The sequence below is a fragment of the Nocardioides sp. BGA-UO-ETr-FS32 genome (assembly GCF_059567905.1).
In genome coordinates, this window is the sequence record NZ_JCAQOX010000007.1 from 167,650 (window position 1) to 222,882 (window position 55,233).

The following is a 55,233-nucleotide window of genomic DNA, read 5'->3' on the forward strand; positions in this document are numbered from 1 at the left end:
ACCGCGCCCGAGCCGGTGCAGAGATCGACCACGACCGGTGGCCGCTCTCCCCGGTTGTCGAGTAGGCGCGAGGAACGAGCGCCGTATCGAGACACCTCGCCGGCTGCTCGACCAGCGAGGAGGTGCTCGATCGCCCAGCCGGCGAGGAGCTCGGTCTCGGGCCGGGGCACGAAGACACCGGGACCGACGGCCAGCTCGACGTGGCGGAAGGCAGCGGTGCCGGTCAGGTGCTGGAGCGGCTCACGGTCCGCGCGCCGCGCGACCAGCCGGTCGTAGGCCTCCTGCTCCCCCGTCGCCAGCGTGTCCACCAGCGGCAGCCGCCCCAAGGGGATGCCGAGGACGTGCGCGAGGAGCAGGTCGGCGTCGCGCTCCGGCGAGGCCACGCCGGCCCCGCGGAGCCGCTGGGCCGCCGCGCGCCGGGCTGCGCTGGCGCGCAACTCAGGACTCCAGCGCCGCGAGCCGGGCCGCCATGTCGGTCTCCACGCAGGAGTCCAGCACCGGCTGGAGGTCGCCGTCGAGGACCTGGTCGAGGTTGTAGGACTTGTAGCCGGTGCGGTGGTCGGAGATCCGGTTCTCCGGGAAGTTGTAGGTGCGGATCCGCTCGGAGCGGTCGACGGTGCGCACCTGCGAGCGCCGCGCGTCGCTCGCCTCCGCGTCCGCAGCGTCCTGGGCGGCCTGGAGCAGCCGCGAACGCAGGATCCGCATCGCGGACTCCTTGTTCTGCAGCTGGCTCTTCTCGTTCTGGCAGCTCGCCACGATGCCGGTGGGCACGTGGGTGATGCGGACGGCCGAGTCGGTGGTGTTGACGCTCTGTCCGCCCGGCCCGCTGGAGCGGTAGACGTCGATGCGCAGGTCGTTGTCGTCGATGGTCACGTCGACCGGCTCCGCCTCGGGCGAGACGAGCACGCCGGCGGCGGAGGTGTGGACGCGGCCCTGGGACTCGGTGACCGGGACGCGCTGGACGCGGTGCACGCCGCCCTCGAACTTGAGCAGGGCGTACGGCGCCTGGCCGGGCTCGACCGTGCCGCGCGCCTTGACCGCGGCCGTGACGGACTTGTAGCCGCCGAGGTCGGACTCGGTGGCGTCGAGCACCTCCACGCTCCAGCCGCGGGTCTCGGCGTAGCGGGAGTACATCCGGAGCAGGTCGCCGGCGAACAGGGCCGACTCCTCGCCGCCCTCGCCGGACTTGATCTCCAGCAGGGCGTCCTTGCCGTCGGCGGCGTCGCGGGGCACCAGCAGCCGGCGCAGCCGCTCCCCCACGGCCTCGCGCCGGGCCGCGAGCTCCTCGGCCTCCCGGGCGAACGCCGGGTCCTCGGGGGCGAGCTCGCGCGCCGCCTCGGCGTCGTCACCGAGCTGGAGCCACTCCTGCCAGGTCGACACGACGGCGCTCAGCTCGGCGTACCTCTGGTTGAGCTGCTTGGCCAGGCGCTGGTCGGCATGGGTCTCGGGCAGTGCCAGGCGCTGCTCGAGCTCGGCGTGCTCCTCGCGCATGCCCTCGACGGCCTCGAACATCGTGCTCCTGCTCCCTCATGGACCGGCTCGTGCCGGCTTCCCCGTACGGACCCGGACCCCAGCCCGGACAGACGACAAGGCGCCGGCCACCCGCGGTGAGCGGGCGACCGGCGCCTGACGTGGACTACTTGCTCTCGGCAGCAGCCTTCTTGCCGTAGCGGGACTCGAAGCGGGCGACGCGGCCGCCGGTGTCGAGGATCTTCTGCTTGCCGGTGTAGAACGGGTGGCACTGCGAGCAGACATCGGCGTGGATCGAGCCGGAGGTCGCGGTGCTGCGGGTGGTGAACGACGCGCCGCAGGTGCAGGTCACCTGGGTCTCGACGTACTCGGGGTGGGTGTCCTTCTTCATGGTGTCCTCTCGAATTGCTCCGGGTCGCCCGCGTGGATCGCGTAGTGACGTGAACCGGAACCGACGCACAAGTGTGCCACCGGTGTGAACAACGGCGCCAATCCGGGGATTCCCGCCGCGGACGGCGGGCTCCCGGCGATGGCTGGGCCGGCGATCAGCGACCGCCGACGACCTTCGTCACGGCCTGCTGGGAGTCCGCGGCGGCAAGCTGCTTGCGGATGTCGCCGACGACGGCTCCCTCGGCGGGAGCCAGCAGCCTCTCCTCGTGCCGGGTGCCCGAGGCGGCGACGTCGACCGCCGGGACGATGCCCTTGGCCGCGCGCTCCGCGCTGAGCGCCAGCTCCCAGTTCTCGGTGCCGGCGATCTCCTCGAGGAAGAACTCGTCGGTCGCCGAGCCGGTGCCCACCGCGACCGTGGCCAGGACCGTCAACGACCCCGCGTCCTCGATCTTGCGGGCGGCACCGAAGAACTCCTTGGTCGGGTGCACCGCGGACGCGTCCACGATGCCCGCCAGGACGCGGCCGTTGGCCGGCGCGGCGAGGTTGTAGGCGCGGCCGAGGCGGGTCAGCGAGTCGAGCAGCACGACGACGTCGTGGCCGAGCTCGACCAGGCGCTTGGCGCGCTCGATGGCGAGCTCCGCGACCAGGGTGTGGTCGGCCGGCTGCCGGTCGAAGGTCGAGGCGACGACCTCACCCTTGACGGCGCGCTGGAAGTCGGTGACCTCCTCGGGACGCGCGTCGACGAGCACCACCATCACGTGGCACTCGGGGTTGTTCGTCGTCACCGCCTGGGCGATCGACTGCAGCAGCGACGTCGCGCCCGTACGCGGCGGCGTGAGGATCAGCCCGCGCTGGCCCTTGCCGACCGGCGAGGCGATGTCGATGACCTTGCCGGTCAGGTTCGCGTCGTCGGTGGCCAGGCGGAGCCGCTGGTGCGGGTGGACCGGCACCGCGTCGGAGAACTCGGGGCGCTCCTTGGCGCCCTCGGCCTCCGTGCCGTTCACGCTGTCGATGCGGACCATCGGGTTGAACTTCTCGCGACGCTCGCCCTCGCGCGGCTGGCGGACCTGGCCGACCACGGCGTCGCCCCGGCGCAGGTGGTACTTCCGCACCATCGACAGCGACAGGTAGACGTCCTCCGGACCGGGCAGGTAGCCCGACGTCCGCACGAACGCGCAGTTGTCCAGGACGTCGAGGATGCCGGCGGCAGGCACCAGCACGTCGTCCTCGAGGATCGTGGTGTCGGGCTCGTTGCGAGCGCCCTGGCGCACGGGGGTCCGGTCCCGCCCGCGACGGCGACGGTTGCGACGGCTGCCGCCCTCGCCGTCCTCGTCGTCGTCGAGCTGGTTCTGGTTCTGCTGGTTCTGGTTCTGCTGGTTCTGGTTCTGCTGGGCCTGCTGCTGGTTCTGCTGGTTCTGCTGGTTCTGCTGGTTCTGCTGGTTCTGGCGACCCTGCTGCTTGTCCTGCTGCTGCTTGTCCTGCTGCTTGTCCTGCTGCTGCTTGCCGTCCGTCGCGGGCTGCTGGCCCTTCTGGCCCTTCTGGCCCTTCTGGCCCTTCTGGGACTTCTGGTCCTGGCGGTCGCCGGACTGGTCGGACTGCTGCTGGTCCTGCTTCCGGTCGTCCCGCTTCTGGTCCGGCTGCTCGCGCTCGACCTGCTGCGGGTCCTGCTTCGGCTCGACCTGCTGCTCGGCCTGCTTCTGCTCGGCCTGCTCGGCCTGCCGCTGCTTGCGGGTGCGGGTCCGCACGGTCGTCTGGGGCGCGGGTTCCTCAGCGGGCGCCTGGCCGCCCTGCGGGGCCTCGGCTGTCGCCGCCTCGCGCTCGCGGGCCGCAGCGGGTGCGGCCGCAGCGGGTGCGGCCGCAGCGGGTGCGGCCTCAGCGGGCCGCGAACCAGACTGGGTCGCCTTGATGGCGTCGACCAGCTGGGCCTTCTTCATCGAGCCTGCACCGGAGATGCCGAGGCCGACGGCCATCGACTTCAGGTCCGCCAGCAGCATCGAGCTGAGGCCGGCCGACCTGGCGGGGGCCTTCTTGGCAGGCTTCGAGGGGGTCTCGGTCACGTGGATCCTTCGCACGTCGCGTCGCCTGCGAGGCGGAGAACGGCCTGCGAGGCGGATGGTGGTCGCCCGAGCACGCAGTCCTCGCGGATGCCGGAGGACCGGGACGGGCAGGTACGCCGAACGGCGCGCGGTCAGGTTAGCAGGCAGGTCACCCTCCGGCAGCCAGCAGTGCCGGCGCCGCGTCGTCGCGCCGGGGTGGCGGCACATCGCACCCAGCACCACCCCACGTACGCAATCCGCCGCCACCCCGGGGCGCGACGTCCCTCAGCTCCGCCGCGCTGCGCGCCGACGCGGCCGCCACGGCCAAGCCGGCCCGCGCCATCCCCAGCCTCGCGCCCGGCGACCGGGTGGTCCACGACTCGTTCGGGATGGGCACGGTCGTGGCCGTCGAGGGCGTCGGTGTACGCCACGGGACCGGGGAGCGCCAGCCCGCCCTGGGCGAGCCAGGACTCCCCACTGAGCAGTGGAGCCGCCACTGAGGTCCTGCCGGCCCCAGCGGGTCCGCTCCTCCGCCGTACGCCGCCAGTCGACGCCCGCGGCCCGACCGGGTCAGGTGAGGCGCGCGCCCTCGACGTCGACGGACAGCTCGTAGGGCGTCCACCCCTGCGGACAGCGGGAGAGCAGGTCCGCGGTGTCGGCCGACCCGAACGCCAGCACCGTGGGGCCGGCACCCGACACGACGGCCGGCACGCCGTCGGCGCGCAGCGCACGTACGAGCTCCAGGGTCCCCGGCATCGCCGGCTCGCGCTGGTCCTGGTGGAGCCAGTCCCGGGTCGCGGCGAGCAGGTGCTCGGGCTGCCCCGTGATCGCGGCGACCAGCAGCGCGGCGCGGCCGGCGTTGGCGGCGGCGTCGGCGTGCGGGACGACGTCGGGCAGCAGGCCGCGGGCCACGGTGGTCTCGACGCCGTCGGGCGGGACGAACACGACCGCGGTGATCCGCGGGTCGACGCCCGCCCGCACGGCGTACCAGCGGTCCGCCTCGCGACCGGAGATCACGAATCCGCCGTAGAACGCCGGAGCGACGTTGTCGGGGTGGCCCTCGAGGTCGGCCGCGAGGTCGAACAGCGCCTCGTCGGACGCGAGCAGCTGGCCGCCCGCAACGAGGCCGCGAGCGAGCACCACGCCGGCGACGATCGCGGCCGAGGACGACCCGAGGCCGCGGGCGTGCGGGATGACGTTGCGGCACGAGAGCCGCAGGCCGGGCGGCTGCTCGCCCATGAGGTCGAAAGCCGCCCGCATCGCGCGGACGACGAGGTGGGACTCGTCGCGGGGCACGCCGTCTGCGCCGGCCCCCGCCACCTCGACCACGAGCCCGTCGGGCAGCACCTCGGCCTCGAGCTCGTCGCGCAGCGACAGGGCCAGGCCGAGGGAGTCGAAGCCCGGGCCGAGGTTGGCGGATGTGGCCGGGACGCTGACCCGGACGGGCCCGTCGACGAAGGTCGCCATGCTCAGGCGAGACCGGCGGCCGCTGCCGCGGCCGCCACGTCGGCGTCCACGACCGTGTCGACGACGTCGCCGTACGACTCCAGCGCGGTGGCGGTGTCCTTGAGCCCGTGACCAGTCACCGTGATCGCCACCGTCGCGCCGGCGTAGCTCTCCCCCGCCGCGAGCTCCGCCAGCAGGCCGGCGATCCCGGCGGCGGAGGCCGGCTCCACGAAGACACCGTCGTGCCGGGCCAGCTGGGCCTGGGCGGCGAGGATCTGCGCGTCACTCACCGCGGCGAACCGGCCGCCCGACTCGTGGGCGGCCGCCTCGGCGAGCTTCCACGAGGCGGGGTTGCCGATCCGGATGGCGGTCGCCTTGGTCTCGGGGTCGGGGAACGGCTCGCCCGTGACCAGCGGCGAGGCACCCTCGGCCTGGAAGCCGCGCATGACGGGGCGCTTGCTCGCCCGGCCGAGGTCGGCGTACTGCTCGTAGCCCATCCAGTAGGCCGAGATGTTGCCGGCGTTGCCGACCGGGAGCAGGTGGTAGTCGGGGGCGTCGCCGAGGAAGTCGCAGATCTCGAAGGCCGCGGTCTTCTGGCCCTGCAGGCGGACCGGGTTGACCGAGTTGACCAGCGCCACCGGGTAGTCCCAGGCCAGGCCCTTGGCCATCTGCAGGCAGTGGTCGAAGTTGCCACGCACCATGATGATCTGGGCGCCGTGGACCACGGCCTGGGCCATCTTGCCGGCGGCGATCTTGCCCTCCGGCACGAGCACCAGCGGCTTGAGGCCCGCCTTCGCGGCGTACGCCGCCATCGACGCCGACGTGTTGCCGGTCGAGGCACAGACGACCGCCTGCGCGCCCTCGTGCTTGGCGACCGAGATCGCGGTGGTCATGCCGCGGTCCTTGAACGACCCGGTGGGGTTGTCGCCCTCGACCTTGAGCCACACCTGGCCGCCGGTGAGGGAGGAGAGCCACTCCGAGTGGACGAGGGGCGTGCCGCCCTCACGCAGCGTGACCGCCTCGAGACCCTCGGGCAGGAGGTCGATGAGCTCGCGGTACTCCTCGATGAGGCCACGCCACTGGTGGGTGGGGCTGCTCATTCGTCGCCACCCTCCACCCGCATCACCGAGGTGACCTCACGGACGATGTCCATGCTGCGGAGCTGGTCCACCGTGGCGCTGAGCGCGGCGTCGGGTGCGGCGTGCGAGACGACGACGAGCTGGGCGTCCGCGCCGCGGCCCTCCTGGCGGACCGTCTGGATCGACACGTCGTGGTCGGCGAACGCGTTGGCGACCGCCGCGAGCACGCCCGCCCGGTCGTCGACGTCGATCGCGACGTGGTAGCGGGTGCGGGTCTCCCCCATCGGCAGCACCGCGCGGTCGGCGTAGGCCGACTCGCCCGCGCCGCGGGTGTCCGCGAGCCGGTTGCGGGCGACGGTCACGAGGTCGCCGAGCACGGCGCTCGCGGTCGGCGAGCCGCCCGCGCCGGGGCCGTAGAACATCAGCTGCCCGGCGGCCTCGGACTCGACGAAGACGGCGTTGTAGGCCTCGCGCACGCTGGCGAGCGGGTGGGACCGCGGGATCATCGCGGGGTGCACCCGGGCGGCCACCTGGTCGCCCCGCAGCTCGCAGATCGCGAGCAGCTTGACGACCGATCCCATGTCGCGGGCGCTGGCGACGTCGGCGGCGGTGACCTCGGAGATCCCCTCGCGGTAGACGTCGGAGGCGGTGACCCGCGAGTGGAAGGCCAGGCTGGCCAGGATCGCGGCCTTCGCCGCGGCGTCGAAGCCCTCGACGTCCGCGGTCGGGTCGGCCTCGGCGTAGCCGAGCTCCTGGGCCTCCTCGAGGGCCTCGGAGAAGCCCGCTCCCGAGGTGTCCATCTTGTCGAGGATGAAGTTGGTGGTGCCGTTGACGATGCCGAGCACCCGGGTGACCTTGTCGCCGGCGAGCGACTCGCGCAGCGGACGCAGGATCGGGATGGCCCCGGCCACGGCCGCCTCGTAGTAGAGGTCGCGCTCGGCCTTGGCGGCCGCCTCGAAGAGCGTCGGTCCGTCCTCGGCGAGCAGGGCCTTGTTGGCCGTGACGACGCTCGCGCCGTTCTCCAGCGCGGAGAGGATCAGCGAGCGGGCGGGCTCGATGCCGCCGATCACCTCGACGACGAGGTCGACGTCGTCGCGGGCGACGAGCCCGTGCGCGTCGGTGGTCAGCAGGCCCTCGGGGACCTCGACGTCGCGTGGCGCGTCGAGCCGGCGTACGGCCACCCCCACCAGCTCGACGGGCGCCCCCACGCGGGCTGCGAGGTCGTCGCGCTGCTCGCCCAGCAGGCGCACGACCTGGGACCCGACGGCGCCGCAGCCGAGCACGGCCACGCCCAGTGGGCGCTGCTTGTCACCCGTAGTCATCAGAGAACACCCACATCGGTCGCGAACAGGTCTGCCTCAGTCTCTCGTCGCAGCACGGTGTAAGTCTTCCCGTCCCGAACTCCGATCACCGGAGGACGCAGCGCGTGGTTGTAGTTGGAGGCCATGGATCTGCAGTAGGCCCCGGTGCCGGGCACGGCGACCAGGTCGCCGGGGCGTACGTCGCCGGGCAGGAACTCGTCCTTGACGACGATGTCACCGGCCTCGCAGTGCTTGCCGACCACGCGGGCCAGGGCGGGCGCGGAGCCGGAGGGACGGGAGGCGATCGTGGCGGAGTAGTCGGCGTCGTAGAGGGCGGTGCGGATGTTGTCGCTCATGCCGCCGTCGACCGAGACGTAGGTGCGCCGGGCGCCGCCGTCGAGGGCGACCTCCTTGACCGTGCCGACCTCGTAGACGGTGCACATCGACGGGCCGACGATCGCGCGACCCGGCTCGATCGAGAGCCTCGGCTCGGCGACCCCGAGCGCGCGGCACTCGTGCTCGACGATCCTGGTGATCTCGGTCGCGAGCTGCGCGGGGTCGGACGGGTCGTCCTGGGTGGTGTAGGCGATGCCGAACCCGCCGCCGAGGTCCATCTCGGGCATCTCGACGCCGATCTCCTCACTGACTCCTGCGTGCAGCGCCAGCACCCGGCGGGCCGCGACCTCGAAGCCGGAGGTGTCGAAGATCTGGCTCCCGATGTGGGAGTGGAGTCCGAGCAGGCGCAGCCCCGGTGCCTCGTGCACGCGGCGTACGGCGTCCAGCGCGTCGCCGCTGGCGATGGAGAAGCCGAACTTCTGGTCCTCGTGGGCGGTGGCGATGTACTCGTGGGTGTGCGCCTCGACGCCGGCGGTGACGCGCACCATGACGCCGATGCCCTCGGTGGTCGAGGTGCGAGCGCCAGCGAGCCTCGAGACCACGTCGGCCAGCCGCTCGATCTCGTGGAAGGAGTCGACGATGACGCGGCCCACGCCCAGCTCGACGGCCCGCTCGAGCTCGGCGAGGGTCTTGTTGTTGCCGTGGAAGCCCACCCGCTCCATCGGGAAGCCAGCCCGCTCGGCGACGGCCAGCTCGCCGCCGGAGCACACGTCGAGCGAGAGGCCCTCCTCCGCCAGCCACCGCACGACGGTGGTGCAGAGGAACGCCTTGCCGGCGTAGTAGACGTCGTAGGCGGCGAAGGCGTCGCGGAAGGCGCGGGCGCGGCTGCGGAAGTCGGCCTCGTCGAGGACGTACGCCGGGGAGCCGTGCTCGCGCACCAGCTCGGGCAGCGGCACTCCGCCGACGCTCAGCACGCCGTCGGCCTTGGTGGCGGTCTGCGACCAGAGCGACGGCACCAGCGCGTCGGGGTCGCTCGGCTCACGCAGCCAGTGGGGACCACCGGGCCGGTTCGCCCGGAGCGCGCCGTCGGCGTGCGCCCAGCCGGAGGGGTGGGCGGTCGGCACGACCGATCACATCCTCTCGGGGGCGGAGACGCCGAGCAGGTCGAGGCCGTTGGCGAGCACCACGCGCGTCGCGTCGACGAGCATCAGCCGGGCCCGGTGCAGGTCGCTGGTCTCCTCGTCACCGCGCGGCAGCACCCGGCAGCTGTCGTAGAACCGGTGGTAGGTGCCCGCGAGCTCCTCGAGGTAGCGCGCCACCCGGTGCGGTTCGCGGAGCTCGGCCGCGGCCTTGACGACGCGCGGGAACTCCGCCAGCGCCCGCAGCAGCTCGCCCTCCTTGTCGTGGGTGAGCAGGCCGGGGTGCGACTCGGCCGTCACGCCGAGGTCGGCGGCGTTGCGCATCAGGCTCGCCACCCGGGCGTGGGCGTACTGGACGGTGAAGACCGGGTTGTCGTTGGTCGCCTTCGCCCAGAGGTCGAGGTCGATGTCGATCGGCGAGTCCGAGTGGTAGCGGGCGAGGGCGTAGCGGCTGGCGTCCACCCCGATCGCGTCGACGAGGTCGTCGATGGTGACGACCGTGCCGGCACGCTTGGACATCCGCATCGGCTCGCCGTCGCGGAGGAGGTTGACCATCTGTCCGATGAGGATCTCGAGGTTCTTGCCCGGCTCGTCGCCGAACGCCGCGCACATGGCGTTCATCCGGCCCACGTAGCCGTGGTGGTCGGCGCCGAGCATGATGAAGCAGCGGTCGAAGCCGCGCTCGCGCTTGTCGAGGTAGTAGCCGAGGTCGCCGGAGATGTAGGCCGGGGTGCCGTTGGACCGGACGATCACGCGGTCCTTGTCGTCGCCGTACTGCTCGGTGCGCAGCCACAGGGCGCCGTCGGACTCGTAGGTGTTGCCCATCTCGGTGAGGCGCTCGATGGCCCGCCCGACCGCCCCGGAGTCGTGCAGGGACTTCTCGTGGAAGTAGACGTCGAAGTCGACCCCGAAGTCGTGGAGGGACTTCTTGATCTCCGCGAACATCATGTCCACGCCGACCTCGCGGAAGACCTCCTGGGCCTTGTCGTCCTCGAGGTCCTTGACGTCGGGGCGCTGCTCGACGACCGCCGAGGCGATGTCGTGGATGTACTGGCCGCCGTAGCCGTCCTCGGGTGCGGGCTCGCCCTTGGCGCTGGCGAGGAGCGAGGAGCTGAAGCGGTCGATCTGGGCGCCGTGGTCGTTGAAGTAGTACTCGCGCGTGACGTCGGCCCCGGTCTTCTCGAAGATCCGGCCCAGCGCGTCACCCACCGCCGCCCACCGCACGCCGCCGAGGTGGAGCGGCCCGGTCGGGTTGGCGGAGACGAACTCGAGGTTGATCTTCTCCCCCGCGAAGGCGTCGGAGGAGCCGTACGCCGCGCCCGCCGCGACGACGTCGGCCGCGACCTGGCCCTGGGCGCCGGCCTCGACCGTCACGTTGAGGAAGCCGGGACCCGCGACCTCGACCTCGGCGATCCCGTCGGCGGCGCGCAGGCGCTCGGCGACGAGGTCGGCGAAGGCACGGGGGTTGGTCCCAGCCTTCTTCGCGAGCTGGAGCGCCACGTTGGTGGCGTAGTCGCCGTGCCCCTTCTGCCGGGGTCGCTCCACCGTGACCTGGGTCGGCACGCCGTCAGGCAGCGTGATCGCGCCGTCGGCCACGAGGGACGACAGCGCATCGACGATGGTCTCGGAGAGCTGCTCGGGGTTCACCGGGCAAGCCTATCGGCGGCGCCTGCCACCGACCGAACCGGTTTCACGCCCTGGCCACCGCCCGGGCAACGCCACGCCGGCGCGACCTGCCCTAGGGTCCTGCCTGTGACGACGCATCCGACCTACGCCCAGCTCATCGACCTCCCGGCCTACGTCGAGCAGCCCGTGCCGATGCCCTTCGAGGACATCAACGGCCACCTCAACGTCCGCCACTACATCGGCATCGCGAGCGAGGGACTCGACGAGTCCCTGGTCGAGGTGGGCATCCCGCAGATGTGGCCGCTCACCCACGGCCACGCCTGCTTCACCGCCGAGCACCACGTCACCTACCTCGCCGAGCTGCGCACCGGCGACACGATGTCGGCGCGCGTACGCCTCCTCGGCCGCTCCGAGCGCGCCGCGCACGTCCTCGTCTACCTCCTCGACGAGACCCACCAGCGGGTCGCGTGCGTGGTGGAGGAGATCTTCCTCCACATCGACCTCGAGACCCGCCTCACGGCCCCGTGGCCGGACGAGGTGGCGACCGCGCTCGACGCGCGGATCGCCGAGCACGAGGCCCTGCCCTTCCCGGCCGCGACCTCCGGCTCCCTCGCACTCCGCTAGGCGGTTTCACCGCCGCGCAGCGAGACGGGTAGTCTTCACCGCGCACCGGCCCCGGGCCGGTGCGGGCCTCCGTAGCTCAGGGGATAGAGCACTGGTTTCCGGTACCAGGTGCCGCAGGTTCGAATCCTGCCGGAGGCGCCCACGAGCAAGACCACGAGCAAGGCCCGGACCCGCCCAGGTCCGGGTCTTCGTCGTGCCTCGCCCGCGTCGCTGCGGCGGCTGCCGGAACGTCCTCCGGTGACCACCGTCACCAATCCGTGCGCCCCTCGTTGAAGGGTCGAGGGAGTTACTGGCCGGTCACCTGGGCCCGGCCCAGTCGTGGGCTCCCCAAGGACCCTTGGGAGGGAAACGTGCAAGGACGGGTGGAAGATCGGGTGCACACGGGATTGGGGCGGCGGCTCGTCGGGGCGGTCAGCGTCGGCCTGGCGGCCTCGCTCGTGCTGGGCGGAGGGTCGGCGCCGGCGCAGGCGAGCGACGGCCCCGACGCCCGGGCGGGCGCGGCGGACGGGCTCACGAAGTTCGGCTACCGCGGCGACGTCTACGGCGTGAAGCTGGTGACCGACAGCGTCGAGGCGCTCAACCTCAAGGACGCCCACGCCCAGCAGCTCTGCACCCGCACGGCCGGCAAGGTCGTGGAGCAGAAGAGCGCGGTGTCGGTCCCGGACAACCCGCTGATCCGCGTCTCGGCGAGCACCAGCCGCACCGAGACGTACGTCGACGGCGCCACGCACGGCGTACGCGGCACCAACACGATCGGCGACATCAGCATCGGCGGCACCGTGGGACCGCTGACCACGCCGCGGCTGGTGGTCAAGGGCCTGCAGACCACGGCGCACGCGTTCAACACCCCGCAGGGCTACGGCCACGACGAGAGCTTCACCTTCGCCAGCATCTCCCTCGAGCTGCTGGACGACACCGTCGTGCAGCAGCTGCCGCCGGAGCTCCAGCAGCTCCTCGCGCCGCTCGACCAGGTCAGCGACACGGTCTTCACGGGCACCCAGGAAGCCGCTCAGCAGGTCTTCCAGGTGCTGAGCGACGTGACGAAGCCGATCGTGATCCCCGGCCTCGGCTCGATCGCGCTCGGCTACGAGAACGGCCGGGCCAACAGCCACAACGCCCAGTCCCAGGCCTCGGCCCTGCGGATCGAGGTGACCGCGGGCGACCGTCGCCAGCTCGTCGAGCTCGGCACCGCCCGCGTCCGGATGGGCGGACCGGCTCCCGTCGGCGTGTTCCGGTCCGGTGGCACCGCCATGGACTACCAGGCGCTCCAGGGTGCGTTGAAGTTCGGCAACGTCCAGCACAAGGCACTCCCCTGCCAAGGCACGCGCGGGCGCACCCAGACCTACCAGGTCCCGCACGCCAGCCAGCTGGTGCCGGTGCCGGTGCTCCTCGACGGCGTGACCTACCAGGTCAACGGCGACCAGTTCCGCAAGAAGAAGGTCGCCAAGGGCTGGTCCCGCACCGCGATCCAGTCGGTGTCCATCCCCACCGCCGAGCTCGTCATCACCGATGTCAGCTCGCGCGTGGCGATGCGCCAGAAGACCGGCAAGCGGGTCCGGTCGAAGGTCTCGACCGCGATCGGCTCGATCACCGTCGGCGGCCAGCCTGTGGAGGTCCCCGCCCCCGGCGGCGTGGTGGAGCTGCCCAACGGCGTCGGCGAGATCCAGCGCCAGCTCGTCGACACCGGCTACCGCGGCTCGCAGGTGATCGGGCTGCGGATCAAGCTCTACTCCGACGCCGTCGTGATCGACCTGGCCCGGACGGCCGGACGCATCTACCCGCACTGAGCCGCACACCGGCCGGCACCCCGACCAGCGACGGGACGCCACCCTCAGCAGCCGCGGAGGGTGGCGTCCTGCCGTGCCTCGCGGCCCAGTCGCCGGGCCTGCGCGACGTCGGGGAACACCACGCTCGCCGCGCCCACGAAGCCGATCCGGCCCCGCACCACGCAGGTGGTGATGCGACGCGGGTCGACCTGGGCGACGGCCTGCGCGATCTCGAACAATTCGGCCGGCGAGGCGTTGGTGTCGGTGTGCGCCATCACGGTCATCACGCCACGCTCGATGAAGCCGGGCCGGTCGGCCTGGCTGCGGATCCGGGCATGGATCCCGCGCAGCGTGCGCTGCTGGTTGGCCGAGCGGTCGAAGTCACCGCCCGAGAGGTTGTACCGGATCCGCGAGAAGGCCATCGCGTTGTAGCCGTCGAGGTGGATGCGTCCCTGGCGGAACCCCTCCTTCTTGAGGTTCGGGTCCCAGAAGCGGCGCGGGTTGGTGACGGTGATGCCGCCGATGTCGTCGACCATGTCCTCGAAGAACGGAAAGCGGGTCACCATGACGTAGTCGGGCTCGATGCCGACGAGGTTGCGCATGGCGCCGGCCATGCCGCGCGGGCCGGCGAAGTAGAGGGCGGAGTTGATCTTCTCCCGGCCGTGGCCGGGGATGGCGACCCACGAGTCGCGGGGCACCCCGATCGCGGTGGCCGCGCCGGTGCGGGTGTTGATCCCGACCAGCTGCAGCGCGTCGCCGCGGGCCCGGGTCATCGCCTGGCCCGGTCGGGCGTCCGAGCCGACCGCCAGGATCCACACGACGTCCTCGCCGCCGGTGGCCACTCCCTGGGCGTGCCGGATCTTCACCAGCGCGACCTCGGTCGGCTGCACCGCCGACTGCGGCACGACGAGGGCGGTCACGCCGAGGACGGTGGCGAGGACGGCCGCCCTGCCCCACCGGCGGGCGCGGCGTACGTGGCCTGCGAGACGGTGCATCACCGGGCTCCCTTCGCGAGGTCGTAGCCGAAGATCCGCCACGCCCCGCGCTTGCGGGTGAGGAAGAGCCGCCCGCGTACGGTCGTGGTGCCGGTCTTCGAACCGGTCGTGTCGAACCTCAGGTGGACGTGGGCGGTCACCGTCCGCGCCTGCCTGCCGGTCGCGAGGATGTCGAGCACGACCGAGCGCTTGCGCGCGGTGACCGAGTCGATGCGGGGTCCACCGGTCCGGTTGGTGAGGAGCGCCTTGTCGCCGCGCGCCCTCGCCTCCGCCGCGTCGGTGAAGCCCGGGAAGGCCGACGGGAAGCTGCTGCGCGGGTACGCGCCGCCGAGGTAGGCCGCCTCCCACCACCGGTCGACCAGGGCGCCGACCTGCTTGCGCACGGCCTTGCGGCGGGCGTCGGGCAGCCGGCCGAAGACCCGGTGGATCGTGGTCCTCGTCGGCACCGGGTGCGAGGCGAGCGTCACCCGCGCGTCGTCGCGGCTGATCCGCTCCGGCGACGCCGACGGCTCCGCGGTGGACTGGCATGCGTTCGAGAACGAGACGAGAAGGACGAGCAGGGGGGCGGCGAGGCGGCGGGCCCACGCGGTGCGGCCCGGCGAGGGGCTTGGCATGACGACTCCAGGCAGTGCAGGTGGCCGGGGACGGCCGGGGAAATGGCTCTCGGGTGGCACGGGGGCCGAGATGGGTGGCGGTGTGGGCCACACCATGCCTCAAAGGACGAGCCCGCCCCTGCATTTGCGTGCGTGTGGGACTAGCCTTGTGGGCGCCCTTTGATGGGCACAGTTGTCAAACCTTGCGCGATGATCCTGGAAGAGGCGAAACAAGCGTGGCGCAGTCCCCGAACGGGCAGTCCGGCAACCAGTCCTCGGTTGCACCGTCATCTGATCTGGGAGCCAACGAGTGGCTCGTGGACGAGATGAAGGAGCAGTACGACAAGGACCCCGCGAGCGTGGGTCCGGAGTGGGCGAAGTACTTCGGCAACGGGAGCGGCGCGACGACCGCGAGCGCCACCGCGCAGCAGCCGGACAAGGCGCAGGCCAAGGAGCCGGCCAGGGCCGCCGCCGCGGCCGCGAAGCCCGCCGCCAAGCCCGCCGCCAAGCCCGCCGCCAAGGCCGCCGAGAAGCCTGCCGAGAGGCCCGCTGAGAAGCCCGCCTCCACGTCCACCGCCAAGTCGACGCCCCGCCCCGCGGCCGCCGCCGACGAGCCCGCCAAGGGCACCAGCACCCCGGTCGCCAAGGACCCCAAGCCCGCAGCCCCGACCCCCGCGAGCGACGAGCCGACCTACACCGTGCTGCGCGGTGCCCCGGCGCGTACGGCCGCCAACATGGACGCCTCGCTCTCCGTGCCCACCGCGACCTCCGTGCGATCCGTGCCGGTCAAGCTGCTGTGGGACAACCGCACCGTCATCAACAACCACCTCGCCCGCGCCCGCGGCGGCAAGGTCTCCTTCACGCACCTGATCGGCTACGCACTGGTCAAGGCGCTGCGCTCGATGCCGGAGATGAACGTCGGATTCGAGGTCGTCGACGGCAAGCCCAACCTGATCACGCCGGCCCACATCAACCTCGGCCTCGCGATCGACATGCAGAAGCCCGACGGCACCCGGCAGCTGCTCGTCCCGAGCATCAAGGGCGCCGAGGCGATGGACTTCGCCGCCTTCTGGACGGCCTACGAGGACATGGTCCGCAAGGCGCGTGACGGCAAGCTCACCGTCGCCGACTTCCAGGGCACCACGATCTCGCTGACCAACCCCGGCGGCATCGGCACGGTGCACTCCGTGCCGCGGCTGATGGCCGGGCAGGGCGCCATCATCGGCGTCGGCGCGATGGAGTACTCCCCCGAGTGGCAGGGCGCCTCCGAGGAGGCGATCAACCGCAACGCCATCAGCAAGTCGATGACGCTCACCTCGACCTACGACCACCGCGTGATCCAGGGCGCCCAGTCGGGCGAGTTCCTCAAGCGCGTGCACGCCCTGCTCATCGGCGAGAACGACTTCTACGACGAGATCTTCCGCTCGCTGCGCATCCCCTACGAGCCGATCCGCTGGGCGCGCGACGTCGTGGCTTCGCACGACGACGACATCGTCAAGCAGGCCCGCATCCTCGAGCTGATCCACGCCTACCGCGTCCGCGGCCACCTGATGGCCGACACCGACCCGCTCGAGTACCGCCAGCGCAGCCACCCGGACCTCGAGATCGAGTCGCACGGGCTGACCCTGTGGGACCTCGACCGGGAGTTCGCGACCGGGTCGTTCGGTGGCGAGGGCCGCCGCTTCATGAAGCTGCGCAACATCCTCGGCATCCTGCGTGACTCCTACTGCCGCACCACCGGCATCGAGTACATGCACATCATGGATCCCGAGCAGCGCAAGTGGATCCAGGAGCGCGTCGAGCAGCCGCACGTCAAGCCGCCCCGCGAGGAGCAGCTGCGCATCCTGCTCAAGCTCAACCAGGCCGAGGCCTTCGAGACGTTCCTCCAGACGAAGTTCGTCGGCCAGAAGCGCTTCAGCCTCGAGGGCGGCGAGACGACGATCCCGCTGATCGACGAGATCTGCGAGGCCGCCGCCGAGGCCGGTCTCGACGAGGTCACCATGGGCATGGCCCACCGCGGCCGCCTCAACGTGCTGGCCAACATCGTGGGCAAGAAGTACAGCCAGATCTTCCGCGAGTTCGAGGGCAACATCGACCCGCGCACGGTCCAGGGGTCGGGCGACGTGAAGTACCACCTCGGCGCCGAGGGCGAGTTCATCGCCGGCTCGGGCGACCGGATCAAGGTCTCCGTCGCGGCCAACCCCTCGCACCTCGAGGCGGTCAACCCGGTCCTGGAGGGCATCGCCCGCGCCAAGCAGGACATCCTCGACCAGGGCGAGAAGTTCCCGGTCCTGCCCCTGCTGGTGCACGGCGACGCCGCGTTCGCCGGCCAGGGCGTGGTCGCCGAGACGCTCAACCTGTCCCAGCTGCGCGGCTACCGCACCGGCGGCACCGTGCACGTGGTCATCAACAACCAGGTCGGCTTCACCACCGCTCCCGGCTCGTCGCGCTCCTCCCTCTACGCCACCGACGTGGCGCGGATGGTGCAGGCGCCGATCTTCCACGTCAACGGCGACGACCCCGAGGCCTGCATCCGCGTGGCGCGGCTGGCGTTCGACTACCGCCAGGCGTTCAACAAGGACGTCGTCATCGACCTCGTGTGCTACCGCCGCCGCGGCCACAACGAGGGTGACGACCCGTCCTACACCCAGCCGCTGATGTACGACCTGATCGAGCAGAAGCGCTCGGTGCGCAAGCTCTACACCGAGTCCCTCATCGGTCGTGGCGACATCACCGTCGAGGAGGCCGAGCAGGTCCTCAAGGACTACCAGCAGCAGCTCGAGCGGGTCTTCACCGAGGTGCGCGAGGCCAGCTCCGAGGCGCCCACCGAGTGGACGACCGTCCCGGACTACCCGGACAAGCCGGCCGGCGACTTCTCGACCGCGGTCAGCCCCGAGGTGCTGAAGCGGATCGCCGACAGCTACGTCACGCCGCCGGAGGACTTCACGGTCCACCCCAAGGTCATGCCGCAGCTGCAGCGCCGGTCCGCCGCGATCACCGACGGGCCGATCGACTGGGGCACCGGTGAGATCCTCGCCTTCGGCTCGCTGCTGATGGACGGGCGCCCGGTGCGCCTGGCCGGCCAGGACTCGCGCCGCGGCACGTTCGTGTCGCGCTTCGCCACGATCATCGACCGCACCAACGCCGACGAGTGGACCCCGCTGACCAACCTCACCGAGGACCAGGCCAAGTTCTACGTCTACGACTCGCTGCTCTCCGAGTACGCCGCGCTCGGCTTCGAGTACGGCTACTCCGTCGCCCGCCCGGAGGCCCTCGTCCTCTGGGAGGCCCAGTTCGGCGACTTCGTCAACGGCGCGCAGACCGTCATCGACGAGTTCATCTCCGCCGGTGAGACCAAGTGGCGCCAGCAGTCCGGTGTCGTCCTGCTGCTCCCCCACGGCTACGAGGGCCAGGGGCCCGACCACTCGTCGGCGCGCATCGAGCGCTTCCTGACGATGTGCGCCGAGGACGCCATGGTGGTGGCCCAGCCGTCCACCCCGGCGTCCTACTTCCACCTGCTGCGGCAGCACTCGCTGGGCGAGGAGCACCGCCCCCTCATCGTCTTCACGCCGAAGTCGATGCTCAAGCGCAAGGAGGCGGCCTCGCAGCCGGCCGACTTCGTCGGGGACACCACCTTCCGCGCGTTCATCGGCGACGACGCCGCGGACCGCGACAAGGTGGAGACGCTGATCCTGTGCTCGGGCCGGGTCACGTGGGACCTCATGGTCGAGCGCGGCAAGCGCGAGGACGGCGACGCCTTCGCGATCGGTCGCGTGGAGCGCCTCTACCCGAACCCGGTCGAGGAGATCAAGGCCGAGGTCGCCAAGTACCCCCACCTCAAGGCGATCCGCTGGGTGCAGGACGAGCCGCGCAACATGGGCCCGTGGCCGCACTACCAGCTCAACGTGTGGCCGCAGCTCGACCTGGTGGTCGAGCCGATCACCCGCACCGCCTCGGCCTCGCCGTCGGTCGGCACGATCAAGCGCCACGTGGAGGAGCAGAAGGCGCTGCTCGACGCGGCCTTCGAGTCGCCCCGCGGCCGCGGCACCGACTACTGAGACGGAGCCGGGGAGTTGTACTTCACCGACCGCGGGATCGAGGAGCTCGAGAAGCGCCGGGGTGACGAGGAGGTCACCCTGGCCTGGCTCGCCGAGCAGCTGCAGGCCTTCGTCGACGCCCACCCCGACTTCGAGGTGCCGATCGAGCGGCTGGCCACCTGGCTGGCTCGTCTCGACGACCCGGAGGACTGAGCGTCCGGCCGCTGGAGTCTCCGGATATCCGGTGACCGACCTGCTTACGGGTAGAGATCTCTACCCGTAAGCACGGAACTCGGACTGGAAGCACCCCTCGCGTCAGGCCGCGACCGGCCGTACGGCCTCCCGCTCGCCGGACGGCTTCGGCTCCCGGTCCGGCAGCGCGAGGCGGCAGATCTTCCGTGCCACGCTCGCCAGCTGCCGTCGCAGCGGACCCGTCGTGTACTCGACCCCGTAGCGCTCGCAGATCTCGCGCACCTCGGGGGCGATCTCGGGGTAGCGCCTGGCGGGCAGGTCGGGGAACAGGTGGTGCTCGACCTGGTGGCTCAGGTTGCCCGACATGATGTGGAAGAGCGGGCCGCCGGAGATGTTGGCCGAGCCGAGGACCTGCCGGTAGTACCAGTGGCCACGCGACTCGTCCGCGCACTCCTCCTCGCTGAACGTCTCGGCGCCCGCCGGGAAGTGGCCGCAGAAGATGATGTTGAACGCCCAGACGTTGCGGACCAGGTTGGCCGTCGCGTTGCCGACGAAGGTGAGCGGGAACAGCGGGCCGGTGAGCGCCGGGAACAGCAGGTAGTCCTTGAGGGCCTGCCGCTTCACCTTGCGCATGATGCCGGCGTGCAGCGCCTTGTTGTCCTCCATCGTCCGCGTGCCCTTGACGATGTTCTCCACCTCGAGGTCGTGCATCGCGACGCCCCACTCGAAGAACACCATCAGCAGCAAGGCATAGAGCGGGTTGCCCAGGTAGTAGGGGTGCCACTCCTGGTCCTCGTCCATCCGCAGGATGCCGTAGCCGATGTCGCGGTCCTTGCCGAGGATGTTGGTGAACGTGTGGTGGATGTAGTTGTGGGAGTACTTCCACTGCTCGCTGGGGCAGACGTTGTCCCACTCGTAGATGCGCGAGTTGAGGTGCGGGTCGCCCATCCAGTCGTACTGGCCGTGCATCACGTTGTGCCCGATCTCCATGTTCTCGAGGATCTTGGAGGCCGAGAGCGCGGCGACGGCGAGCGGCCAGGCCGGCGGGAGGTAGAACAGCGCGCGGCCGAGCACCTCGAGCTGCTGCTGGCGCTTGACGATGCCGCGGATGTAGGCCGCGTCGTCCTCGCCGAGGTCGTCGAGGACGCGGCGGCGCAGCGCGTCCATCTCCTCCCCGAAGGCGTCGAGCTCGTCGGGGGTCAGGTGGGGCTTCATGGGGTGTCCTTCCTTCACAGGTCGACGACGCAGTCGCCGACGGGGGCGGAGACGCAGATCTGGATGTCCTCGTCGGGCAGCGAGGACTCCGCGCCGGAGAGCACGTTGCGCACGGTGCCCTCGGGCTTGCGGGTGGTGCAGGTGAAGCAGATGCCCATCCGGCAGCCGTACGCCGGGCTCAGGCCCGCCTCCTCGGCCTGCTCGAGGATGGAGGCGCCGGTGTTGGCCGCCCGCTCGCCGCTGTCGGCGAAGACGAGCTCGCCCTCGGCGTTGCCGGTGCCCGTCGACGGGGGCTTGAAGAGCTCGAGGCGGAGCCGGGGGCTCTCGCCGTACGCAGCCCGCACCAGCTCCATCATCCCGGCGGGGCCGCAGGCCCAGGTGTCGGTGTCGCGGTAGCCCGGGACCAGGCGACGCAGCTCGAGCTCGTTGAAGACGGCGCCGCCGTGGCGCAGGTGCACCGTGACGTCGTTGTCGTCCTCGGCGATCCGGGCCAGCTCGTCGGCACAGATCTGGTCCTCCGGCGAGCGGGCGTAGTGCAGGAACGTCACGGGTCGTCCCGCGCGACCGTCGTAGCCGTCGCGCAGGAGGGTGCGCAGCATCGACATCGCCGGCGTGATGCCGGAGCCTCCGGTGATGAACAGCAACGGGTCGATGCCGGGCGTGGCGGGGCTGACCGGGAGCGTGAAGCTCCCCTCGGCCTGGGAGAGGTGGAGCACCAGGCCGGGTTCGGCGTCGACGAGGTGCTTGCTCACCTGACCGTCCGCATGGGCGCGGACGGTCAGGGTGATCTCCTCCCCCGCTCCCGAAGAAGGAGAGGAGATCGAGAAGCACCGGGTCATGCGTCGCGCCGAGCCCGGCAGGTCGAGGCCCACCTGGACGTACTGACCGGCGCGGTGGCCGCGCCAGGTGGCAGTGGGCTGGAGCGTGAGGGTGGCGACGGGGGCGCCGGGCGTGTCGGTCTCGCGGCGTACGTCGATGACGCGGGCCCGCACCTCGTGCGCCGCCCACATGGGGTTGATGCGCGAGAGGTAGTGGTCGACCCCGTGGGGCGAGGCGAGCGCGGCCGCGGTGCGCGACCGGACGAGCCGGTCCAGCACGATCATCCCGGCCTCCTTCGTTAGTGAACGTCTGTTCACTCAAATATGACGCGAGTGCAGACTCATGTCAACGCACCCACCCGTGATCCGGCCCACGGTGCGTGCACATGCGTGCACCGCCATCACGCACCGCACTCCCCCGCACGGGTGCCCTACGATCGCCGCATGCCTCGCGTCGAGCCCACCGATCCGGATCAGCCGGAGCCGGAGTCGGAGCCGGAGTCGGAGCCCGGGTCGGAGTCCGGGGCGGAGTCCGGGTCACGCGCCGAGCGCAAGGAGCGCACCCGCCGGGCGATCCTCGACGCCGCGCTGGCCCTGGCCGCCGACTCCAACCTCGCGGCCATCTCGCTGCGGCAGGTCGCCAAGCAGGTGGGGGTGGTGCCGACGGCGTTCTACCGCCACTTCGGCTCCCTCGAGCTGCTGGGGCTCGCGCTGGTCGACGAGAGCTTCCGGTCGCTGCGGCTCATGCTGCTCGACGTGTGGCGGCACGCCCCTGAGTACCGCGACTTCATCGACGGCTCGCTCCCGATCGTCGCGCAGCACGTGCGCGAGAACCGCTCCCACTACGCCTTCATCGCGCGCGAGCGTACGGCCGGGCCGCCGCGCGTGCGGGAGGCGATCAGGCACGAGATCGACCTGATCACCCGGGAGCTCGCCACCGACATCGCGCGCAGCGGGGCCGCCGAGCAGTACTCCAGCGCCGACATCGGGCTGCTGGCCGACCTCATCGTGTCGTTCGTGGTGACGATGGCCGAGCGGCTCGTCGACGACCCCGACGCCGAGGAGCGCACGCTGGCGCAGGCGCGCACCCAGCTGCGGATGCTCCTCGTCGGGGCGCTCAACTGGCGCTCGCGTGAGCCCGCCGACAGCGGGGGCCGCTGACATGGCTGCTCGCACGGGCCTCGCTGCCGACCTCGGCTACGCGCACTCCTCCGCCAACCCGCTGCACCGGCTGGTCAGGTGGGGGGCCGGCACGCGCGCGGGCGGCTGGGTGTTCTCGCGCACGCTGCGCCACCTCGACGACGCCGTCGGTCGGCTCACCGGCGGCCGCCACAGCGCGCCCGGGCTGCTCGCCGGCCTCGCCGTCCTGGACGTGACGACGACCGGGCGCAGGTCCGGCCGGCGCCGGACGAGCCACCTGATCGCGACGCCGTACGCCGACGGGCTGGCACTGCTCGGCACCAACTTCGGGCAGGCCGCGACCCCGGCGTGGGCGCACAACCTCGAGGCCGACCCGCGGGCGAGCGTGACCTACCGCGGGAGGACGCTGGACGTCGTCGCGCGTGCGGCCACCGCCACCGAGACCGCCGAGGTCTTCGAGCTGGCCGGCCGTTTCTACCCCGGCTACGCCCACTACCGCAGGCGGGTCGGCGAGTCCCGGCGGATCCGGGTGTTCGTGCTCGAGCGGGCCTGACGGGACCTCACGTGCCGGACCGCGGCACGACCGGGCGCACGGTCACGTCGGGGATGGTGGCGTCGGCCGGCAGGTCGATCACGTGCAGCAGCGTGTCGACGACCGTGTCGGGGCTGATCCAGCGCGAGGCGTCGTAGGTGCGCCCCTCCTGCTCGTGCACCTTCTCCTGCATCGGGGTCGCGGTGCGACTGGGATAGACCGTGCTCACGCGTACGCCGTGCTCGACCTCCTCCGCCCGCAGGGAGTCGGCGAAGGCGCGCAGGCCGAACTTCGAGGCGGCGTAGGCCGACCACTCGGCACTGGCGGTGAGGCCCGCCGAGGAGTTCACGAACACGACCGTGCCGCGACCGGCGCGCACGTGCGGCAGGAGCTCGCGGGTCAGCACGGCGGGAGCGGTGAGGTTGACCGTGACCTGCTCCTCCCAGGCGGCCAGCCGCAGCCGCTCGACCGGGGCGAGGTCCACGACCCCGGCGACGTGCACCAGTGAGTCGACCGGGCCGTCGACCTGGCGGCCGAGGCCGTTGAGGGTCCCGGGGTCGGCCAGGTCGGCCACGAGCAGCTGCGCGCGCGGGAAGGTCCGGCCGAGCTCGTCCGCGCGGGCCTGGCTGCGTACGACGAGGACGAGGTCGTCCCCGCGGGCGGCCAGCCGGTGCGCCAGCGCGAGCCCGATGCCCGACCCTGCGCCGGTGAGGACGTGCCTCACCGGGTGAAGACGATCTTGCCGAAGACGTCGCCCTGCGCCATCGCCGCGAAGCCGTCGCGCGCCTGCTCCATCGGGATGGCGCGGTCGACGAGCGGGCGGGTGCCGGTGGCGTCGAGGAAACGGACCAGCAGGTCGAGCTCGGCGCGGGTGCCCATCGTGGAGCCGATGACCGAGAGCTGCTTGAAGAAGATGTGCGTCAGGCCGGCGTCACCGACGTCGGGGCCGGAGGTCGTGCCGCTGATGACGATGCGGCCCCCCGGGCGCAGCGAGCGGATCGAGTGGGTCCAGGTCGCCTTGCCGACGGTCTCCATCACCGCGTCCACCTTGACCGGCAGGCGGGCTCCGGACTCGAAGACCTCGTGCGCGCCCAGCTCGAGGGCGCGGGCGCGCTTGGCCTCGTCGCGGCTGGTCGCCAGCACGGTGAGGCCCGCGGCGCGACCGAGGGTGATGAGCGCGGTGGCGACACCGCCGCCGGCGCCCTGCACCAGCACGGTCTCGCCCGGCTGGCACCCGCCCTGCACGAAGAGCATCCGGTAGGCCGTCAGCCACGCGGTCGGCAGGCACGCAGCCTCCTCGAACGACAGCGAGGCCGGCTTGGGCACGAGGTTGCGGCGCGGCACGACCACCTGGTCGGCGAAGGTCCCCTGGTGGCGCTCGGAGAGCAGCGACCGCCCCGGGTCGTCGGCCTCGTCACCGGTCCACCGCGGGTCACCGATGACACCGTGCACGACGACCTCGTTGCCGTCCTCGTCGACCCCCGCGGCGTCGCAGCCGAGGATCATCGGCAGCGACTCCTCACGCAGGCCCACCCCGCGCAGCGACCACAGGTCGTGGTGGTTGAGGCTGGCGGCCTTCACGGTCACCGTGGCCCACCCGTCGGGAGCCTCGGGGGCGGGACGCTCCCCCACCACCAGGCCGCTCAGCGGGTCGTCGAGGGAGAAGGACTCGGCATAGACGGCGAACATGTCTCGACCCTAGCGACTGGTGGTCGTTATCCGGTTGCGGGTCCTCGGCCCGGACTGTTGGGTTGCCGGGTGAGCATCGACGTACGTCCCTCGGAGGACGCCGAGAAGTACCTGGCCACCGACCAGCTCGTCTGGTTCGGCGAGGTCACCGACGCCGACGCCGAGCACCTGCGGCTCGGGCTGCCCGCGGACCAGCGCTTCGCGGTCGACCTCCCCGACGGGCCGTCGGACCTGCACGCGGGCATCTACGGCGTGCGCCCGATGGAGCTGTCGCTGCCCGGCGGGGCGGTCGTCCCGATCGCGGGGCTCACCTGGGTCGGCGTACACCCCGACGCCCGGCGCCGCGGGGTCCTCACCGCGATGATGACCGACCACCTCACCCGCACCCGCGACGCCGGGACCGCGATCTCGGCGCTGCACGCGAGCGAGGCCGCGATCTACGGTCGCTACGGCTACGGACTCGCGGTGCTGACCCACCAGGTCGACCTCGGCCGCGGCACGACGTTCACCGCGCCGCACCTCGAGGACGAGGTCGCCGGCATCAGCACGCAGCTGGTGACCATGTCCGACGCAGGTGTGGCCGAGCGGATGCGTGCCTGCCAGCTGGCCGCGGCGCCGGACTGCCCCGGCACGATCGTCGGCTCCCCCGGGTTCTTCACGCTGATGACGTCCGAGACGCCCGAGCAGCTGCGCGACAAGGAGCGGCGCCGCGTCCTGTTCGCCCGCCGCGACGGCGCGGACGTCGGCTTCACCGGGCTGCGTCGCGAGCACAAGTGGGCCGACGCACGCCCGTCCGGCACGGTCACCGTCGGCACCTTCACCGGTGGGCCCGCAGCACGACTCGCCCTCGCCCGCCGGGTGGTCGACCTCGACCTGATGGGCACGACGAAGCTGGAGAACGTCGGCGTCGACGACCCGATCCTCGGCTGGGTCGGCGGACCGCGCGGCACCGGCGACCTGAAGACCTGGGACAGCACGTGGGTCCGCCTCGTCGACCTCGAGACCGCCTGGTCGCTGCGGTCGTACGAGGCGGACTGCGACGTCGTCGTCGAGGTCGCCGACCGGTACGCCCCCTGGAACGCCGGGCGCTGGCGGCTGCGGGCCTCCGCCGGCGTCGGCTCGGCCTCACGCTCCGACTCCCCCGCCGACGTCACGCTCGACGTCGCCGTGCTCGGTGCCGGCTACCTCGGGCACGGCATCGCCGGCCTGCTGCGCGCCGGGCTGGTCACCGAGCACCGGTCGGGTGCGTACGCCGGGCTGGCGCGCGCGATGCGGACCTCGCTGGCCCCGGAGCCCTCGATCGGGTTCTAGTCGTCCGTGCCCCCGGCGTGTCGGACGACCAGAAGCCGGCCCTGAGCCGCGGGCAACGCCTGCCGTCGGCGTACGGCTCGGAGTTGTGGTCGTCCGGCGCGCCGCGGCGTGTCGGACAGGACGAAGGACCGCGCGACCGCCGTCGTCAGCGTGGCGCTCGACCGGCCATGGGACTTCGTCCTGTTCGACAGGCCGGCGCGGCCGAACCGTGCGAGTCTGGTCACGTGGAACGTGGGGAAGACGCCTGGTGGGATGCCTTGGTCAAGGCGCTCGCGACCGTCGGTCGGGTCACCGACAGGCACCCGCACGGGTTGGTCGTCGAGATCGATCGCGACGACGGTCCTCCCCAGGTCGTCGAGCTCGACATCACGCCGGAGGAATGGGAGGAGATGAACGCCATCTCGTGGGGCGTGGTGACCGTTGCCGCTGAGCACATACGACAGACAGCTGGTGCTCCACCAGCCTCGCGCCCACCGCTACCTCAGCTACGCGGACTATCGCCTCGAGCCATCTGACACCGACTGGGTGCGCGGCTAGCGGGTGCTTCCACCGCGGCGGCCAGCCCGATCAGCAGCTGACCCACGCACGTGCGGCGCTCGTGGCCCTCGATCCGCTGTTCCAGGGGCCAAATCCGCCGCACGTGCGGCGGGATCAGGCGAGCTCGAGGACGCCGTAGCCGAAGCCGTCCACGCGCAGACCCGTCGCGGTCACGTCGACGCCCCGGCCCAGGAGCAGCCGCGCGCCCTCGAGCCCGTCGACCTCGACGTCGGCCGGTTCGCGGCGCGGGTTGACCACCACGACGTGCGAGTCGCCGCGGCGCCAGGTGAAGGGGTAGCCCTCGTGCAGGACGGTCGTCGGGGCACGGCCGCCGAGGGCGGGGGTGGCGCGCCGAAGGGCGATGAGTCGGCGCACCAGGTGCAGCGTCGAGTCGGGGTCTTGCTCCTGCGCACTGACGGTCGGCCGGTCGTCGGACGGGTCGATGGGCAGGTAGAGGTCCTCGGACGCGGCCGTGGAGAAGCCCGCATTGGGCGAGTCGTCCCACTGCATCGGCGTGCGGCACCCGGACCGGTTGTAGCCCGGGTTGCAGATCGAGCCCTCCACGTCGGGCAGGCCGGGCACGTAGCGCATGCCGATCTCGTCGCCGTAGTAGAGCGAGGGGACGGTGCCCCAGGTGAACAGGAACGTCAGCGCGGCGCCGAGCTGCTCTGGCGTACGGGGGGCCGTGCGCAACCGGCTGAAGTCGTGGTCGGCGGTCCCCATCAGCACCGGACGGGTCGGGTCGTCCGCCCGCGCCGACGCCCACCCGTCGAGGAAGGTCCGGGTGGAGCCCCGGCCGTCCTCGTGGAAGAACGCGTCACCCGTCCGGTGGAAGGGCAGGACCCCCGCACCCTTGGTGTCGAAGAGGCTCGCGTGCTCGGCGTGGATCACGAGGAAGAAGTCGGCGTCGAACCCCATGCCCAGGCCCGTGCGAGGCTCCTTGCCCTCCGGGACCAGCACGGCGTCGGGATGGGTCGAGGCCAGCCACGCCTGGAGGTCGCGCCACACCTGCGTCGAGTCGAGCGCGCCGGCGTTCTTGCCGCGGTCGTCCTTGACCAGCGAGAACGCCATGTCGACGCGGAAGCCCGCGACACCCCTGCTCAACCAGAAGTCGAGCACCTCGCGGAGCATCGCCTTGTTGCGCACCGGTCCCGGGTCGTCGACGCCGTCACGCCAGGGCTCGTCCTCCGGCGTCTGGGTCCAGCCGAAGTTGAGCGCGGGCTGCTCGTCGTAGAAGTTCTTGAGGTACCAGCCCCGGCGCGGACCCGGCGACGGCACCCACGCCGGCGTACCGGGGACGCCGGGCTCCCAAGCCCACTGCGGGAGCTCCTCGCACCACACGTAGCGGTCGCCCTCCGGGCTCGGGCCGTCCGCGTGGAGCTCGGCCTGGAACCACGGGTGCTCGATCGAGGTGTGGCCGGCGACCAGGTCGAGCAGCACCCGGATGCCGCGCTCGCCGGCCTTGTCGACCAGCTCGACCAGGTCCTCGTTGGTGCCGTAGCGCGGCGCGACCTGCAGGTAGTCCGAGACGTCGTAGCCCGCATCGACGAAGGGCGAGGCGAAGCACGGGTTGAACCAGATCGTGTCGACGCCGAGCGACTCGACGTGGTCCAGGCGCTCGATCACCCCGCGGAGGTCGCCGATCCCGTCGCCGTCGGAGTCCGCGTAGGACTGGGGGTAGATCTCGTAGACGACGGCGTCGCGCAGCCAGTCGCCCGCCATCAGCGGCGCGCGACCCCGTCGGCACGGGCCGCGGCGGCCACGGCGTCGCGTACGGCTCCCGGCACGCGCGGGTCGAAGGGCGACGGGATGATCATCTCCTCGCTCAGCGCGTCCCCGACCAGCTCGGCGAGCGCGGTGGCGGCGGCGACCTTCATGCCCTCGGTGATCGCGGTGGCGTGCACGTCGAAGGCGCCGCGGAAGATGCCGGGGAAGGCCAGCACGTTGTTGATCTGGTTGGGGAAGTCCGAGCGGCCGGTGGCCACGACCCGGGCGTACTTGTGGGCCAGGTCCGGGTGCACCTCGGGCGTCGGGTTGGCCAGGCCGAAGATGATCGCGTCGGCGGCCATCGACGCCACGATCTCCTCGGGCACCTGCCCGCCGGAGACGCCGATGTAGACGTCGGCGCCGGCCATCACGTCGGCGAGGGTGCCGCGGCGGCCGAAGTGGTCCGCGGTGTCGCGGGCGAGCGCGGCCTTGACCTCGGTGAGGTCCGAGCGCTCGGAGTTGAGCACGCCCTGCCGGTCGAGGACCGCGATGTCCTTGATGCCGGCCTCCAGCAGGATCCGGGCGACGGCGACGCCGGCCGCACCGGCGCCCTGCACGACGACGCGTACGGTCGCGGCGTCGCGGCCGGTCAGCCGCAGGGCGTTGGTCAGCGCGGCGAGCGCGACGACGGCGGTGCCGTGCTGGTCGTCGTGGAAGACCGGGATGTCGAGCCGCTCCTTGAGGCGCGCCTCGATCTCGAAGCAGCGCGGGGCGGAGATGTCCTCGAGGTTGATGCCGCCGAAGCTCGGGGCGAGCCGCACCACCGTCTCGATGATCTCCTCGACGTCGGTGGTGTCGAGGCAGATCGGGACCGCGTCGACGCCGCCGAACTGCTTGAACAGCACCGCCTTGCCTTCCATCACCGGCATCGCGGCGGCGGGGCCGATGTCACCGAGCCCGAGGACCGCGGTGCCGTCGGTGACGACGGCGACGGTGTTGGGCACCCAGGTGTAGTGCTGCGTCATCGACGGGTCCGCGGCGATGGCCTCGCACACCCTCGCCACACCCGGGGTGTAGGCGAGCGACAGCTCCTCGGGGCCGGTCAGGGCGGCCGTCGACAGGATCTCCATCTTGCCGCCGACGTGCAGGTCGAACACGGGGTCGCCGGCGTGCGGATGCGTTGCCATGCCGGCGATACTCGCACAGCTCAGCGTCCCCGGAGCCGGCGTCCCATGCGTGGCGATGGCCACACCCGCAGCCGTACGACGCCGAGGACGTCGCCCTCGGCCACGGGGCCGCGGTGGCGGGAGTCGACACCCTCGTCGGGGTTGTCGCTGAGCAGCCACCAGCCGGCTGCGCCGGAGCGCGTACGCCGCGACTCGACCGCGCGCTTCACCGTCAGGGTCCCGTCGGCGAACCGGGCCACGACGAGGTCCCCCGGGCGCGGCCGGACGCCGTGCCGCACGAGCAGGAGGTCGCCCTCGCGCAGCGTCGGGAGCATCGAGCGGCCCCGCACGACGGCGGTCCCGAAGGGGGGCCGGACGTCACCACCCCTCAGGGCGAGACCCCGCTGCTGACGCCTCTCCACGCGGAGTAGTGTCGCAGCAGTTGCACACCTTCCCGATCGAGAGGAACCAGATGCTTCGCCACCTGCTCGCCCCCACTGTCGAGGTCTCCGCGCACTGCGACCTTCCCTGCGGCGTCTACGACCCCGCCCAGGCCCGCATCGAGGCCGAGTCGATCAAGGGGATCATCGCCAAGGTCGCCGACAACGACGACCCCGACTTCCGCACCCGCGCGATCCTGATCAAGGAGCAGCGCGCGGAGCTCGTGAAGCACCACCTGTGGGTGCTGTGGACCGACTACTTCAAGCCCCCGCACTTCGAGAAGTACCCGCAGCTGCACACGCTGTTCAACGAGGCCACCAAGCTCGCCGGCGCCTCCGGCACGAAGGGTGAGCTCGACGCCGCCAAGGCCGACGAGCTGCTCGCCAAGATCGACGAGATCGCCGAGATCTTCTGGGAGACGAAGAAGGCCTGAGCGCCGAATCCCGCGACGCCGCCTCAGCCCCGCCGGGCCGAGGCGGCGTTCTGCGTTGTCCGCACCGCCAGGCCCACTACGCTCGGCTCCCGGACGGGAGGCGCGATGATCGAGCAGGTCACCCTGCGTGACGGCACAGACGCGTTCGTGCTGCCCCTCGAGCGCACCGACAGGGCGACGCTCGCCGCCGAGTTCGAGACGTTGTCGCCGGAGTCGCGGCGTCGCAGGTTCCTGGCGCCCGTCCGCCACCTCTCGGACGCGATGCTGGAGCACCTCGTCGACGACGTCGACGGAATCGACCACGTCGCGCTCGTGCTCTGCGCGGAGACGACGCCCGACGTCTACGACCCGGTCGCGCTGGCGCGGATCGTGCGCTACGCCGACGTCACCGACGCTGCCGACCTGGCCGTGACGGTGAAGGACGAGTGGCAGGGTCGCGGCGTGGCCTCGGCGTTGCTCGACGTGGTGATGCGCGCGCGCCCGGCCGGGGTGACGCGCATCGTCACCGAGGTGCTCAAGGACAACCCCGCCTCGCTCGCGATGCTCCGCCGGCTCGGCGAGGTGACGCTGGAGGACGAGGGGAACGGCGTGTACGGCGTCGTGGTCGAGCTCGCCGCCGGCGCACCTGCGGCGCCACCGCCCCCTGCCGAGCCGACGAGGAGGTCGACGCCGCTGCTGGGCGACCCGACCCACCGGCACGCGCTGCGCACGCGCGACCAGGTCTGTCCCTGGTTCCACTGACCGGCCCGGTTAGTGTGTGGCGAGCACATCGGCTTCGACGACGGGACACTGACGCAGATGGCAGATCACACGGGGGGCGCTCGCGCCGACGTCGAGCTGCGGCTGCCTGCCGAGGGCGCCTACGCGACGATCGTCCGCACCACGGCAGCCGGCCTCGCCGCGAGGCTGGACTTCACCATCGACGACATCGAGGACCTGCGCATCGCCATCGGCGAGGCGAGCGCGCTCGTGATCCCCGAGGCCGACCCCGGCACCGACCTCGTGGCCTGCTTCTGGTTCGGCCGCGGCTCGATGACCGTCGAGCTCGAGGCCGAGGCCGTGGACGACCCCCCGCTCGACACCGAGAGCTTCGCCTGGCAGGTGCTCGACACGATGGCGCAGGACGCGTCGGCAGGATCGGAGGGTGGGCGCTTCCGCGTCCGCTTCACGGTCACGTCGGCGATCGCTGCGGGAATGACAGGTGCCGAGCTCTGACATGAGCGCAGACACGGGGGACACGGGGGACGACACCGCGGTGCACACCGCGGTCGAACGCGAGCTCGACGAGGACGTCGTGCCCAGCGGTCTCGAGCACGTACGCGCGCGCAGCGCCGAGCTGTTCTCAGTGCTGCGCGACACGGAGGAGAGCCCGGCGGCGCGGTCGGTGGCGCGCGACGACCTGGTGCACCTCCACCTGTCACTGGTGGAGCACTGCGCACGGCGCTTCCGCAACCGCGGCGAGCCGTTCGAGGACCTCGTGCAGGTCGGCACGATCGGCCTGATCAAGGCGGTCGACCGCTTCGAGACCGACCGGGGGGTCGAGTTCTCCACCTACGCGACGCCGACGGTGATCGGCGAGATCAAGCGCCACTTCCGCGACAAGGGGTGGGCGATCCGGGTCCCCCGGCGCCTGCAGGAGCTCCGGATGCAGATCGGCGGGGCCACGGGCGAGCTGACCCAGAAGCTGGGCCGCTCCCCCACGCCCCGTGAGCTGGCCGAGGTGATCGGCTGCACGGTCGAGGAGATCATGGAGGGCATCGAGTCCTCCCACGCCTACGCCACGCTCTCCCTCGACGCCTCCGACGACAGCGACGACGGCCCGCCGGCGATCCTGGCCGGGCTCGGGATCGAGGACGCCAACATCGAGCACGTCGAGGTGCGGGAGTCGATCAAGCCGCTGCTCGAGGGCCTCGGCGAGCGCGAGAAGCGGATCCTGCTGCTGCGCTTCTTCAAGAACATGACGCAGTCGCAGATCGCCGAGGAGATCGGGGTCTCGCAGATGCACGTCTCCCGGCTGCTCACCCGCACGCTCGCACAGCTGCGTACGTCCCTCGAGGCGGACTGACCCGGCTCAGCGTCGCGGCGCGAGGTCGTACGTCACCCAGTGCGTGGCCTGCGCGACCGAGTCGTAGAGCGAGCGGGCGGTGCGGTTGTCCTCCGCAGTGATCCAGCGGACCACCGACCGTCCGGCTGCCCCTGCCTCGCCCGCGAGGTGGTCGAGCAGGGCCCGCCCGGCGCCGGAGCCGCGGACGGCGCGGTCCACGAACAGGTCGTCGAGGTAGGTCCCGACTGTGCCCGATGCCGGCCGGTGAAATCGCCGGTGGTTCGCCAGGCCGACGACCACGCCGTCGCGGACGGCGACAAGGCCATGCACCTCGTTCTGGTCGTCGAGGAGCCAGGTCCAGACCCGGTCGACGACGGCAGTGTCTGGTTCCAGCTCGTAGAAGGCGCGGTAGCTGGCGTAGAGGACCTTCCACGGCCCCTCGTCGCCGGGCTCGACGCGTCGCACGCTCGTCGGGATGCTCATGCTCGAGCATCTTCCTCGAGCACCGCGGTGGTCGCCGGGTGGAGGAGTCCGGCGACGACGACCAGCGCCGCGGCGGCGAGGCCGATCGCGATGAGGGTCGTCGGGTCGTCGCGGAAGTTCCACGCCAGGCCGAGCTGGATCAGCTGGGCCATCACCACGGGCCCGCGCGCCCAGCGGCGCACCTTCCACAGCGACCACGCGCACCACGCCAGCCCCGCGGCGGCGACGAGGAAGAAGGCGGACGTCGTCAGCCCCATGGTGAGCCGGATGGCCCTGAGGTTGGCCAGCTCCAGGACGCCGAGCGCGGCGAGCACGAACGCCTCCAGGGCGACGAGCGAGGCGGCCACCACGAGTGGGGGCGGCGGGGTAGTGTCTGGTGCAGGGGGATCAGCCTGAGGCGTAACGGGCACTGGACAACAGTAGTTGTGACGGACACGACCAGCGTTTGGGGTTGTGTGAACGTTCAAGTCTTGCCAGTCTGGTCGCTGCCCACGTCGGTGAATCGCATCGTCGTGCGCCCGGGCTCAGCTGAATGTCCGACAACAGCACTTGCCTGTGACTCAGAAAGAGGGATTCCCCCACTCATGGATTGGCGCAGTCGCTCTGCATGCCTCGACGAGGACCCCGAGCTGTTCTTCCCGATCGGCAACACCGGGCCGGCGATCCTCCAGATCGAGGAGGCCAAGCAGGTGTGCCGGCGCTGTGAGGTGCGCGAGCAGTGCCTCGCCTGGGCCCTCGAGGCCGGGCAGGACCACGGCGTGTGGGGTGGCCTCAGCGAGGACGAGCGCCGTGCGCTGAAGCGCCGCAACGCCCGCGCGCGCATCCGTACGGCCTGACGCCCATCCTCTCGGCCCGGCCCTGGGACTCAGTCGATCGGCAGGTCGGCCTGCACCCGGGTGCCGCGGGTCCCGGGTCCGATCTCGAGGACACCCCCGAGCTCGGACTCCACGAGCGTGCGCACGATCGACAGCCCGAGCTGGGTCGACCCGTCGAGGTCGAAGTCGTCGGGCAGGCCACGCCCGTCGTCCTCGACGATGACGTGGAGGCGTCCCACGATCCGGCGTGCGGTGACCACGACCCGTCCGTCGGTCGCGGCGGGCACGCCGGCGTAGCCGTGCTCGACGGCGTTCTGGAGCAGCTCGGTGAGCACCATCGCGAGCGGCGTCGCCGCCTCGGAGGCGAGCTTGCCGAACGAGCCCTCACGCACGACGCGTACGGGCACCTCGACGCCGCTGACGTCGACGACCATCGCGCCCAGGCGGTCGGCGATCTCGTCGAAGTCGACCGTCTCCTCGACCGCGTGGCTCAGCGTCTCGTGCACGATCGCGATGGATCCGACCCGGCGTACGGCCTCCTCGAGCGCCGCCTTGGCGTCCTCCGCGCGCGTGCGCCGGGCCTGCAGCCGGAGCAGCGCGGCGACCGTCTGGAGGTTGTTCTTCACCCGGTGGTGGATCTCGCGGATCGTCACGTCCTTGGTCACCAGCTCGCGGTCACGGCTGCGGAGCTCGGTGACGTCGCGCACCAGCAGCAGCGCGCCGCTGCGCTCCCCCTCGGGACTCAACGGGATGCTGCGCACGATCAGGGTGACCTCGTCGGTGCCGACCTCCGTGGCGCGGCCGTCGCGGCCGCCGAGCACGGCGCTGAGCGTCTCCTCGTCGGGGCGCTTGCGGGCCGGCACCAGGTCGCGGGTGAGGTCGGTGAGGACGTGGCCGGCGAGGTCGCCCTGCAGGCCGAGGCGTCGGTAGGCGGAGAGCCCGTTGGGGCTGGCGTAGACCACCCGGCCCGCCGGGTCGAGGCGGACGAAGCCGTCGCCGACCCGCGGCGAGTCGGCGTGGTCGCTGCGCTGCCCCGGGAGCGGGAAGTGGCCCCCGGCGATCATCCGGGTCAGCTCGGCGGCGGTCTGGAGATAGCTGAGCTCGAGCCGGCTCGGGGTGCGGACGCCCAGGAGGTTGGTGTTGCGCGCGATCGTGGCGATCACGCGGCCGGCCCGGCGTACGGGGATGACCTCGACCCGCACGGGGACGTCGTCGCGCCACTCGGGGTCGCCCTCGCGCACCAGCCGACCGCTGGCGTAGGCCTCGTCGAGCATCCGGCGCCGCCCGGTCGGGATGAACGTGCCGAGGACGTCGTCCACGAGAGCGGTCGGACCGGTCGTGGGCCGCATCTGGCCGCCGGCCCAGTAGCCCTTGCCCTCCCGGTCGGGCAGCCAGAGCACCAGGTCGGCGAAGGACAGGTCCGCCAGGATCTGCCAGTCCGCCATGAGCAGCTGGAGCCAGGCGACGTCGTCCTCGACGAGGTCGGTGTGGGCTCGTACGAGCTCATGGAGGGACGGCACGCGGCCAGCCTAGGGCCACCCGTGGACCGGGCTGGGCGCTGACGGGAGCGGCTGGCAGGATGGGGGTCATGTCGATCGGGTACTGGGACCAGGTGCAAGCAGCCGGGTTCGAGGTCCCGTCGGACCGGCCGCTCGACGACCTCACCGCCGAGCTGACGACGATGCTCGGCTCCACGCGTCCCGAGGTCCGTGACGGCACCGCCTATCCCGCGCTGGCGACCTGGATCGACAACGGCGTCTACGACGACCTGCTGGTCGGGCTGGGCGACGGGATGGTCGCCGGGCTGTCGGTCGGGCTGGGCGAGTCGGGCACCGACTCGGTGTTCCGCCGCAGCTTCAGCGCGCTGATCGTCGGCGAGTGCCTCGAGCGCGACAACGAGCAGCACCTGCTCCCCGGCGGCAAGGTGATGGAGTGGGGCGACCGGCTCGCCACGTGGTTCCTCACCGAGTGCGACACCCGCGGCTTCGTGCCGGACAAGGGGTGGGCCCACGCGGTCGCCCACGGTGCCGACGCCCTCGGCGCGCTCGGGGAGTCCCCCCACCTGGCCGGCCCGGAGCTGGCGGTCCTGCTCGACGTCCTGGCCGAGCGCCTGCTGCAGCAGCCGCCCGACGCCCCGCTGGCCTCCGGCGAGCCGGACCGGATGGTCCACGCCGCCATGCGCATCCTGCGCCGCAACGCCCTCGGCCTCGACGTGCTCGAGCCGTGGGTGCACCGCATCGGCGCCGCCGGCAACCCCTTCGTCGGCCCGGTCGACCACGACCCCTTCGCGCCGACGGCTGCCCCGCAGGCCTTCCTCCGGGCGCTGTTCGTGCAGCTCTCGCTCGCCCCCGAGCCGCCGTCCGCTCGCCCCGACCTGCTCCTCGTGGTGATCGAGGCGCTCCGGCTGACCAACGCTCCCTACCTGCGAGTAGACACCCGCTAGCCTGCGGGCATGAGCGAGAGCAGCGAGATCTCCGGGCACAGCGGCGAGCTGGCCGTCCACGTCGCCCGCGCCCACGGTGTGGAGACGATGTTCACCCTGTCCGGCGCCCACGTCTTCCCGATGTACGACGGCGCGGTGAAGACGCAGGAGGAGGGCAAGGGCCCGCAGGTGCGGCTGCTGGACGTACGCCACGAGCAGACCGCCGCCTTCGCGGCCGAGGCCACCGGCAAGCTCACCCGCGTCCCGGGCCTGGCCGTCCTCACCGCCGGCCCGGGTGTCACCAACGGCATCAGCGCGATCGCGCAGGCCCAGTTCGCCGGCTCGCCGATGGTGGTCGTCGGCGGCCGCGCCCCGCAGAACCGCTGGGGCACCGGGTCGCTGCAGGAGCTCGACCAGCCACCGATCATCGCCCCCGTGGCGAAGGCGGCCAAGACCCTCATGACCGCCGGTGACGTCGCCGCCGGGATGGACGAGGCCTTCACGCTCGCGCGCTCGAGCCACCGCGGCCCGGTGTTCGTCGACGTGCCGATGGACGAGTTCTTCAACTCCGCGTCGGGCACCGTCGGACCGGGCGAGGGCACCCGGGTCGAGCCCGACCACGACGCGATCGCATCCGTCGCCCGACTGCTCGCGCAGGCCGAGCGCCCCGTGCTGATCCTCGGCACCGACGTGTGGGCCGACCACGCCGAGGTCGCGGCGCTGCGCTTCGTCGAGGACCTCGGCATCCCGACCCTCACCAACGGCATGGGCCGCGGCGTCATCCCGGGCGGGCACCGCTCGCTGGTCACCAAGGCCCGCGGCGCGGCGCTGTCCGGCGCCGACCTCGTCGTGGTGGTCGGCACCCCGCTGGACTTCCGTCTCGGCTACGGCGCGTTCGGCGGCCCGGACAAGAACCCGACCGGTGCGTTCGCCAAGGTCGTCCACGTCGCCGACTCCCCCGCCCAGGTCTCCTCGCACGCCGAGCTGGCCGGCTCGGTCGCGGGCGACCTCACCACCGTCCTCGACGGCCTGCAGGCCGCGCTCGAGCGCGGCGACAAGCCCGACTGGCAGGCGTGGTCCGACCAGCTCGCCGACCAGGTCAAGGCCGCTGCGGCTCGTGACGCCGAGCTCCTCACCGCAGAGGCCGACCCGATCCACCCGGCCCGCATCTACGGCGAGCTGGTCCCCCGGCTGGCCGACGACTCGGTGGTCATCGGCGACGGCGGCGACTTCGTGTCCTTCGCCGGCAAGTACGTCGAGCCCCGGCGCCCCGGCGGCTGGCTCGACCCCGGCCCGTACGGCTGCCTCGGCGCCGGCCTCGGTGCGGCGATCGCGGCCCGCATCGCCCGACCGAGCGCGCAGGTCACCCTGCTGCTCGGGGACGGCGCCGCCGGTTTCTCGCTGATGGACGTCGACACGCTCGTGCGCCACGACCTGCCGGTCGTGATGGTGATGGGCAACAACTCCGCCTGGGGCCTGGAGAAGGGCCCGATGCAGATGCTCTACGGCTACGACGTGGTGGCCGACCTCGGCCAGCGCACGCCGTACGACGAGGTGGTCCGGGCGCTCGGCGGCGCCGGGGAGACCGTGACCGACCCGAAGCAGATCGGCCCGGCGCTCGACCGGGCGTACGCCTCGGGTGTCCCCTACCTCGTCAACGTGATCACCGACGTCGAGGCGGCCTACCCGCGCAACACGTTCGGCATCTGAGGCGGACCGGGTGACGGGGTTGGAGCTGCGGCGCGTCCGGCCCGAGGAGCTCGCGGCCGCGGGCGACGTCTGCGTGGCGGCCTACGAGCCGTTCCTCACCGGCGCCGAGGACGACTACCGCGCTCGGCTGCGCGACGTCGCCACCCGCGACGTCCAGGCGGAGGTGTGGGTTGCCGTCCTCGACGGTCGGGTCGCCGGGGTCGTGACCTGGTGCCCTCCCGGCTCGCCGTGGCGCGAGATCGGTCGCGACGACGAGGGCGAGTTCCGGATGCTGGCGGTCGACCCGCGCGCCCAGGGTGCGGGCGTCGGCACGGCGCTGGCGCAGCAGTGCGAGGAGCACGCCCGCGCCCGCGGGGCGACCGGCATGGCGCTGTCCTCGCTGGCGACGATGACCGCTGCGCACCGGATGTACGCCCGACTCGGCTACGAGCGCGACCCGGGCCGCGACTGGTCGCCGCTGCCCGGGGTGGACCTGCTCGCCTTCAGCAAGCGGTTCTGACCCGAGTCCTGCTCAGCAGCGACGCGCCGTCGACGGGTCGTCGACGTCGTCGAAGCACACCGTCCCGGTCGGCATCGGCGCGATCGTGGATCCCGACACCATCTCCCACTGCCAGGCCTGCCACTCCTCGCCGTCCGCGACGACCGTCACCAGTGCGCCGTTCTGGGTCAGCCAGGTGCGCACGTCACCCTCGTTCCGGAGCGGCACCTCGCCGGTTCCCTCCATCACGCGGAGGCCCTCGGGGCGTTGGACCAGCACCTCCAGCCGCGTCGGGTCGGACTCGGACGTGACGACGAACGAGGCACCGTCGTAGAAGATCGCCGTCGGCTGCGTCGTGTGCACCTGAGCGTCGCCCCACGCCAACCGGTAGGTCATCGTGCGGTCGCCGACCCCGTCCACGCGCAGGATCCCGTCCTCGACCCGGGCGGTGAAGCCGAAGCCCTCGTCCCCGAAGGCAGCCTCCTCACCCTCCCCGAAGGACTGCTCCGCCACCGGCGCCACCACCGGAGGGTCGGCCTGCTGGCCCGGGGCGCACTCGGCGAGCGCCTCCGGGGACGCGAACCGGCACCCGTCGGGTACGGCACGCAGGACCCCGTCGTCCAGGTACCACTTCCACGTGTCGACCACGTAGCCCTCGGGCCGGTAGAGGCTCATGTTGCCCTGCGCGAACTCGCCGACCGACCTGCTCGAGAACAGCGTTCCGTCCTCGAACCAGTACTGGTGGGTCCGGACCAGCTCGTAGTGCTTCGTCTGGCTGCCCGGCACCGGGATGTTCCCCTGGAGGAGGAGCTCGGGGTCCTCCGCGACGGCCCGAACCAGCAGCCCGTCGCTCAGGTCGTAGACCTCCGGAGCGTAGAGGCCGCCGACGACGTTGGGGTCCAGCTCGTGCAGCAGCAGCAGCTCCTCGTCACCGTCGCCGTCGGCGTCGATCGGCGGCAGGGCCGTGATGCCGAGAGTGCTGCCGAGCTCGGCGATGCCGTAGGACTCCTCGCCGGTGCTGCTGAGGGTCGTCTGCAACCGGATCCGTGCGTCGAAGTCCTCGGTCTTCTCCGCGAGGTAGGCCACCTTCTCCAGCACCCCGTCGCCGTCGAGGTCGACCTCGGCCTTCGGGCCCCGCTCGGTCTTCCAGTCGCGGCCGATGTCCTGGGGCAGCTCGAGCTCGACGCGCTCGTCGGGCTTCGGGGCGACGTCGTCGGAGCGCTGGTCCCGGCCGAGGCCCTGGAAGACCGCGCCGAGGACCAGCAGCACCACTGCGGCGGTGGCGAGCAGGACCCACGGCGACTGCCAGCGGGGGCGCAGGTCGACCACCGGCGCCACGGGCGCGAGGTCCTCGGGCTGGACGAGGTCGGCCCGGGCGGTCAGTGCGGCTCGCAGCCGCTCCTCGAGGTCGGGGATCGTCTCGTGGGTGCTCATCGCTCCTCCTTCCCCGAGCTCGTGGCGGTGGACTGCATGGACTTCTCGAGCGCCACCAGCGCGCGGCTGGCGGTCGACTTCACGGTGCCCTGGCTGATCCCGAGCGTCGCGGCGATCTCGGTCTCGGTCAGGTTCGACCAGTAGCGCAGCACCAGGACCTCCCGCTGCCGCGGAGCGAGCCGGTGCAGCGCCGCGATGACCTCCCGGTGCTCCTCCGCCAGCACCGCGCTGTCCTCGGGCGAGGGTGGGGACAGGTCGTGCGGTGGTGAGTACGCCCGGGCCGTACGCCGCCTGCGCAGCGCGGAGCGGGCCGTGTTGACGACCGAGACCCGCAGGTAGGCCAGGGCCTTCGACGGGTCCCGGACCGCGTCGGGGCGGCGGGCGAGCGCGGCGAAGGCGTCCTGGACGACGTCCTCGGCCGAGGCGAGGTCGTCGACCAGCAGGACCGCGAGCCGGACCAGCGACAGCCGGTGGGCAGCGTAGAGCTCGGTGATGTCCACTGCAGGCTCCATCGCCACCCCCGACCCCGCGGTCCTCACGCCCATGTCTGGTAGACGTGTGTCAGCTCCTCAGGTTGCCCCACTCCCCCGACTTTCCCCGACATTTCCCGGAAGGCCTGCCCATGCCGCAGCTCGAGTCCGCCACGCTGACCTTCACCGTCACCGACGACGACACCGCCGCCGCGCTCGGCAGCGGCTCGCTGCCGGTGCTCGGCACCCCGCGGCTGCTCGCGTGGCTGGAGGCCGCGACGTGTGCGGCGCTCGAGGAGGCGCTGCCCGAGGGATCGACGAGCGTCGGTACCCGGGTGCAGGTCGAGCACCTCGCCGCCAGCCCGGTCGGTGCCGAGGTGGAGGCGAGCGCTTCCAGCGCGTACGAGGACGGCCGGCTGCACCGCTTCACGGTCAGCGCCCGCGACACCGCGAGCGGGAAGGTGCTCGCCGCGGGCGAGATCACCCGGGTCGTGGTCGACGCGGGGAGGTTCATGTCGCGCCTCCAGTGATCCGCTGCTGACCGGGGATCGCTGAAGACGTCGGCCCGTGCACGCCCTGACATGTTCCGCGAGAGGCCACCCGGACATGCAAAAGTCCCCGCCGGGGCGGGGACTTCTACGAGATGACGGCGCGGGTGCGCGTCAGGCGTTGGGGCGCTTGCCGTGGTTCGCGCCCTTCTTCTTGCGAGCGCGGCGCTTGCGTCCGGTCTTGCCCATGGTGGTCCTCCTGGAGTCGGTGCTCGGAGCAGTGTCTCAAATCCGCGCGGGAGCGGCGAATCGGGTCGAACCGGGGCTCAGGAACCGCCCTCGGTGATCTGCACCCGCACCTCGCGCAGCTGGAGGCGTACGCGGTCGCGCAGCGACTCCGGGGCCGACTCGGAGCAGGACCGGGCGACGAGCTGCTTGACGGCCTTCTGGAGGTCGTGGCGCTCGAGGCAGGGCCCGCACTCGCGCAGGTGCATCTCGACGACGGCGCAGTCGGCCTGGTCGAGCTCGTTGTCGATGAAGTAGACGATGCGCTCGATGTAGTCGACGCAGTCGTCCTTGCCGTGCTCGTGGCTGCTCACGACTCGCTCCCCTCGTCGGAGCCGGGCACGGTGGAGGCCGGCAGGAGGTCGTTGACGCGGACGTAGTCGGCGAGCATGTCGCGGAGCTGGCGGCGACCGCGGTGCAGGCGCGACATCACGGTGCCGATCGGCGTGTCCATGATCTCGGCGATTTCCTTGTAGGGGAAACCCTCGACGTCGGCGAGGTAGACCGCGAGGCGGAACTCCTCGGGCAGGCGCTGCAGCGCGTCCTTGACCTCCGAGTCGGGCAGGTGCTCCAGCGCCTCCATCTCCGCGGACCGCAGGCCGGTCGAGGAGTGCGACTCCGCCCGGGCGAGCTGCCAGTCCTCGACGTCCTCGGACATCGACTGCTGCGGCTGGCGCTGCTTCTTGCGGTAGGAGTTGATGTAGGTGTTGGTGAGGATGCGGTAGAGCCAGGCCTTGAGGTTGGTGCCGGGCTTGAACTGGTGGAAGGCGCTGTAGGCCTTCGCGAAGGTCTCCTGCACCAGGTCCTCGGCGTCGGCGGGGTTGCGGGTCATCCGCATCGCCGCGCCGTAGAGCTGGTCGAGGTAGGGCAGCGCGTCGCGCTCGAAGCGCGCGGAGCGCTGGTCGGAGGTCTCGTCCTCGACGGAGATCTCGGTGGGCGTGGACATCTCGTCCCTGAGCGATTCGGTCATCGCCTCCCACAGTACCGCCGTGGGTCGATCGAGGGTCAGTGCAGTCACACCGGCCTCAACACCTCACCCTCGTCGGGGATTCCCGACGACCTCGCGCACCAGCCACTCCAGCGTCGACTCCACGACGATGCCCATCGCCTCGGCCTGCGTGACCGAGCCCCGTGCGGGGACCTTTAGGCCGTGGTCGCCGCCGGGGATCACCACGACGTCGAGCCCCTCCTGGTCGCCGGGGAACTCCTCGGGGCGCCCCATCGGGTCGCGCTCGCCCTGCACGAGGAGGGTCGGCAGACCGACCGCGCGGAGCTCGTGGAGCCGCGTGGGCTCGGTCCTCCCGGGCTGGTGCAGGGGGAAGGACAGGGCCAGGCAGCCGGTGGCGCCCAGCGACCGCGCCGTACGGGCGGCCGAGCGGGCCCCCGCGGAGCGGCCGCCGACGACGAGGGGCGTGCGCACCCGCATCACGTCGGCGGCACACCGCAGCGCCGCGTCGAGGGTCGGCGGCGCGGTCGCGACCTTGCGGCCCGCGACCCGCCACGGCTGCTCGAAGAGGACGACGGAGACGCCCTGGGCCGGCAGCGCGTCGGCGAGGGCCCACAGGTCGCGGGACTCGACACCTCCGCCGGCGCCGTGGCTGAGCAGCAGCGTCGCGATCGGGCTCGTCGACCGCCGGGTGTGCAGCCGGCCTTCGCCGTAGGGGGTGTCGACGGAGCGGATCGTCGCCTTCTTCACAGCGTGCCCTCCTCGAGGGGCTCGGGCTCGAGAGGCAGCGGCTCGACGAGCTCGGGTCCGTTGTTGCGCACGTTGCTCACCAGCGTCGGCACGGCGTACGCCTCGAGCCGGCCGGGCGCCGCCGGCACCAGGAGCGAGGTGTCGCCCGGCGTGGTCGGGTCGAGCCACGCGTGCCAGCGCTCGCGCTCGACCATCAGCGGCATCCGGTCGTGGATGTGGCCGAGGGAGTCCTCGGCCTCGGTCGTGAGCACCGTGCAGGTCCAGCGGAAGCGGTCGGGGTCGTCCTCGGCCTTCGACGGGTCGCGCCAGATCTCGTAGAGCCCGGCCATGGCCAGCACCCCCCCGTCCTTGGGACGGATGAAGAACGGCTGCTTGACCGGCTTGCCCTTGGCGTTGGTCCGTGAGGTCGGGTACCACTCGAAGTAGCCGTCGGCGGGCAGCAGCGCGCGCCGGGTCGCGAACGCCTTGCGGTAGGCGGGCTTCTCCGCCACCGTCTCCATCCGCGCGTTGATCATCCGGTTGCCGATGGACGGGTCCTTGGCCCACGACGGCACCAGCCCCCAGGTGAGGACGCGCAGCTGGCGCTGGGCGGGCTCACCGGACTCCCGCGACGGCGGGCGCTCGACGACCGCGTAGACCTCCTTGGTCGGGGCCACGTTGTAGTCGGCGGCCAGCGGCGCGGCGATGCGGCTCTCGACGACCTCGAACTCCTCGACGAGGTCCTCGGAGCTCCGGGACGACGCATAGCGACCACACACAGGAGCCACCCTAGGGGAGCCGGCCGACAGCTCGGCTCAGCCGCGGGCGAGCTCGTCGAGCATCATGCCGGCGACGGCGTCGGTGCCGGGCAGTCCCTCGATCCAGACGCGTACGACCGCGTCGGGCTCGGCGCGCGCGAGGAGCGTGCGCAGCACCTGCACCCGCCGGCCCAGCCGGTCGTCGCGCCGGGTCAGGATCCCCACCCGGTGCAGGCCGAGCCGGGCGACGGTCTCGTCGCGCGCGAATGCGGTGCGGGCGAGCTCCCCCGCCCGTGCCAGCCGCATCGCGCGGGTGAAGTGGTCCCCGGGCTCCTCGGAGGGGTCGCCGGACGGCATCGCGAACACGACCATCGCGTAGTCGTCGACGCCCCCGGGCAGGCCGGCACCGCCCAGCCGGTAGAGCTCGGTGAGCCGGCTGCGCAGGTGCGCCTGGCTGGACAGCCCCGTGAGCGGGTCCTCGCAGGAGAGCTGGTGGAGGTAGCCGAGGGTGGTCTCGCTCCACGCGGTGAGCACCGCGGACACCACGTCGTACGTCGGGTCGCCGCCGGTGGCGGTCTGCCACGTGGCGCGCAGGCCGGCGAGGGTCTCCTCGACCGACGCTCCGTCGCGGGCGAGCTCCTCGCCCGCGACGGAGCACGCCCCCATGACGTCCGATCCTGAGATGAGCGCCTCCCCGACAGCTTCGAACCGGTGCGGCAACCCCGACCGCTCGACGGTTTGCTGCGGCTCGCTCATCCCAGGATCGGCAACCGCGAGACGTCGCCCACGCGCGGCGAAGATCTTCACGGCAGCCCCCTCCGGTGTCGGTCGTGCTTCAGAGGTGTGACGGCCCGCGCGCGGGTCCATGACGCGGACCAGACCAGGATTTCCGGTTTCTTTGCTTCGTGGCCCGTTGACGTGCTCCGCGGGCTACAGTCAAGACGCCTGGCAACAGCGCCAGGAGGGGTTCCTGGGGAGCGTCTGACCATGAGCGTGGCGACCAGCGTCGATGCGCCGAGCGACGCCGAGCTGATCTCGGCGGTGCGCGGCGGGGACGTCGATGCCTACGGCACGCTCTTCGAGCGCCACGTCGAGGCCGCCCGCAGGCTCGCCCGACAGCTCGTGTCCGCCGGTGATGCGGAGGACCTCGTGTCCGAGGCGTTCGTCAAGGTGCTCGGGGTGCTCCAGCGCGGGGGCGGCCCGGACCTCGCCTTCCGGGCCTACCTGCTCACCTCCGTACGCCGGCTGCAGGTCGACCGCTTCCGCGCCGGGTCCAGGCTGCACACCACGGACGACATGGAGGCCTTCGACCCCGGGGTCCCGTTCCGCGACACGGCCGTCGAGGGGTTCGAGAGCGCCGCGGCCGCGCGCGCGTTCGCCAGCCTCCCCGAGCGCTGGCAGCTGGTGCTGTGGCACACCGAGGTCGAGGGCGACAAGCCCGCCGACATCGCCCCGATGCTCGGGATGAGCGCCAACTCCGTCTCCGCGCTGGCCTACCGCGCCCGTGAGGGCCTGCGCCAGGCGTTCCTGACCCAGCACGTCGCCGAGCTGGAGGAGGACGCCTGCCGCTGGACGCACGGCCAGCTCGGGGCCTACGTCCGCGACGCCGTCTCGCGCCGCGACGCCGCCAAGGTCGAGCACCACCTCGGCGAGTGCCGCTCGTGCATGGCGATCTACCTCGAGCTCACCGAGGTCAACTCCAACCTCGGCGGCCTCCTCGCTCCCCTGCTGCTCGGGGGCGTCGCGACCGCCTACCTCGGCACCGCGGCCGTCTCGGCCGGGGCGCCGGTGGGCGTCGGCATGGCGCTCGGGCGGGTCCGCGACCTCGTGGCGGGGAACGCCGCCACGGCCGCCGTCGCCGGCGTCACCGTCAGCGCCGTCGTCGTCGCCGGGGGGATCGCGCTGGGGATGCGCGGGCCGGACACCACGACCTCCCTGGCCGACCGGACGCCCTTCTCCGCGGCGGCGAGCCCGTCCGGCGACCCCTCGATCTCCGACGGGCCCGAGTCGCTGAGCGCCCCGCAGGACCGCAGCACCCTGCCTGCGGTCGTGCTGCCCCCGGGCGACACGGAGACGACCCCGGGCTCCACCCCCACCACCGACCAGGCGCAGCCGTCGGACCCGACGGACGACCCGGCCGGCGACCCCACGGACGACCCCACCGGCGACCCGACGGACGAGCCGACCGACAACCCGACGGACGACCCCACCGACGACCCCACGGACGAGCCGACCGACAACCCCACGGACGACCCCACGCCCACCCAGACGCCCACCGAGAACCCGACGCAGACGACCACCCCGACGCCCACCCCCACGCCCACGCCGACGCCCACCCCGGTCCCGGTCCCTGCCGACGCCTCGGTGTCCGGCGGCGTCGCCGGCGCGCGACCGACGTACGAGGTGGTGGTCCGCGTGGCCGGCCTCACCGGCGGCGCGACCGCGCAGCTGCGCATCGAGGCCGACGGCGACAGCGTGGTCGTCCGCAGCGGTGACGCCCGCTGCACCGTGGTCAGGACCGTCGCCACCTGCCTGGTCTCCGGGGACACCACGGTGGCGATCGAGGTGGTGGCCCCGCAGGGCGGCAGCGTGGCGGCGACCCTCGCCCCGTCGGGCAGCGACGCCGACGCCGGCAACAACGTCTGGCGCGCGGTCCTGGGCTGACCCGCCCTCGTCACGAGTGCGGACGCACCCCTGCGGACGGAGCGACGTCCGCGCGCATCGTGTAGACAGGGATGCATGACGATCACCCGGTTGCTCGCCCGTCCGATGCTGGCCACGATCTTCGTCGCCGGCGGCGTCAATGCCCTGCGCAACACCGAGGGTCACACCGCCGGGGCCAAGAAGGTGGCCGACAAGGTCGTCCCCGCCGCCCAGCAGGCCGTGCCGAAGGTCCCGATCCCGACGGACCCTGCCACGCTCGTCCGGATCAACGCCGGAGCCCAGATCCTGGCCGCCGCGGCCCTCGCCACCGGACGCGCCCCGCGCCTCAGCGCGACGGTGCTGGCGGCGTCCCTGGTGCCCACGACGCTCGCCGGCCACGCGTTCTGGGAGGAGACCGACCCCGACGCCAAGGCCAAGCAGCAGCTCCAGTTCTTCAAGAACACCTCGATCATGGGCGGGCTGCTCCTCGCCGCCGTCGACACCGAGGGCCGGCCCGGCCTGGCCTGGCGCGCCCGCCGCGCGGCCTCCGACGTGCGGCGCGAGGCACGCCAGGTCGCCAAGGACGCGCGCCGCGAGGCGAAGTTGGCCAAGGCCCAGCTGACCTGACCTCGATAGGGTGCGCGGGTGAGTGAGCTCTGGCCGGCACCGCGCCCGCACGACCCCGTCGACCGGCGCGTCTCGCTGCCCGGCAGCAAGTCGCTGACCAACCGGGCGCTGGTCCTCGCCGCGATCGCCGACGGCCCCAGCGTCGTACGCCGTCCCCTGCGCTCGCGCGACACGCTGCTCATGGCTGCCGCGCTCACCTCGCTCGGCACCGGCATCGAGGACACCGGTGACGGCGACTGGGCCGTCACCCCCGGGGGCTGGGACCGCGACGCCGACATCGACTGCGGCCTCGCCGGCACGGTGATGCGGTTCGTCCCGCCCGTGGTCGGCCTCGCCCGCGGGACCGTACGGTTCGACGGCGACCCCCACATGCGGTTGCGGCCCGTCGGCCAGATGCTGGCCGCGCTGGACGCCCTCGGCGTACGCATCGACGACGGCGGGCGTGGCGCGCTGCCCTTCGCGGTGCACGGCACCGGGACGGTCCCCGGCGGCACCGTCACCATCGACGCCAGCGCGTCGTCGCAGTTCGTCTCGGCGCTGCTGCTCGCCGGCGCCCGCTACGAGCACGGGGTCGACGTGCGCCACGTCGGCAAGCCGGTGCCGTCGCTCCCCCACATCGAGATGACCGTCCAGATGCTGCGCCAGCACGGCGTGGAGGTCGACGACGCCGACGCCAACAGGTGGGCGGTCGCGCCCGGCACCGTGAAGGCCGTCGACCACGACATCGAGCCCGACCTGTCCAACGCCGCGCCCTTCCTCGCGCTCGGCGCCGCCACCGGCGGTCGGGTCACCGTGACCGACTGGCCCGCGTCGACCACCCAGCCCGGCGACGAGCTGCGCGGGATCCTCGGCCTGATGGGGTGCGAGGTGACCCTGACCGGCGGCGACCTCACCGTGGTCGGGCCCGATCGCCTCCAGGGGGTCGACCTCGACCTGCACGACGTGGGTGAGCTGACCCCGGCCGTGGCCGCGCTCTGTGCGCTGGCCGACTCCCCCTCCCACCTGCGCGGCGTGGCGCACATCCGCGGGCACGAGACCGACCGGATCACGGCGCTCGCCACCGAGCTAGGCCGCCTCGGGGCCGACGTCACCGAGCGCGAGGACGGGCTCGACATCCGGCCCGCGACGCTGCACGGCGGCACCTTCCGCACCTACGCCGACCACCGGATGGCCCACGCGGGCGTGATCCTCGGCCTCGCCGTGGACGACGTGCTCGTCGAGGACATCGCCACCACCTCCAAGACCTTCCCCGACTTCGCGACCGCGTGGAGCACCGCGGTGCACGGAGCCTCCTCGTGACGACCGGGCGCTACTCCGACCACGACCACGAGCACTACGAGCGACCCCGCCGCCGCACCCGCCCCCGCACCAAGGACCGGCCGACCTACGCCGACGCGGTCGACGCCCGCGTCGTGACCGTCGACCGCGGTCGCTTCACGCTCCTGCTCGACGGGCGTCGGGTGATGGCGATGAAGTCGCGTCCCCTCGGGCGCAAGGGCGTCGTGGTCGGTGACCACGTGCGTGTCGTGGGCGACACCAGCGGAGCCGACGGCTCGCTGGCCCGGATCGTCGAGGTCGTCCCGCGCACCACGACCCTGCGCCGCACGGCCGACGACGACGACCCGGTCGAGCGCGTCATCGTCTCCAACGCCGACCAGCTCGTCGTGGTGACCGCCCTGGCCGACCCCGAGCCGCGCCCGCGCCTGATCGACCGCGCCCTCGTGGCGGCGTACGACGCCGGCATGGCGCCGCTGCTGTGCCTCACCAAGGCCGACCTCGCCGACCCCGAGACGCTGCTCTCGACCTACCGCTCGCTCGGCGTCCCGTGGGTCGTCACCCAGCTCAGGGGCGAGGGTGCCGGCGACCTGACCGAGCTGCTCGACCGGCTGCGCGGTCGCACCAGCGTGCTCGTGGGCCACAGCGGCGTCGGCAAGTCCACCCTCGTCAACGCCCTCGTGCCCGACGCGCACCGCGAGGTCGGGATCGTCAACGCGGTGACGGGCCGCGGACGGCACACCTCCACCAGCGCCTACCTCCTCGAGCTCCCCGACGGCGACGGCTGGATCATCGACACCCCCGGCATCCGCTCCTTCGGGCTCGCGCACGTGCAGCCGGAGAACCTGATCGAGGCGTTCCCCGACCTCGACGAGATGACCGAGACCTGCCCGCGGGGGTGCACCCACGGCACGGACGAGCCGGAGTGCGGGCTCGACGAGGCGATCGAGGCCGGCGAGGCCGACGTCGACCGGGTGGAGTCGTTCCGCCGGCTGCTGGCCGCCCGCGAGGCCTCCTCCGACTGGTAGGCGTCAGCCCCAGACGGCGCGGGCGCCGGAGTCGCCGGCGAGGTAGACCGTGACCAGCAGGGCCACGGCGCCCACCGCGAGCAGCACCACCACCGGGATGCCGAACCGGGTCTCCCGCGCGCCGCGCCCGGACGCCAGCGCGGAGGCACCGCCCAGCGCCCAGGCCGCGAAGCCGGAGAGCACGACGTAGCCGAGCGCCACGGTGCGCAGCAGCTCACCCGCCTCCTGGTGGTCCTCGACGATCGGCGCGAGCTCGGGCCGCGACGCCAGCAGGTCCTCGCCCGCCGCGACGGCTCCGAGCGCGGTCACGGCCGTGACGACCGCGAGCACCACGAGCGGCCACCGCAGGAGCCAGCGCCACCTCGGCACGGCGGCGTACGCGAGACCGGTCAGTGCGGCCAGCGGCCCCATCACCACGACCGCGTGCACGATGAGCGGGTGGAGCGGCACACCGTTGAGTTCCATGCGTGCAGGGTAGGACGCGGTGCTGGGAATAGCCTGTGAGCATGCCCATCACCGGCTCCAACGACCACACCGACGACCTGCGGCTGGCGCACGTCCTCGCCGACGACGCGGACTCCCTCACCCAGGCCCGCTTCAAGTCCCTCGACCTGCACGTCATGAGCAAGCCCGACCTGACGCCGGTCACCGACGCCGACAAGGCCGTCGAGGAGGGCATCCGCCGCACCCTCTCGCGGGTCCGGTCGCGCGACGCCGTGGTCGGCGAGGAGCAGGGCACGACCGGGCACAGCCAGCGGCGCTGGATCGTGGACCCGATCGACGGCACCAAGAACTACGTGCGCGGCGTGCCGGTGTGGGCCACGCTCATCGCCCTCGCCGTCGACGACGAGGTCGTCCTCGGCGTCGTGTCGGCCCCGCAGCTGCAGCGTCGCTGGTGGGCCTCGGTCGGCAACGGCGCCTGGACGGGCCGATCCCTGCTCAAGGCGACGAAGTGCGAGGTCTCCGACGTACGCCGGCTCGAGGACGCGTCGCTGAGCTACTCCTCGCTGTCGGGCTGGGACGAGCGCGGCCGCCTCGACGACTTCGTCTCGCTGTCGCGACGCTGCTGGCGCACCCGCGCCTACGGCGACTTCTGGTCCTACATGCTGCTCGCCGAGGGCGCCGTCGACCTCGCGGCCGAGCCCGAGCTCGAGCTCTACGACATGGCGGCCCTCGACGTCATCGTGCGCGAAGCGGGAGGGAGGTTCACCTCCCTCGACGGCACCGACGGGCCGTGGGGTGGCAACGCACTTGCTTCCAACGGCCACCTCCACGACGCCGCGCTGTCCTTCCTCGGCGCGCTCGACGACGACGAGACCGACCCGGACGTGCCGCGACGCGGCCCCGGCTCGGTGAGCAACCTGCGCGAGCGCCAGGCGCCACCCGTCCTCGACTGAACGGACGGGACCGATCACGTCCCGCGACGTGCCCTCAGGCCCTGTCCCTCGCGCCGCGGCTTGGCTACGGTGACTCATCAGTAGTTCCGTGCCGGACGAGAGGCGGAGACCATGAGGATCAAGGACGTCATCCAGGCCAAGGCGAACCACGAGGTCGTGACCATCGGCCCCGACGCCACGGTGCGCGAGCTCGTGGCGCTGCTCGCCGAGCACAACGTCGGCGCGCTGGTGGTGAGCGAGGACGGCGAGCAGGTCACCGGGATCGTGAGCGAGCGCGACGTCGTACGCCGGCTGCACGCCGACGCCGGCGTCCTCGACAGCCCGGTCCGCTCGATCATGACCGCCGACGTGCGCACCTGCGCGCGCGAGGACGCGCTGACCGACCTCATGCAGACGATGACCGAGCACCGCATCCGGCACGTCCCGGTGGTGGCCGACGGACGGCTGACCGGCATCATCTCCATCGGTGACGTGGTCAAGAGCCGGATCGGCGAGCTCGAGTTCGAGCGCGACCAGCTCGACCACTACGTCCACCAGACCTGACAGCAACCCACAGAAGGAGCAGCACGTGAGCGAGAAGCCCGACGTCGACCCCCACCTGGGCGAGGCGCCCGCCGACCTGGAGGTCACCGACCTCGTCGAGGGCGAGGGCACCGAGGCCACGTCCGGCTCGACGGTCTCGGTCCACTACGTCGGCGTCGCCCACTCCACGGGCGAGGAGTTCGACGCGTCCTACAACCGCGGCACCCCGCTGCAGTTCCGCCTCGGCATCGGCCAGGTCATCTCCGGCTGGGACACCGGCGTGCAGGGCATGAAGGTCGGCGGACGTCGTCGCCTCGTCATCCCGCCGCACCTCGGCTACGGCGACCGCGGGGCCGGCGGCGCGATCAAGCCCGGCGAGACGCTCATCTTCGTGGTGGACCTGCTCGAGGTCCGCTGACCCTCGTCCCGCCTCACCACGGGACGTCGATCTCGACCTCCCCGGTGGCGACCCGGGCCGCCAGCCCTCCCAGCGTGACCACGTCACCGGGGACGAGCTGGCGGCCCCTTCGCGTCTCGACATCGTCGTTGACCCGTACGGCGCCGTCGGCGATCACCGGCTTGGCCTCGGCGCCGGACTCGACGAGGTTGGCGAGCTTGAGGAACTGACCCAGCCGGATCGACTCGTCGCGGATCGGGACGTCGATGGGTTCACTGGTCTGCGGCACTTCTCTAGGGTAGGCGTCCGTGCGCCTCTCACGCTGGTCCCTATCCCTCGCGACGCTCTGCCTGCTGGTGCCGCTGCTCGCCCTCGGCTCCCCGGCAGGCGCCGAGCGCGACCTGCCCAAGCCCGCCGCGAAGTCCGGCTGCTGGGCGGAGGCGGGGACCGAGGTGTGCTTCACCTCGCCCCTGGCCCGCCCGGGCGACCCGACCGTGCTCGACCGTCCCAGCCGGCTCTTCGACTCCGCGGGCGCCGGCGACACGATCCGGATCGCGATGTTCCGCTGGGACATCAAGCCCCCGACCGACGCCATCCTCGCCGCCCAGCGCCGCGGCGCGACCGTGCTGCTGGTGGGCGACGACGACCTGCGGCTCAACCGACAGGGCCGCCGACTGATCAGGACGCTGGAGGAGCAGGACCCGGCGCGCACCAACGTCACGATCTGCAAGGGCGCCTGCCTGCCGTGGCGCGCGCCGGGGCCCTACCCGGACAGCCAGGACGTGCAGCACCTCAAGTTCTACGTCACCGACATCGGCGGCGTGCAGTCGTTCATCACCTCCTCGGCCAACCTCGAGGACCGCCAGTACCGGCAGTACAACTCGCTGCTCAAGGTCGACGACCCCGGCCTCTACCAGTTCGGGGTCGACTACTTCAGCCGCCTCGAGTCGCAGAGCGTCAGGGTCGACGGGCAGCGCTGGGACGACCGGCGCAAGACGTGGAGCAGCGGCGGCACCACCGCGGCCGTCTACCCCAACCGCAGCGACCTGCTCCTGTCGACGCTGCGCGACCTGAGCTGCCGTCGCGGCGCCCGCGACGTCTCGGCGATGTTCGCGGTGATCCAGCGCGCCGACGTGCGCGACCAGCTCGCCCGACTGTCCCGCTCGGGCTGCCGGGTGCGGATCGTGACGTCGCGCGACACCGTGGAGAACTGGCTCCAGCGGCCGCTGCCGGCCGGTGACATCCCGGACCGGATGGTCCGCACGGTGCTGACCCACGACAAGATGCTCGTGGCGGAGGCGCGGTTCCGCGGGCGCGCGACCCGGCTGGTCGTGACCGGCACGTCCAACACCACGTGCGGCGGCCTGCTCTACAACGACGAGGTGATGCTGCGCATCGTCGGCAACCGCTGGCTGCACGACCAGTACCTCGCGCACTTCGACGACGCGTACGCCCGCGCGTGGCAGAGCCGGTCGCGGGTCATGCCGGTGATGAAGCCCTGCCGGAGGTAGGTGCAGGCCTGTCTCCGGGGTCAGTGCACCGCCAAGCTGACCGCGTGGATGATCACGCCCACCAGCCCGCCGACGATCGTGCCGTTGATCCGGATGAACTGGAGGTCGCGGCCCACGTGCAGCTCGATCCGGCGGGCCGCCTCCTTGCCGTCCCAGCGGTCGATGGTGTGGGTGATGACCGTCGTGAGCTCGGCGCCGTAGCGCTCGACGGCGAAGACGGTGAGGTCGGCGGCCACCCGGTCGAGACGCTCTCGCAGCGCGGCGTCGTCGCGGAGCCGGCCGGCGAACATGCCCAGCTCGTCGAGCAGCCGCCGGCGCACCGCGCCCTGGGGGTCGCGGATCGAGCCGAGCAGGGCCGTACGCATGGACTTCCAGAGCGAGATCGCGGTCGTCACCACCTGCGGGTGGTCGAGCAGGCGCTCCTTGAGGCCCTCGGTGCGCCGCTGCGTCTCGGGGTCGTTGAGCAGGTCGTGGGCGAGCTGGCCCAGCATCGAGTCGAGCGCCTCACGGGCCCGGTGGTGCGGGTCGTCGCGGATGTCCTCGAGCCACGCGAGCGCCTGGACGTGCAGGCGGGAGGTGACGGCGTCGTTGAGCTTGGGCGGCGCCCACCAGGGCGCCCGCTCCTCCAGCACCCGGGAGAAGGTCTCCGGGTTGTCCACGAGCCAGCTGTGCAGCTCGTCGACGGCGAGGTCGACCAGCCCGTGGTGCAGGTCGTCGCGCAGCACCTCCATCAGCGTCGTGCCGAGCAGGGGCGAGATCGGCTCCTCACGGAATCGCGGCACGAGCGCCTGCGTCACCAGGTCGGCGACGTGGTCGTCGCGCACCTTGCCCAGAGCGATCACCGCCACCTCGGCGACCTCGTCGACCACGCGGCGGGCGTGGGCGGGGTCGGACAGCCACTCCCCGACCCGGGCCGAGATCGTCGCGGCCGCCACCCGGTCGCGGATGATGTCCTCCTGGAGGAAGTTCTCCCCGACGAACTCCTCGAGGCCCTTGCCGAGCTCGTCCTTGCGCTTCGGCACGAGCGCGGTGTGCGGGATCGGCAGCCCGAGCGGGTGCTTGAAGAGCGCGGTCACCGCGAACCAGTCGGCGATCGCGCCGACCATCGAGGCCTCGGCGCCGGCGTTGACGAACCCCCAGAAGCCGTCGCGGCCCAGCGTGGCGACGTACACGCAGGCGGCGAGCAGCAGCAGGCCGACGGCGACCGTACGCATCTGCCGCAGGCCGCGCCGACGCGCGTCGTCCGCGGCGGGGTCCGGCGTGATGAGCGAGACGGTGGGCTTCTTCCCCGGGTGGGAGGCGGTGGCCGTGGTGGACGTGGTGGACATGTCGGCCATCCTCCCCCACGGCCCCTCGGAGTCCGCGTGCCAGAATGCCGCGCATGCCTCGCACCGTGATCACCTTCGGCACGTTCGACGTGTTCCATGTCGGACACCTGCGCGTCCTCGAGCGCGCCGCCGAGCTCGGTGACCGGCTGGTGGTCGGCGTCTCGGCCGATGCCCTCAACGAGCGCAAGAAGGGCCGGGCGCCGATCTTCAGCGAGCGCGAGCGGCTCGCCATCGTCGGCGCCCTCAAGGTCGTCGACGCGGTGTTCGTCGAGGAGAGCCTGGAGCAGAAGCGCGACTACATCGTCGAGCACGGCGCCGACGTCCTCGTGATGGGCGACGACTGGGCCGGCAAGTTCGACGAGTTCTCCGACGTCTGCGAGGTCGTCTACCTCGAGCGCACGCCCGCGATCTCCACCACCGCGATCATCGAGCACATCGCCGACCTGTGACCGCCGTGTCCGTCCGGTCACGGCGCTGGGACCGCGGGGTTGTCACGCCGCCGGGTTAGGGTCGGCACGGACATGACAGACACGAGGGGAACCATGCGCAGATTCGTCACCACCGCCATGACCATCGCACTGGTGGGCGGGGCGGCGCTCGCCGCGCCGGCCGTCGCTGCCGACGACGACCGTCCCGGCCTGCCGGGCTCGGCCGGGGTCGTCGACCCCGGCGACCTGCTCGAGCTCACCCCCGAGGCGCCGCTGCCGGTCCTCGAGGAGCAGCTCGAGCCGACGGCGTCGGAGACGCTGACCACGGCCCGTCGGGTGCTTGCCGGCAACGCCCGCCGGGGCGACCCGTCCGCGACCCTCGTGCTGCGTGACCTCTGGATGCAGAAGTCGCAGCTGCGCGGCTCCGAGCGCCGCCAGGCCGACGCGATGCTGGCCCGCCCGACCGACGGGATCACCGACCCGCAGGGATTCGGCTACTCCGTCGCCGAGGCCCCGCCGCTGTGCAACACCCGCCTGTGCATCCACTACGTCCCGACCGGCACCGACGCGCCGCCGTCGCCCGACTGGCCGGCACAGAACCTCGCGGTCATGGACTCGGTGTGGACCACGATCGTGGACGGCATGGACTACCGCGCTCCCGTGCGTGACCGCTCGCGGGGCGGCAGCCCGCAGTTCGACGTCTACCTCAAGGACCTCGGCGGCTCCCTCTACGGCTTCTGCGCCGGCGAGCGCCGGGCCAAGAAGCGCACCGCCTCGGGCTACTGCGTCCTCGACAACGACTTCGCGACCAGCCAGTTCCCCAACAACACGCCCGCGGACAACCTGGCGGTGACCGCCGGCCACGAGTTCTTCCACGCCGTCCAGTACGCCTACGACTACGCCGAGGACCCGTGGATGATGGAGTCGACGGCGACGTGGATGGAGGAGCGGATCGCGACCCACGTCAACGACAACCGCCAGTACCTCCCGGTCAGC

General features: G+C 72.2%; 58 protein-coding genes and 1 tRNA gene (2 of these 59 cut by a window edge). 27 read left to right on the top strand and 32 right to left on the bottom strand.

Annotated elements, in window-relative coordinates:
- The 9 genes from prmC to argS all read right to left on the bottom strand — a co-directional run.
- A protein-coding gene (gene prmC, locus AC57BS_RS03575) for a peptide chain release factor N(5)-glutamine methyltransferase (protein WP_496410097.1) crosses the window boundary here: on the bottom strand, positions 1-437 show its start. The gene continues 469 nt to the left of window position 1, outside the view; only the first 437 of its 906 coding nucleotides appear in the window; it begins with the start codon at positions 435-437; its stop codon lies beyond the left edge, outside the window.
- A 1-nt stretch (position 438) separates the two neighbouring features.
- The gene (prfA, locus tag AC57BS_RS03580) at positions 439-1,512 is read right to left on the bottom strand and encodes a peptide chain release factor 1 (protein ID WP_496410098.1); all 1,074 of its coding nucleotides are present in this window, start codon (positions 1,510-1,512) and stop codon (positions 439-441) included.
- 124 nt (positions 1,513-1,636) lie between these two features.
- Positions 1,637-1,861 (bottom strand): 50S ribosomal protein L31, encoded by a 225-nt coding sequence (gene rpmE, locus AC57BS_RS03585; RefSeq protein ID WP_129453600.1) that lies wholly within the window; start codon positions 1,859-1,861, stop codon positions 1,637-1,639.
- Between the two features lie 154 nt (positions 1,862-2,015).
- Positions 2,016-3,917 (bottom strand): transcription termination factor Rho, encoded by a 1,902-nt coding sequence (gene rho, locus AC57BS_RS03590; RefSeq protein ID WP_496410099.1) that lies wholly within the window; start codon positions 3,915-3,917, stop codon positions 2,016-2,018.
- 549 nt (positions 3,918-4,466) lie between these two features.
- Positions 4,467-5,363, bottom strand: a complete 897-nt coding sequence (thrB, locus tag AC57BS_RS03595; protein ID WP_496410100.1) for a homoserine kinase — start codon at positions 5,361-5,363, stop codon at positions 4,467-4,469.
- A gap of 2 nt (positions 5,364-5,365) precedes the next feature.
- Complete coding sequence (gene thrC, locus AC57BS_RS03600) at positions 5,366-6,442, bottom strand: threonine synthase (protein WP_496410101.1); 1,077 nt, start codon at positions 6,440-6,442, stop codon at positions 5,366-5,368.
- Positions 6,439-7,743 carry a homoserine dehydrogenase gene (locus AC57BS_RS03605; protein WP_129453604.1) on the bottom strand — a complete coding sequence of 435 codons (1,305 nt, stop codon included), beginning with the start codon at positions 7,741-7,743 and terminating at the stop codon, positions 6,439-6,441. The genes thrC and AC57BS_RS03605 overlap by 4 nt, the downstream gene beginning before the upstream one ends.
- Entirely contained in the window at positions 7,743-9,182 is a 1,440-nt protein-coding gene (lysA, locus tag AC57BS_RS03610; RefSeq protein WP_496410102.1) for a diaminopimelate decarboxylase, read from the bottom strand. Before lysA ends, AC57BS_RS03605 begins: the two co-directional genes overlap by 1 nt.
- Positions 9,183-9,188: 6 nt before the next feature.
- The gene (argS, locus tag AC57BS_RS03615) at positions 9,189-10,844 is read right to left on the bottom strand and encodes an arginine--tRNA ligase (protein WP_496410103.1); all 1,656 of its coding nucleotides are present in this window, start codon (positions 10,842-10,844) and stop codon (positions 9,189-9,191) included.
- 105 nt (positions 10,845-10,949) lie between these two features.
- Between argS and AC57BS_RS03620 the strand changes: the two genes are divergently transcribed.
- The 3 genes from AC57BS_RS03620 (at position 10,950) to AC57BS_RS03630 (ending at position 13,234) form a co-directional block, all read left to right on the top strand.
- On the top strand, positions 10,950-11,447 hold the full coding sequence (locus tag AC57BS_RS03620) for a thioesterase family protein (RefSeq protein ID WP_496410104.1): 498 nt from the start codon (positions 10,950-10,952) through the stop codon (positions 11,445-11,447).
- 65 nt (positions 11,448-11,512) lie between these two features.
- Positions 11,513-11,585: transfer RNA gene (locus AC57BS_RS03625), tRNA-Arg, on the top strand.
- Between the two features lie 236 nt (positions 11,586-11,821).
- Positions 11,822-13,234: a choice-of-anchor P family protein gene (locus tag AC57BS_RS03630; protein ID WP_496410105.1), complete on the top strand. Its 1,413-nt coding sequence runs from the start codon at positions 11,822-11,824 to the stop codon at positions 13,232-13,234.
- 44 nt (positions 13,235-13,278) lie between these two features.
- On the opposite strand, the gene AC57BS_RS03635 is transcribed toward AC57BS_RS03630, so the two are convergent.
- The gene (locus AC57BS_RS03635) at positions 13,279-14,208 is read right to left on the bottom strand and encodes an LCP family protein (RefSeq protein WP_496410106.1); all 930 of its coding nucleotides are present in this window, start codon (positions 14,206-14,208) and stop codon (positions 13,279-13,281) included.
- Positions 14,208-14,822 carry a hypothetical protein gene (locus AC57BS_RS03640; RefSeq protein WP_496410107.1) on the bottom strand — a complete coding sequence of 205 codons (615 nt, stop codon included), beginning with the start codon at positions 14,820-14,822 and terminating at the stop codon, positions 14,208-14,210. Before AC57BS_RS03640 ends, AC57BS_RS03635 begins: the two co-directional genes overlap by 1 nt.
- 215 nt (positions 14,823-15,037) lie before the next feature.
- Here AC57BS_RS03640 and AC57BS_RS03645 point away from each other — a divergent pair, with 215 nt between their 5' ends.
- Together AC57BS_RS03645 and AC57BS_RS03650 are read left to right on the top strand one after the other, a co-directional pair.
- On the top strand, positions 15,038-18,859 hold the full coding sequence (locus tag AC57BS_RS03645) for a multifunctional oxoglutarate decarboxylase/oxoglutarate dehydrogenase thiamine pyrophosphate-binding subunit/dihydrolipoyllysine-residue succinyltransferase subunit (RefSeq protein ID WP_496410108.1): 3,822 nt from the start codon (positions 15,038-15,040) through the stop codon (positions 18,857-18,859).
- A 15-nt stretch (positions 18,860-18,874) separates the two neighbouring features.
- Positions 18,875-19,051, top strand: coding sequence for a DUF6104 family protein (locus tag AC57BS_RS03650; RefSeq protein ID WP_129453612.1), 177 nt, complete (start codon positions 18,875-18,877; stop codon positions 19,049-19,051).
- A gap of 102 nt (positions 19,052-19,153) precedes the next feature.
- Here the strand turns inward: AC57BS_RS03650 and AC57BS_RS03655 are convergent, their stop codons facing one another.
- Positions 19,154-20,245, bottom strand: a complete 1,092-nt coding sequence (locus AC57BS_RS03655; RefSeq protein WP_496410109.1) for a fatty acid desaturase family protein — start codon at positions 20,243-20,245, stop codon at positions 19,154-19,156.
- Between the two features lie 14 nt (positions 20,246-20,259).
- Positions 20,260-21,348 carry a ferredoxin reductase gene (locus tag AC57BS_RS03660; protein ID WP_496410110.1) on the bottom strand — a complete coding sequence of 363 codons (1,089 nt, stop codon included), beginning with the start codon at positions 21,346-21,348 and terminating at the stop codon, positions 20,260-20,262.
- Between the two features lie 159 nt (positions 21,349-21,507).
- Here AC57BS_RS03660 and AC57BS_RS03665 point away from each other — a divergent pair, with 159 nt between their 5' ends.
- Together AC57BS_RS03665 and AC57BS_RS03670 are read left to right on the top strand one after the other, a co-directional pair.
- Positions 21,508-22,224, top strand: a complete 717-nt coding sequence (locus AC57BS_RS03665; protein ID WP_496410111.1) for a TetR family transcriptional regulator — start codon at positions 21,508-21,510, stop codon at positions 22,222-22,224.
- A 1-nt stretch (position 22,225) separates the two neighbouring features.
- Positions 22,226-22,756: a nitroreductase family deazaflavin-dependent oxidoreductase gene (locus tag AC57BS_RS03670; RefSeq protein WP_496410112.1), complete on the top strand. Its 531-nt coding sequence runs from the start codon at positions 22,226-22,228 to the stop codon at positions 22,754-22,756.
- A gap of 7 nt (positions 22,757-22,763) precedes the next feature.
- Here AC57BS_RS03670 and AC57BS_RS03675 read toward each other — a convergent pair whose 3' ends face one another.
- On the bottom strand, positions 22,764-23,459 hold the full coding sequence (locus AC57BS_RS03675; protein WP_496410113.1) for an SDR family oxidoreductase: 696 nt from the start codon (positions 23,457-23,459) through the stop codon (positions 22,764-22,766).
- Positions 23,456-24,424 carry a zinc-binding dehydrogenase gene (locus AC57BS_RS03680; protein ID WP_496410114.1) on the bottom strand — a complete coding sequence of 323 codons (969 nt, stop codon included), beginning with the start codon at positions 24,422-24,424 and terminating at the stop codon, positions 23,456-23,458. The genes AC57BS_RS03675 and AC57BS_RS03680 overlap by 4 nt, the downstream gene beginning before the upstream one ends.
- 69 nt (positions 24,425-24,493) lie before the next feature.
- On the opposite strand from AC57BS_RS03680, the gene AC57BS_RS03685 reads away from it, so the two are divergent.
- Complete coding sequence (locus AC57BS_RS03685; RefSeq protein ID WP_496410115.1) at positions 24,494-25,735, top strand: GNAT family N-acetyltransferase; 1,242 nt, start codon at positions 24,494-24,496, stop codon at positions 25,733-25,735.
- A 651-nt stretch (positions 25,736-26,386) separates the two neighbouring features.
- On the opposite strand, the gene AC57BS_RS03690 is transcribed toward AC57BS_RS03685, so the two are convergent.
- From AC57BS_RS03690 to AC57BS_RS03700, 3 genes are read right to left on the bottom strand one after another with little or no spacing between them, the layout of a single operon-like run.
- On the bottom strand, positions 26,387-27,994 hold the full coding sequence (locus tag AC57BS_RS03690; protein WP_496410116.1) for an alpha-amylase family glycosyl hydrolase: 1,608 nt from the start codon (positions 27,992-27,994) through the stop codon (positions 26,387-26,389).
- A complete protein-coding gene (locus AC57BS_RS03695) occupies positions 27,994-29,166 on the bottom strand; it encodes an NAD(P)-dependent malic enzyme (RefSeq protein ID WP_496410117.1) in 1,173 nt (390 codons plus the stop codon). Before AC57BS_RS03695 ends, AC57BS_RS03690 begins: the two co-directional genes overlap by 1 nt.
- A gap of 20 nt (positions 29,167-29,186) precedes the next feature.
- Positions 29,187-29,567, bottom strand: a complete 381-nt coding sequence (locus tag AC57BS_RS03700; protein WP_496410118.1) for a S24/S26 family peptidase — start codon at positions 29,565-29,567, stop codon at positions 29,187-29,189.
- Positions 29,568-29,617: 50 nt separating this feature from the next.
- Between AC57BS_RS03700 and sodN the strand changes: the two genes are divergently transcribed.
- From sodN to AC57BS_RS03720, 4 genes are all read left to right on the top strand, one after another.
- The gene (gene sodN / locus AC57BS_RS03705) at positions 29,618-30,019 is read left to right on the top strand and encodes a superoxide dismutase, Ni (protein WP_496410119.1); all 402 of its coding nucleotides are present in this window, start codon (positions 29,618-29,620) and stop codon (positions 30,017-30,019) included.
- Between the two features lie 105 nt (positions 30,020-30,124).
- Entirely contained in the window at positions 30,125-30,760 is a 636-nt protein-coding gene (locus tag AC57BS_RS03710; protein WP_496410120.1) for a GNAT family N-acetyltransferase, read from the top strand.
- A 57-nt stretch (positions 30,761-30,817) separates the two neighbouring features.
- Positions 30,818-31,234 (top strand): anti-sigma factor, encoded by a 417-nt coding sequence (locus tag AC57BS_RS03715; protein WP_496410121.1) that lies wholly within the window; start codon positions 30,818-30,820, stop codon positions 31,232-31,234.
- Between the two features lies 1 nt (position 31,235).
- Positions 31,236-32,084, top strand: coding sequence for an RNA polymerase sigma factor SigF (locus tag AC57BS_RS03720; RefSeq protein ID WP_496410122.1), 849 nt, complete (start codon positions 31,236-31,238; stop codon positions 32,082-32,084).
- Positions 32,085-32,090: 6 nt separating this feature from the next.
- Here AC57BS_RS03720 and AC57BS_RS03725 read toward each other — a convergent pair whose 3' ends face one another.
- Both AC57BS_RS03725 and AC57BS_RS03730 read right to left on the bottom strand, forming a co-directional pair.
- The gene (locus AC57BS_RS03725) at positions 32,091-32,546 is read right to left on the bottom strand and encodes a GNAT family N-acetyltransferase (RefSeq protein WP_496410123.1); all 456 of its coding nucleotides are present in this window, start codon (positions 32,544-32,546) and stop codon (positions 32,091-32,093) included.
- A complete protein-coding gene (locus AC57BS_RS03730) occupies positions 32,543-32,893 on the bottom strand; it encodes a hypothetical protein (RefSeq protein ID WP_496410124.1) in 351 nt (116 codons plus the stop codon). Before AC57BS_RS03730 ends, AC57BS_RS03725 begins: the two co-directional genes overlap by 4 nt.
- Positions 32,894-33,130: 237 nt before the next feature.
- On the opposite strand from AC57BS_RS03730, the gene AC57BS_RS03735 reads away from it, so the two are divergent.
- Positions 33,131-33,382, top strand: coding sequence for a WhiB family transcriptional regulator (locus tag AC57BS_RS03735; RefSeq protein ID WP_056601527.1), 252 nt, complete (start codon positions 33,131-33,133; stop codon positions 33,380-33,382).
- Positions 33,383-33,411: 29 nt separating this feature from the next.
- On the opposite strand, the gene AC57BS_RS03740 is transcribed toward AC57BS_RS03735, so the two are convergent.
- On the bottom strand, positions 33,412-34,881 hold the full coding sequence (locus tag AC57BS_RS03740; RefSeq protein WP_496410125.1) for a sensor histidine kinase: 1,470 nt from the start codon (positions 34,879-34,881) through the stop codon (positions 33,412-33,414).
- 68 nt (positions 34,882-34,949) lie between these two features.
- Here AC57BS_RS03740 and AC57BS_RS03745 point away from each other — a divergent pair, with 68 nt between their 5' ends.
- Genes AC57BS_RS03745 through AC57BS_RS03755 form a run of 3 tightly spaced genes read left to right on the top strand, consistent with a single transcriptional unit; the run spans position 34,950 to position 37,992 of the window.
- A complete protein-coding gene (locus tag AC57BS_RS03745; protein WP_496410126.1) occupies positions 34,950-35,804 on the top strand; it encodes a DUF2785 domain-containing protein in 855 nt (284 codons plus the stop codon).
- Between the two features lie 9 nt (positions 35,805-35,813).
- Positions 35,814-37,493: an acetolactate synthase gene (locus tag AC57BS_RS03750; protein WP_496410127.1), complete on the top strand. Its 1,680-nt coding sequence runs from the start codon at positions 35,814-35,816 to the stop codon at positions 37,491-37,493.
- Between the two features lie 10 nt (positions 37,494-37,503).
- Complete coding sequence (locus AC57BS_RS03755; RefSeq protein WP_496410128.1) at positions 37,504-37,992, top strand: GNAT family N-acetyltransferase; 489 nt, start codon at positions 37,504-37,506, stop codon at positions 37,990-37,992.
- A 12-nt stretch (positions 37,993-38,004) separates the two neighbouring features.
- Here AC57BS_RS03755 and AC57BS_RS03760 read toward each other — a convergent pair whose 3' ends face one another.
- Positions 38,005-39,405: a hypothetical protein gene (locus AC57BS_RS03760; protein ID WP_496410129.1), complete on the bottom strand. Its 1,401-nt coding sequence runs from the start codon at positions 39,403-39,405 to the stop codon at positions 38,005-38,007.
- Positions 39,402-39,917 carry a SigE family RNA polymerase sigma factor gene (locus AC57BS_RS03765; RefSeq protein ID WP_496410130.1) on the bottom strand — a complete coding sequence of 172 codons (516 nt, stop codon included), beginning with the start codon at positions 39,915-39,917 and terminating at the stop codon, positions 39,402-39,404. The genes AC57BS_RS03760 and AC57BS_RS03765 overlap by 4 nt, the downstream gene beginning before the upstream one ends.
- Before the next feature lie 110 nt (positions 39,918-40,027).
- On the opposite strand from AC57BS_RS03765, the gene AC57BS_RS03770 reads away from it, so the two are divergent.
- The gene (locus tag AC57BS_RS03770) at positions 40,028-40,405 is read left to right on the top strand and encodes a thioesterase family protein (RefSeq protein WP_496410131.1); all 378 of its coding nucleotides are present in this window, start codon (positions 40,028-40,030) and stop codon (positions 40,403-40,405) included.
- A gap of 132 nt (positions 40,406-40,537) precedes the next feature.
- On the opposite strand, the gene AC57BS_RS03775 is transcribed toward AC57BS_RS03770, so the two are convergent.
- The 6 genes from AC57BS_RS03775 to AC57BS_RS03800 all read right to left on the bottom strand — a co-directional run bounded on the left by AC57BS_RS03775 (position 40,538) and on the right by AC57BS_RS03800 (position 43,747).
- Positions 40,538-40,612, bottom strand: coding sequence for a 50S ribosomal protein bL37 (locus AC57BS_RS03775; protein WP_369759046.1), 75 nt, complete (start codon positions 40,610-40,612; stop codon positions 40,538-40,540).
- Between the two features lie 77 nt (positions 40,613-40,689).
- Positions 40,690-40,962 (bottom strand): mycothiol system anti-sigma-R factor, encoded by a 273-nt coding sequence (rsrA, locus tag AC57BS_RS03780; RefSeq protein WP_496410132.1) that lies wholly within the window; start codon positions 40,960-40,962, stop codon positions 40,690-40,692.
- Positions 40,959-41,618, bottom strand: coding sequence for a sigma-70 family RNA polymerase sigma factor (locus AC57BS_RS03785; RefSeq protein WP_496410133.1), 660 nt, complete (start codon positions 41,616-41,618; stop codon positions 40,959-40,961). The genes rsrA and AC57BS_RS03785 overlap by 4 nt, the downstream gene beginning before the upstream one ends.
- A gap of 63 nt (positions 41,619-41,681) precedes the next feature.
- Positions 41,682-42,344, bottom strand: coding sequence for an alpha/beta hydrolase family protein (locus AC57BS_RS03790; RefSeq protein WP_496410134.1), 663 nt, complete (start codon positions 42,342-42,344; stop codon positions 41,682-41,684).
- Positions 42,341-43,102 (bottom strand): SOS response-associated peptidase, encoded by a 762-nt coding sequence (locus AC57BS_RS03795; RefSeq protein ID WP_496410135.1) that lies wholly within the window; start codon positions 43,100-43,102, stop codon positions 42,341-42,343. Before AC57BS_RS03795 ends, AC57BS_RS03790 begins: the two co-directional genes overlap by 4 nt.
- Positions 43,103-43,138: 36 nt before the next feature.
- The gene (locus tag AC57BS_RS03800) at positions 43,139-43,747 is read right to left on the bottom strand and encodes a hypothetical protein (protein ID WP_496410136.1); all 609 of its coding nucleotides are present in this window, start codon (positions 43,745-43,747) and stop codon (positions 43,139-43,141) included.
- A 321-nt stretch (positions 43,748-44,068) separates the two neighbouring features.
- Between AC57BS_RS03800 and AC57BS_RS03805 the strand changes: the two genes are divergently transcribed.
- The 4 genes from AC57BS_RS03805 (at position 44,069) to rsgA (ending at position 48,654) form a co-directional block, all read left to right on the top strand.
- On the top strand, positions 44,069-45,745 hold the full coding sequence (locus AC57BS_RS03805) for a sigma-70 family RNA polymerase sigma factor (protein ID WP_496410137.1): 1,677 nt from the start codon (positions 44,069-44,071) through the stop codon (positions 45,743-45,745).
- A gap of 75 nt (positions 45,746-45,820) precedes the next feature.
- The gene (locus tag AC57BS_RS03810; RefSeq protein ID WP_496410138.1) at positions 45,821-46,351 is read left to right on the top strand and encodes a DoxX family membrane protein; all 531 of its coding nucleotides are present in this window, start codon (positions 45,821-45,823) and stop codon (positions 46,349-46,351) included.
- 18 nt (positions 46,352-46,369) lie between these two features.
- Positions 46,370-47,650, top strand: coding sequence for a 3-phosphoshikimate 1-carboxyvinyltransferase (gene aroA, locus AC57BS_RS03815; protein WP_496410139.1), 1,281 nt, complete (start codon positions 46,370-46,372; stop codon positions 47,648-47,650).
- Complete coding sequence (rsgA, locus tag AC57BS_RS03820) at positions 47,647-48,654, top strand: ribosome small subunit-dependent GTPase A (protein ID WP_496410140.1); 1,008 nt, start codon at positions 47,647-47,649, stop codon at positions 48,652-48,654. Before aroA ends, rsgA begins: the two co-directional genes overlap by 4 nt.
- Positions 48,655-48,657: 3 nt before the next feature.
- Here the strand turns inward: rsgA and AC57BS_RS03825 are convergent, their stop codons facing one another.
- Positions 48,658-49,119 carry a DUF2231 domain-containing protein gene (locus tag AC57BS_RS03825; protein WP_496410141.1) on the bottom strand — a complete coding sequence of 154 codons (462 nt, stop codon included), beginning with the start codon at positions 49,117-49,119 and terminating at the stop codon, positions 48,658-48,660.
- Between the two features lie 41 nt (positions 49,120-49,160).
- Here AC57BS_RS03825 and AC57BS_RS03830 point away from each other — a divergent pair, with 41 nt between their 5' ends.
- The 3 genes from AC57BS_RS03830 (at position 49,161) to AC57BS_RS03840 (ending at position 50,991) form a co-directional block, all read left to right on the top strand.
- Positions 49,161-50,051, top strand: coding sequence for an inositol monophosphatase family protein (locus AC57BS_RS03830; RefSeq protein WP_496410142.1), 891 nt, complete (start codon positions 49,161-49,163; stop codon positions 50,049-50,051).
- A gap of 111 nt (positions 50,052-50,162) precedes the next feature.
- Positions 50,163-50,594: a CBS domain-containing protein gene (locus tag AC57BS_RS03835; protein ID WP_496410143.1), complete on the top strand. Its 432-nt coding sequence runs from the start codon at positions 50,163-50,165 to the stop codon at positions 50,592-50,594.
- Between the two features lie 25 nt (positions 50,595-50,619).
- A complete protein-coding gene (locus AC57BS_RS03840) occupies positions 50,620-50,991 on the top strand; it encodes an FKBP-type peptidyl-prolyl cis-trans isomerase (protein ID WP_496410144.1) in 372 nt (123 codons plus the stop codon).
- Positions 50,992-51,004: 13 nt separating this feature from the next.
- Here AC57BS_RS03840 and AC57BS_RS03845 read toward each other — a convergent pair whose 3' ends face one another.
- The gene (locus tag AC57BS_RS03845; RefSeq protein ID WP_496410145.1) at positions 51,005-51,259 is read right to left on the bottom strand and encodes an RNA-binding S4 domain-containing protein; all 255 of its coding nucleotides are present in this window, start codon (positions 51,257-51,259) and stop codon (positions 51,005-51,007) included.
- 19 nt (positions 51,260-51,278) lie between these two features.
- Between AC57BS_RS03845 and AC57BS_RS03850 the strand changes: the two genes are divergently transcribed.
- On the top strand, positions 51,279-52,481 hold the full coding sequence (locus AC57BS_RS03850) for a phospholipase D-like domain-containing protein (protein WP_496410146.1): 1,203 nt from the start codon (positions 51,279-51,281) through the stop codon (positions 52,479-52,481).
- 20 nt (positions 52,482-52,501) lie between these two features.
- On the opposite strand, the gene AC57BS_RS03855 is transcribed toward AC57BS_RS03850, so the two are convergent.
- On the bottom strand, positions 52,502-53,809 hold the full coding sequence (locus tag AC57BS_RS03855; protein ID WP_496410147.1) for a DUF445 domain-containing protein: 1,308 nt from the start codon (positions 53,807-53,809) through the stop codon (positions 52,502-52,504).
- Positions 53,810-53,862: 53 nt separating this feature from the next.
- On the opposite strand from AC57BS_RS03855, the gene AC57BS_RS03860 reads away from it, so the two are divergent.
- Positions 53,863-54,258 (top strand): FAD synthase family protein, encoded by a 396-nt coding sequence (locus AC57BS_RS03860; protein WP_496410148.1) that lies wholly within the window; start codon positions 53,863-53,865, stop codon positions 54,256-54,258.
- A 93-nt stretch (positions 54,259-54,351) separates the two neighbouring features.
- Positions 54,352-55,233, top strand: partial view of an MXAN_6640 family putative metalloprotease gene (locus tag AC57BS_RS03865; protein ID WP_496410149.1) — the 5' portion only. 708 nt of this gene lie beyond the right edge of the window; the window shows 882 of its 1,590 coding nt (coding positions 1-882); the start codon lies at positions 54,352-54,354; its stop codon lies beyond the right edge, outside the window.

Excerpts from the sequence above, each read along its gene's own strand:
- AC57BS_RS03690 (WP_496410116.1), bottom strand. The coding sequence starts at position 27,994 with ATGGCGGGCGACTGGCTGCGCGACGCCGTCGTCTACGAGATCTACCCC.
- AC57BS_RS03830 (WP_496410142.1), top strand. The coding sequence starts at position 49,161 with ATGCCCATCACCGGCTCCAACGACCACACCGACGACCTGCGGCTGGCG.
- AC57BS_RS03765 (WP_496410130.1), bottom strand. The coding sequence starts at position 39,917 with ATGGAGCCTGCAGTGGACATCACCGAGCTCTACGCTGCCCACCGGCTG.
- AC57BS_RS03770 (WP_496410131.1), top strand. The coding sequence starts at position 40,028 with ATGCCGCAGCTCGAGTCCGCCACGCTGACCTTCACCGTCACCGACGAC.
- prfA (WP_496410098.1), bottom strand. The coding sequence starts at position 1,512 with ATGTTCGAGGCCGTCGAGGGCATGCGCGAGGAGCACGCCGAGCTCGAG.
- AC57BS_RS03695 (WP_496410117.1), bottom strand. The coding sequence starts at position 29,166 with ATGGCAACGCATCCGCACGCCGGCGACCCCGTGTTCGACCTGCACGTC.
- thrB (WP_496410100.1), bottom strand. The coding sequence starts at position 5,363 with ATGGCGACCTTCGTCGACGGGCCCGTCCGGGTCAGCGTCCCGGCCACA.
- AC57BS_RS03745 (WP_496410126.1), top strand. The coding sequence starts at position 34,950 with ATGTCGATCGGGTACTGGGACCAGGTGCAAGCAGCCGGGTTCGAGGTC.
- AC57BS_RS03720 (WP_496410122.1), top strand. The coding sequence starts at position 31,236 with ATGAGCGCAGACACGGGGGACACGGGGGACGACACCGCGGTGCACACC.
- AC57BS_RS03805 (WP_496410137.1), top strand. The coding sequence starts at position 44,069 with ATGAGCGTGGCGACCAGCGTCGATGCGCCGAGCGACGCCGAGCTGATC.
- AC57BS_RS03605 (WP_129453604.1), bottom strand. The coding sequence starts at position 7,743 with ATGACTACGGGTGACAAGCAGCGCCCACTGGGCGTGGCCGTGCTCGGC.
- AC57BS_RS03825 (WP_496410141.1), bottom strand. The coding sequence starts at position 49,119 with ATGGAACTCAACGGTGTGCCGCTCCACCCGCTCATCGTGCACGCGGTC.
- AC57BS_RS03680 (WP_496410114.1), bottom strand. The coding sequence starts at position 24,424 with ATGTTCGCCGTCTATGCCGAGTCCTTCTCCCTCGACGACCCGCTGAGC.
- AC57BS_RS03660 (WP_496410110.1), bottom strand. The coding sequence starts at position 21,348 with ATGATCGTGCTGGACCGGCTCGTCCGGTCGCGCACCGCGGCCGCGCTC.
- AC57BS_RS03665 (WP_496410111.1), top strand. The coding sequence starts at position 21,508 with ATGCCTCGCGTCGAGCCCACCGATCCGGATCAGCCGGAGCCGGAGTCG.
- AC57BS_RS03785 (WP_496410133.1), bottom strand. The coding sequence starts at position 41,618 with ATGACCGAATCGCTCAGGGACGAGATGTCCACGCCCACCGAGATCTCC.
- AC57BS_RS03760 (WP_496410129.1), bottom strand. The coding sequence starts at position 39,405 with ATGAGCACCCACGAGACGATCCCCGACCTCGAGGAGCGGCTGCGAGCC.
- AC57BS_RS03670 (WP_496410112.1), top strand. The coding sequence starts at position 22,226 with ATGGCTGCTCGCACGGGCCTCGCTGCCGACCTCGGCTACGCGCACTCC.
- AC57BS_RS03635 (WP_496410106.1), bottom strand. The coding sequence starts at position 14,208 with ATGCACCGTCTCGCAGGCCACGTACGCCGCGCCCGCCGGTGGGGCAGG.
- thrC (WP_496410101.1), bottom strand. The coding sequence starts at position 6,442 with ATGAGCAGCCCCACCCACCAGTGGCGTGGCCTCATCGAGGAGTACCGC.
- AC57BS_RS03715 (WP_496410121.1), top strand. The coding sequence starts at position 30,818 with ATGGCAGATCACACGGGGGGCGCTCGCGCCGACGTCGAGCTGCGGCTG.
- rpmE (WP_129453600.1), bottom strand. The coding sequence starts at position 1,861 with ATGAAGAAGGACACCCACCCCGAGTACGTCGAGACCCAGGTGACCTGC.
- AC57BS_RS03835 (WP_496410143.1), top strand. The coding sequence starts at position 50,163 with ATGAGGATCAAGGACGTCATCCAGGCCAAGGCGAACCACGAGGTCGTG.
- sodN (WP_496410119.1), top strand. The coding sequence starts at position 29,618 with ATGCTTCGCCACCTGCTCGCCCCCACTGTCGAGGTCTCCGCGCACTGC.
- AC57BS_RS03810 (WP_496410138.1), top strand. The coding sequence starts at position 45,821 with ATGACGATCACCCGGTTGCTCGCCCGTCCGATGCTGGCCACGATCTTC.
- AC57BS_RS03710 (WP_496410120.1), top strand. The coding sequence starts at position 30,125 with ATGATCGAGCAGGTCACCCTGCGTGACGGCACAGACGCGTTCGTGCTG.
- AC57BS_RS03655 (WP_496410109.1), bottom strand. The coding sequence starts at position 20,245 with ATGAAGCCCCACCTGACCCCCGACGAGCTCGACGCCTTCGGGGAGGAG.
- AC57BS_RS03750 (WP_496410127.1), top strand. The coding sequence starts at position 35,814 with ATGAGCGAGAGCAGCGAGATCTCCGGGCACAGCGGCGAGCTGGCCGTC.
- AC57BS_RS03860 (WP_496410148.1), top strand. The coding sequence starts at position 53,863 with ATGCCTCGCACCGTGATCACCTTCGGCACGTTCGACGTGTTCCATGTC.
- AC57BS_RS03640 (WP_496410107.1), bottom strand. The coding sequence starts at position 14,822 with ATGCCAAGCCCCTCGCCGGGCCGCACCGCGTGGGCCCGCCGCCTCGCC.
- AC57BS_RS03725 (WP_496410123.1), bottom strand. The coding sequence starts at position 32,546 with ATGAGCATCCCGACGAGCGTGCGACGCGTCGAGCCCGGCGACGAGGGG.
- AC57BS_RS03735 (WP_056601527.1), top strand. The coding sequence starts at position 33,131 with ATGGATTGGCGCAGTCGCTCTGCATGCCTCGACGAGGACCCCGAGCTG.
- AC57BS_RS03855 (WP_496410147.1), bottom strand. The coding sequence starts at position 53,809 with ATGTCCACCACGTCCACCACGGCCACCGCCTCCCACCCGGGGAAGAAG.
- AC57BS_RS03800 (WP_496410136.1), bottom strand. The coding sequence starts at position 43,747 with ATGGGGGCGTGCTCCGTCGCGGGCGAGGAGCTCGCCCGCGACGGAGCG.